The sequence below is a fragment of the Parabacteroides hominis genome, from assembly GCF_014287585.1.
Taxonomy (GTDB): domain Bacteria; phylum Bacteroidota; class Bacteroidia; order Bacteroidales; family Tannerellaceae; genus Parabacteroides; species Parabacteroides hominis.
This window is the reverse complement of sequence record NZ_JACOOJ010000002.1, coordinates 115344-173014: the sequence shown is the minus strand read 5'-3', so window position 1 is coordinate 173014 and position 57671 is coordinate 115344. Positions and strand designations below refer to the sequence as shown.

Below are 57671 nucleotides of genomic sequence, written 5' to 3'. Positions count from 1 at the left end.
AAGTCTATCGATGTTTTGAAAGACGGTTCAGCCGGTGCTATTTACGGTACTCGTGCGGCTGCCGGCGTAATCTTGATCACGACCAAAAGCGGTTCGGACACGAATGGAAAAGTGAAACTGACGTATAGCAACGAGTTCACGAAGAAGCAGAACTACAATGCTCCGGAGATGTTGTCCGGACGCGAATATGCTGAACATAATATCGGTACGGATTACGGTTCCGACACAAACTGGTGGGACGAGATGATCAATAAGGATAACTTCTCGCAAAAACATCACTTGGCATTGGAAATGGGTACGGAAAAGGCGCAAGTCTATACCTCTTTCTTTTATGAAAAGAACCAGGGTATCGCTTTGCAGGACGAACGCCAGGATTATGGAGGACGCGTGAATGCCTCTTTCAAGTTATTCGACGACTGGTTGGAAGTGCGTCCGGCCGTAGATTACCGCCAAGCTGCCCGTAACAACCACTTTCCCAATTTCCAGCAGGCCATGCGTAACAATCCGACCCGCTCGCCGTACGACCCGGAGAGCGAGTCCGGTTATAATGTCTGGCTTAACGAATCGTTGGACTATAACGTTGTGGCGGATGTCATGCTGGAAGATTTCTACGGGTTGGATAAATGGTTCAAGCCGGAAGTAAACTTGAAATTGAATATCAAGCCCATTCCGGGTTTGAACTATCAGCAGGTTGTTGGGTTTGAAAACCGACAATGGGAAGAACATAAATATTGGCCCCGTACACATCGTGGGGAATTGGATAATTCCCGTAAGGGACATGCTTATTTGGCTTTCGATAAACAAGAGAGACTGACTTCGGAAGGATATTTTTCTTATGTTACCGAATTGAAAGGCGGACATAGCCTGAATATGACTGCCGGTTATTCTTATTTTGAATATAACCGGGAAAAATTCAATATGGACAACTACGACTTTTCTGTCGATGGTATCAAGTATTGGGATATAGGCAAGGGTAGTTATCTGTCTGATGGCAAAGCCGGCATGAGCTCAGAAAAATTCGTTACGGAACGTTTGTTCTCCCTTTTTGCCCGTGCCAATTATTCTTATCAAGATAGATACATGCTTTCCGCTTCTATCCGTCATGAGGGTTCTTCCAAGTTTGCGGCCGACAACCGCTGGGCGAACTTCTGGTCTGCAACGGCCGGTTGGCGTATCTCGAACGAAGAGTTTATGAAAGATTTCGAATGGCTGGACGACTTGAAGGTTCGTTTCGGTTATGGTGTGACCGGTAATAACGATTTTAGTTCGACGTATATGGCTAATATGTTAGCTTCCGATACGAACTGGATGTTGCCGGACGGAACATGGGCGTATTCGTACGGGAAATCGCAAAATGTCAATCCGAATTTAGGATGGGAAGAAAAGAAGGAATGGAACTTGGGGGCCGATTATTCTTTCTTTAACGGTCGTCTGTATGGCAAGTTTGACTACTACCGTCGTAAGGTGGACAACCTGCTGTTTGAAGTAAAAGTGCCGCAACCGCCTTATACGCAAGGGACTCAAATGCAAAACATCGGTAGCATGGAAAGTAAAGGTTGGGAATTTGAAGTCGGAGGCGACATTATCCGTACGAAAGATTTCACTTGGTCTTCCAATATGAACCTGAGCCATAATAAAGGAAAGATCCTGACTTTGGAAGGCGATAACTCGTATCATAACGGCAATGGTTTCGTGGCTCCGGGTACTCCGGGCGATGCCGCCCGTATGGAAGCAGGATCGACAATCGGTTCTTTCTATATTTGGAAGTTTGCCGGTTTTGACGATGAAGGCAGTTTCTTGCTCTATAACAAGGACGGTGAAGTGATTCCGGCTGCACAGAAAACGGAAAACGACAAGCAATATATTGGCAACTATACTCCGAAACTGATTATCGGATGGAGTCATACATTGACGTACAAGAACTTCGATTTAGGCATCAACCTGCGTAGCTGGATCGATTTCGACGTATATAATACGATTAATATGTATTATGGCATCCAGGGACAGGGAAACCTGAACGTCCTGAAAGACGCTTACGGCAAGTTCAACCATATCAAAGGTGAAAAGCAGGTCTGCGATTACTATCTGGAAGATGGAACATTCCTGAAGATCGATGCGATCACGTTAGGTTATACGCTCCCGATGAAGAAATATACGAACAATTTGATCGACCGTATCCGTATTTACGGTACAGTCGGAAACGTATGTACAATCACCGGCTATAGCGGTATGAATCCGGAAGTCAATATCACCGGTTGGGATCAAGGCACGGAAAAATTCTGGGATACGGAACGTTTCTATCCGGTCACCCGTACTTGGACGTTAGGTATGCAGTTTAACTTCTAATACAAGATTGTAAGATGAAAAAGAAAAATATATTCCAATTATTTTTATCCGGAGTGATCTGCCTGCTATGCACTACTTCCTGTAGTGTCGAACCAGATTTTTATTCGCAGGTGGTCCCGGAAACGTTCTATAGCTCACAAGATGCCGTATGGCAACGTTTCAACCGTCCGTTCACACACTGGCGCTGGTATATCGCCCATGATAATCCCCGGTGGGCGTTGCAAGAGTTGGGAACCGATGAGTATTGTCTGCCGACACGTGGTAGCGACTGGTATGACGGGGCGAACTATCAAAAGTTCCACCATCATGAATATACGGAAGATATGACACGCGTAGAAACCGGTTGGACCAACTTCGCGATGGGTGTCGCTTTGTCTTGGGATGCGTTGGAAGATTTGGAAAATGTGGATTTTGACGCGCTTGGTTTTCCTGAGGGCACACGCGAATCCATGTTGAACCAGCAACGTACGTTGGCAGCTTCGTTCTATATAGACGGTTTGGATTTCTTCGGAGGAGTACCTCTCTACACAACTACCCAGAGCGAGGTGAAAGGACGTTCGACCGATGTCGAGACATTCAACTTCATCGACTCCTTATTGAAGATTGCCGTTCCCAACCTTCCGGTCAAGGAGACATTGGGCGCGATGGAAACCGGTTCGATCAACCGTGCTGCCGGAGCAGCTTTGCAGGCTCGCTTGTATTTCAATGCCAAGTCTTATATCGGCAAGGAAATGTTTACGGAAGCAGCCCAGATTTGTCAGGATATTATCGATGGCAAATATGGCCAGTATGCTTTGGAATCGGATTGGACGAATATTTTCGGATTCGACAACGAACGTTGTCCTGAAATTATCTGGTCCGTACCGAGCCAGAATGCAAAGACGGAAACGGATGCCATGTATTGGGGATGGCAGGTCCCTTACAACTATAAGAATTATTTGGGAGGGTTGGAAGGTTCCGGTTCGGATAACGGTATCGGTTTGATTCCGAGTCTGGACCCGACCGGCAAACGCTATCCGTATAAGTTGGGTGGAGCATATGCGAAGTTCAACGATAAAGATATCCGTAAACAGCCGTATGTATATGAAGGCAACGGCAAATACCGCGGTATGTTTATCGTCGGCAAATTAGTGAATCCGTTGAATCCGGAATGGGTTTGTACGGGCACGCGTGAGTATGCCGGTGAGGTCATCACGGTTGTCGACCAAGTGGCTTATTTTGCAAAAGTGGGGAAAGATCCCCAGTATCCGGATCTGGCATCCTTGCCTTCCACGATTGCAACGGCAGAAGAAAACTCTTGTGTGCGTGTGACGAAACGCAGTCCGCGTCCTACCCAGGAAGAGTTTAAACGTAAGGGCGATCCCGACTGTCCTGTTATCCGTTTGGCCGAGATCTATTATATGCTGGCCGAATGCAAGATGCGTGCCGGTGACAAGCAGGGAGCTGCCGATCTGATCAATACGGTTCGTAAACGTTACTTCGAAGACGGAGTCGATCCTGATCCGGTAACGGTTGCTAATCTGGACAAATACCGTATGTTGGACGAATGGCAGTTGGAATTCCTGGCCGAAGGACGCCGCCGTACGGACCTGGTTCGTTGGGATGCCTACGTGACGGAAGACTGGTGGGATCATAAGGCGACGAATAATCCGAATTTCAACCGTTTCCCGATCCATTACAGTCTGATCGGTGCAAATAACCTGTTAGAGCAGAATCCGGGTTATGGCAGTAAGTAGAAAGTATAAATTCGCTCTTTAGACCAAGGGAGGAGAGTGTGTCATAATCCTTTTTGACATACTCTCTTCTTTTGTTTTATTTCTTTATTAACGAAAGCAATAGGATAATGAAAGGGAGGACGCTTGTATTCTGGCTGCTCGTGTTTGTCGGGCTTTGGGTTTTCTTTTGGTCGTTCGGTACTTCCACGTTCCAGCGGCAGGAAGAAGTGCAGTTGTTTATTCCTGAATGGAAGGTTATCCGCGATATGCTGTCTGTCCCCGGCGGTTTTTGTGCGGTAGCCGGACAGGCTTTGGTTCAATATTATGCCTCTTCCCTGTTTGTGTTGTTGGTCAACAGTGCTTTTTTGTGTGCAACCGGCTTCTTGTGTTATCTGCTTTTGCAGGAAATTACGGCGCGCGGATATAACGGGCTGCTTGCCTTGTTTCCTGTTTTAGGATTGTTGAAAGCCCATACCAGCCCTTTTTATGTGTTGGACGGAACGGTCGGGCTTTTCCTGCTCCTGCTGTTTTCTTATTTTTTTATCCGCATCCGGCGGACGGCGGTGCAATTGCTTTATGGTTTGGCAAGCGTGGTTCTTCTCTATGGTTTGGCCGGCCAGTTGGCGGCGCTTTACGGCTTGGTCGTGGTTTTTATGAGTCTTTTGTGCGAGAGGAGGAGGAAGAAATGGCATGCTTCGCTTGCCGTGTGTTTGACAGGGTTGTTTTTGGCCTATATCGGCATTCGTTTGGCTATCGGCATTCCGTTGACAGACGGGATTTACTCCGAAAGGTATCAGGAATCTCAGTTGCAGCCGGATTCTTATATGTATTATGTCTGGATTCGTTTTGTCATCTTGCTTTTGGTTCTGTTTGTAACGGCCTTCGCTATGAAAGTTCTTCCCTGGGGAAAGCGCCCGGTAAAAATACTTGTTGCAGGCGGCTTGCTCATTGTCCTTTTTTGCTTTTCCGCCTTTTGCCTGCCCGGAGCGTATGAAGTGCGGAATAACCGGATGAACGAGTTGTCCCTTTTAGCGCAAAGGAACGAGTGGGACACGATTATCCATGAACATCCGGAGAAGGGGACGACGGATTATGTCAGCCTTAACTATTTGAATATGGCATTGGCCCGGAAAGGCGTTTTGGGCGACCGGTTGTTCCATTATGACCAGAAGGGGCCGCAAGGCCTTTTGGTTTCCTGGGACCGGACTTATTATATGAGCTGCCTCTTGAGCGATATCCATTATATGATCGGGGATATCAGCCTTTCGGAAGGATACGCGATGGAAGGGCTGACACTTGCCAAGCGGGGAGGAAGCCCCCGTATGCTTCAACGGTTGGTCTGGATTAGCCTGATACGGAGAGATTTTGCTTTGGCTGATAAGTATCTGGGCATCCTCCGCCGGTTACCCGGTTATCGCCGATGGGCGGAAAAATATGCCGGTTATGTTCGTCACCCCGAAAGGATAGGGCAGGATGAAGAGCTTGCCTTGAAGACAATGCCGGCCTTTCAGCCGGACAATTTGCTTTGCCTGATCGACATCGACAGCCTTTGGGCGGGGCATCTTTCGGAACCTGGCGTGAACCGGGTTGCATGGGAATATTTGGGTTGTTCCTATCTGTTGGCAAAGGAAATGGAGAAGTTCGGGACATTCCTGTTGCATGCCGGCACATTTTCACAAGAGCGCCCCCTTCCTGTTCATTTCCAGGAGGCGGCATTGGTTTTGGCGGTCGGGGATCTCTCTGTTCTTGACAAAATATCCGTCCGGCCTGAGATAGTGGAGCGGTATAAACAATTCCGGGAGGATATTCCGAAGATCAAGAATAGCAGTGACGGGCTTCCCTGGCTCTACCGGCAGTATGGAGATACTTTCTGGTTCTATTATTATTGTAAAAAGTTGAATGGATAGCCTATGAATTACATCTATTTATGGCTTTGTATGGTTTTCTTTTTGTCTTGCAACAATCTGTTGCCCGATGCGGAGAAAGCGGAAGGAGAAATCGAAATTTTTCCCGATTATAAAGAGGTCGCGATCCCCTGCAATATCGCCCCGCTGAACTTCAAGCTGAAAGAACCTTGCAAAGCAATCGCGCTCTTATCCGGCAAGGATCGGCAAGAAGTACGCGTGGATTCGGATAACGGTTCTTTCCAAATCCCGGAGAAGAAATGGCGTCGCTTGTTGGACGCATCGGCAGGCGGGAATCTTTCGGTCGGGATTTATATCTGCAAAGATGGCAAATGGTTTCGATATCCTCCTTTTTCCATCCGGGTTGTCAAAGATGAAATCGATCCCTATTTGGTCTATCGCCGTATCGCGCCCGGCTACCGCATGTGGAACAGGATGGGGATTTACCAGCGTTGTCTGGAGGATTTTACGGAAGAAACATTTCTTGACAATAAGTCGACGAACAATAATTGCATGAATTGCCATTCCTTCTGCATGCAGAATCCGGACAGGATGCTTTTTCACCAACGCGGGATTCACGCCGGGACATATATACTGGCAGACGGCCATATCGAAAAGTTAGATACGAAGACTGAACGGACTATTTCCGCCTTAGTCTATCCCGCCTGGCATCCGTCAGGGCGGTATGTCGCATTCTCGACAAACGATACGAAGCAAGATTTCCACCTTTCGGATGCAAACCGGGTGGAGGTGTTCGACAACCGATCGGATGTCGTGGTCTATGACGTGGAGAGACACGAAATCGTAACGGTCCCCCTCTTGTCTTCGGAAGGGAATATGGAGACCTTTCCGGCATTCTCTCCGGACGGCAGGCGGTTGTACTTTTGTTCCGCCCCGGCAAAGCTGATGCCTGAGTCGTACCGGGAAATCCGCTACAACCTGCAAAGCATAGCTTTCGATCCTGAAAACCATCGTTTCGGACAAGCAATAGATACGCTTTACAACGCGGAGGAAGAAGGACGAAGCGCAAAGTTCCCGCGCGTATCGCCAGATGGCCGTTTCCTGATGTACACGGTTTCGGACTATGGCAATTTCTCCATCTGGCACAAAGATGCGGATTTGCGGTTGTTGGATCTGCTGACGCACAAAACGGATTCCCTCCTCCAAGTGAACAGCGACGATTCCGAAAGCTATCATTCCTGGAGCAGCAACAGCCGGTGGTTCGTTTTCAGCAGCCGCCGGGACGACGGGCTTTATACGCGCCCTTATATTTGTTATCTGGATGCGAATGGTGTTCCCGGAAAGCCTTTCCTGTTGCCGCAAAAAGAAACGGATTATTATGAACGCTCTCTCTTCTCTTTCAATATCCCCGAACTCATTTACGGAAAAATCAAGGTGGAAACTTCTAATTTGATCGATATTAGTAAATACGGGGAGGCGATGCGGTTAAAATAATGAAAGTTCATGGACAAAGCTATGCTTTACGTTATCCAAAGCATAGCTTTATCTCTCCTAACCCTATGGGTTACGGTTCACCGGGTAGATCTATGGTTTTATTCCTTATCCGTTAAGAAATCGATCATTTGAAGAATGGCCCGTGAGCAAGCCGGGCAGAACGGAGCATAATCGCGCATCATACAATGATCCATCGGTCGATAAATGCCTTTGGACAGGTAACCGCCTCCTTCGAACACGCCGGCTTTGTCCTTATGCTCGGCATCGAGCGGGGTAGGAATAGGTGTGCCCGCGGGCAACAAGTCTTTCCACTTGCTGTCGAAATCGACCAAAGTCGTGATATTCGGCTCCCACGGTTCGTATTTCAGGTTATAAAAATCCTGGTAGGCGACTTCAGAAGAGAAATATTCGTCTGCCAGACCGGCGAAACTATGCCCGAACTCATGCGTGAAGACAACCGGTGTCCGCGGATTGTCGGCTGTCCCGCAAGCATAGAAATTATACATGCCGCCACCGCCGTACATATCAGTGTTTATCAACAGGAATATGGCGTCGCAAGGAACGTTCCAGACGGCATCGCGTATCGATTTCATATCCGGCGTTGTCAGATAACGGTCCACGCCGAATGTATAATAACCGGAATTGAGGGCTGTATTCTTGAAAACACCTTTGCCCGAAACATCCGTACCCGATTCTTCGGACACAAGGCAGACAGCCCATATATTGAAGTCATTCCGGCGTGTCGTATAGGGAGGAGTAGCGAACAGGGCTTCCGTAAAACGTTTGGCATCGGATATGAATTTATCCTGCTCGTCCTCCGTATATCCTTCAGCAATGAAAACAAGATCGACTTTTTCAGCCGGATCGCCGCTTTTCTGTATCTGGTACACCTTATTGTCCTTCAGTTTGCCCCGGTCGATGAAGATGCTTTTGGGATCGACCTCCTGTTTCAGCAATGGATGGAATTGCATATCCGCCTTATCGCGTGCCGTGATCTCGACATAAACAGGTTCTTTCGGGAAAGGAATGGAAGCGCTGTTTGTCCATGACTGTGTCTCGGTCTTGGCCTGTTCCGTCGAGCGCCATTCTTCGAACAATGTATTGAAACCGCGTGAATAGATCAGTTTATCCGTAGCCTTGTCATATACATTAATATAATAGCCGCCGTAATTGAACTTGTCTATCAGGTTTTTTACAGGACCGCCCCATACAGGCTCTTCGCGCAATTGTTGGATAGCAGCCGATTGCGACTTTAGGTTACCGCTCAAGGCGAAATCTACCCGGAGACTTTTCTTCTCAAAGAACTGGTCGAAGTCAATCTGTGCAAATGCAGGGAAGTTGCAGAGAATGGCAAGAAGCAAAAGAGAAATCTTAGTTTTCATATTAGCATGCATTATTATGTGTAATTCTTACTCGCAAATATAAGACTTTTTATAGATTTCTTGTTCGATATCGTTTAAATATAATGCTATCCTGCGGTTGGATGTCGAGCCTATTTCAGATAAATGCAAGAGGATAAAGGAGGGAAAGAATAAACAGCGACAGCCGGCTGTTCTCCAAAAAACGATCTGGTGACCAAAACAGAATATACCAAACGAACGGCCAACTGTCTACTGTTCTCAAACAGATAATAACTTAATGTCTGCTCAGATAGCCGGAAACGCCTTCATTGGTCGCTTTCATGGCGTCTTTTCCTTTAGACCAGTTTGCCGGACATACTTCGCCGAACTCTTCGAAATGTTGCAATGCGTCAACCATACGGATCGCCTCGTCGACGTTACGTCCCAACGGCAGGTCGTTGATTACATAATGGCGGATCTTTCCCTTCTTATCGATCAGGAACAGGCCGCGATAAGCAACGGGAGCGCCCGTGGCTACCACTTCGCCTTCTTCGTTGGTCAGGTAATCGGCTGCCAGTACTCCGTAGTTTTCTGCGATTGTTTTCGAAAAATCTGCAACAATTGGATACTTGACGCCATGTATTCCACCTTTGTTTTTATCCTGGCTCAACCAGGCGAAATGTGAATATTCGGAATCGACTGAGCATCCTACTACGGCTACGTTACGTTTTTCAAATTCATTCAGCTTTTCCTGGAAGGCATGCAGTTCTGTCGGACAGACAAACGTAAAGTCCATCGGGTAGAAGAAAAGCACGACATACTTTTTCCCTAAATATTGATCCAGAGAGAAATCTTCGACAATCTGGTTGCCATTGATTACAGCCGGGGCATGGAACTCCGGCGCTTTTTTACCAATTAATGCTTTCATATTGCTACTAAGTTTTTTGTTTTATTTCTTTCATAACAATATCCCGCTTCTAAAGGTTTGATTAAAAAACAAAGGCCGGTGAAGACGAATGTTATTTTATCACAATATATATCCTTTGTTTCCAAACTTTGATTTACTTTGCATAAATCTTCTAAGTCAAAAGATATCATGAATGAGACTTCTGTAAAACAAATACTTTTATCGGACTTTTTTACTTATTATCCGGCCGGAGGTGCTTTGTATGATAAATCGGGCTCTTTGCTGGAAATGAATAATACATTGTGTGAAAAGTTTAGTATTCAGAATAAGCATGATTTTATTCTGAATAACTTGTTTGATAACGATTATTTGTCCGATTTGCAGAAAAATCATTTGAAGAACGGAAGTGTATTGGCCGACAATCAACCGATAGGATATACGATCATTCCGGGATTTGATCAGGAAGGAAATATTGTCGGTTATACCTTATTGCTGACTGATAGCGATTTGTCGGATATGGATATAGTGCGGTACGACAAAAAAATGCGGGAGTTGAAAGACATCTCCGATAAGGTCGCCCAATCTGTGCCTGATACCATTCTTCTTATCAACAACCGGTTGGTGGTCGAACGTATCATCACTTATGCTTCTGAGACTTGCATTACGCCTGCCGCCTTGAATTGCCGTATTGACGATCTTCCGGGGTTCACATATCCTGCTCCTGTTAAAAAAAAGGTCGCTTCGATGGTGCAGGAGAGCTTAGATACATCAGAAGTCGCTAATCTTGAGTTTTCCATCCCCGGACATAATGCGCCGGTCGTTTATTTTAAGTTAAGATTAGTCCCCATCCATCATAAATATGTGGTGGCTTATATCCGCAACGTATCGGATATCGTAGAGAAGGAGAAGGAAAACCGGAATCTGTCCCATCAGTTGTCCGAAAGCCGCAGCATGATGGAGCTTGCTCTGCATAATAGCCATATCGCAACTTATTTGTTTAATTTCGAACTGTTCCGCACGTGCGACAAAGTGCATTGCAACCGTTGTTTTCAATTTTATGGCGTGAATAACCATTTGCTGGAACGAAACCGATATATCTGTCGTTCCTTGTCCATCTTGCGCCATCCTGGAGACCGGCAGGATTTCTTTCTTCTTTTCAACGAGATCCGGGATAAAGATCTGGAGGAATATTCGGTCAATTTCCGTTTGAAAGGCGATGACGGGCGATACCGGAGCTACGAGGTGATCGGTAAGGCGTTTGAAAAGGATAAGGAGGGCAAAACGAATCTGATCGTCGGCTGTGTGATCGATAACCAGAAACATGTGGAATATGAAGAGTCGTTGATTAAAGCGAAAGAGAAAGCCGAAAATGCCGATCTCCTCAAATCTACCTTTCTTGCCAATGTGACGCATGAGATCCGGACTCCGTTGAATGCAATTGTCGGTTTTTCAGATCTTCTGAGCCAGGAGGAAGATCCGGAACTTAGGGAATCATATACGAACTTGATCAAAGCCAACAATGAATTATTGCTTAATCTGGTTAATGACGTCCTGGATATATCCAAGATCGAATCGGATATGCTGACTTTCACTTATGCGGATACTCATTTGCCTTCGGTCATGCACGATGTTTATCAGACCATGCAATTCCGGGTGCCGGAGCATGTAATATTGATTTCGGACCCTTGCCCCGAAATTATCCTGAATGTGGATAAGAACCGGATGATGCAGATTCTGATTAATTTGTTGACGAATGCGGCTAAATATACCGAAAAAGGAAGCATCCGCTTCGGATATGGAATCCAGGAAGATTTTGTTCGTTTTTATGTGACTGATACAGGCAGCGGAATACCGGAATCCGAGTTGGAAAATATCTTTGGCCGCTTTGTACAGCTAAAAGGGAACAAACAAGGCATCGGTTTGGGATTGGCCATCTGCAAAGGCCTGGTCACTAAAATGGGAGGGACGATTTCCGTGACGTCCAAAGCCGGAAAGGGGTCTACTTTCAGTTTTACATTGCCGCTTCATCCGTAAAATAATAGATTGAATAAATCTTGACTATCTTTTCTGTTTATGAATCTTTATGATATCCTTAAAAATGAGTAAGGATCGAATAATACTGTCCTATTTAAACTAAATTCAGTTTTCTCTGTTTACTTAATAGACGCCACAAACCCGATCCTGGGTATTACTTCTAAACATAACCAAATATAATTTTTAGTATGACGAAAATAGAAATAAAAAACTTATCCATCCTTTTCGGACCTGAGAAAAGCAAAGCGAAAAAGATGATAAAGCAAGGTAAAAGCAAACAGGAAATTTTAAAAGAAACGGGCTGTACTGTTGCCGTCCGTAATGCCAATCTGGAAATAAAGGAAGGAGAAATGTTCGTGATAATGGGACTCTCCGGCAGTGGTAAGTCGACGTTGGTGCGTTGCATTAACCGGTTGAACGAACCCTCTATGGGAGAGATCTGGCTGAGCGGGAGGAATATCACATCCCTGTCGGATAAAGAACTGTTACAGATACGCCGCAAGGAGATGGCGATGGTATTCCAGCATTTCGGTCTTCTGCCTCACCGGACAGTCTTGAGCAATATCGCTTTCGGCCTCGAACTGCAGGGCGTCTCTAAAGAAGAGCGAGAGAAGAAAGCACATGAAAGTATAGCGATTGTCGGATTGAAAGGATATGAAAACCAGCGTGTGGACGAACTCTCCGGTGGTATGCAGCAGCGTGTCGGGCTGGCACGTGCTCTGGCGAATAACCCGGAAGTCCTGCTGATGGACGAGGCTTTTTCGGCCCTTGACCCGCTTATCCGGGAGCAGATGCAGGACGAATTGCTGGACTTGCAGGAGAAGATGAAACGTACCATTGTCTTTATTACGCATGATCTGGACGAGGCGATCAAGTTGGGTGACCGCATTGCCATTATGAAGGATGGCGAAGTCGTGCAGGTCGGGACGCCCGAAGAGATCCTGACTGATCCGGCGAATGACTACGTCACCCGCTTTACCGAGAGCGTGGATCGCGGACGTGTCGTTACGGCTTCTTCCATCATGCTGAGTCAACCGATCGTTGTCCGCATCCGCAAAGATGGTCCGGAGGCGATTATCCGCAAGATGAGGGAAAGACATTTGTATGCCTTGCCCGTGATCGGTACGGACGATCAGTTCCTCGGCGAAATACGGTTGAAAGATGTGCTCCGACTGCGTAAGGAAGGGACGCGGGACATCGGTTCGATTGTCGTGAAAGAGGTCCCTTCGGTATTGGAGAATACGACGGTGGAAGATATGTTGCCCCTCTTGCCGAAGGTCCAGCAGGCTTTGCCGGTGGTCGATGAGAATAACCGCTTGAAAGGTGTCGTGTCGACCTCGGCTATCATTATCGAGATGACCGGCAAGGATCAGAAAGAAATAGAAGAAATCATTCAAAACGCAATAGACTTATGATAAATATCGGAAAATATATAGAAATAGCCATTAACTGGCTGACGGAAAACTTTGCCGGCCTTTTCGATGTGATTAATAACATCGTGGGCGGCTTTATCGACGGTTTCCAGGGAATCCTGATGTGGATCCCGTTCTACCTGATGATTGCGGGAATAGCTGCTTTGGCTTGGTGGAAAGCCGGAAAGGGTACTGCTGTCCTGACTTTGCTCGGATTACTTTTGATCTGGGGAATGGGATTTTGGGTACAGACTATGCAGACCGTGGCGCTTGTCTTGTCGTCGACGATCATCGCCCTGCTGTTCGGTGTCCCGCTCGGAATCTGGACCGGACGGAACGATAAGGCGGCTAAAGTGATCCGTCCGGTTCTGGACCTGATGCAAACGATGCCTGCTTTCGTGTACTTGATTCCGGCTGTCCTGTTTTTCGGGTTAGGGCCTGTTCCGGGCGCTTTTGCCACCGTGATATTCGCCATGCCTCCGGTTGTCCGCCTTACCGACTTAGGTATCCGTCAGGTTCCGGATGATATTGTCGAGGCGACCCGCTCGTTCGGGGCCACTTCGGGACAGCTTCTTTTTAAGGTGCAGCTTCCGTTGGCCTTGCCGACCATTATGGCAGGGGTGAACCAGACGATCATGATGGCTCTGTCCATGGTTGTGATAGCGGCCATGATTTCGGCCGGCGGATTGGGTGAGATCGTATTGAAGGGGATCACACAAATGAAAATCGGACTTGGCTTCGAAGGCGGTATAGCCGTCGTGATTCTGGCGATCGTCCTGGATCGTATTACGCAGGGTTTTGTCCGTAGAAAGTAAAAACAGATAAAAAGAAAAGTGTTTATGAGAAGATTGATTATCATTATAAATTTATCCCTTATTGTTGCCTTCATGATGATGTTCGCAGATTGCAGCAATTCCTCGAAAGACAGGAAACAGGTCTCGATCGGTTATGTAAACTGGTCGGAAGGAATTGCAATGAGCTATCTGGCGAAAGTCATGCTTGAGAGCAAAGGGTATGACGTGATACTGCGAAATGCGGATATCGCGCCGGTCTTTGTCTCGATGGCGGCTGGCAAAGTCGATGTCTTTATGGATTCCTGGCTTCCGGCTACGCATGCCGATTATATAAAGAAATATGGCGATCACCTGGAAACGTTAGGTGTGGCCTACAAAAATGCCAAGATGGGGCTGGTAGTCCCTTCGTATGTCACGATCGGTTCCATAGATGAATTGAATGAGCATAAAGATGAATTTCGCAACGAGATAATCGGTATCGACGTAGGAGCCGGCCTGATGAACGAGACTGAACGTGTCATTCGGGAATATCCGGTCGAGCTGACCTTGAAACCTTCGAGCGGTTCGACAATGGTCGCATTCCTGCAGAAGTCGATCGAGAACAAGGAATGGATCGTGGTAACCGGCTGGACGCCTCACTGGATGTTCTCCCGCTACGACCTCAAGTTTCTGGATGATCCGCAGAAGCAGTATGGCGATGCCGAACACATTCAGATTATGGCTACCAAAGGGTTCTCTGAAAAAGATCCGTATGCCGCCGCTTTTTTCCGGAACTTTTCTCTCGATAATGACCAATTGAGCGAATTGATGGATTTGGTGGAAGGGCATCCTATGCATGAGGAGGAAGGAGCTAAAATTTGGTTGTCCGAACATCCGGAAGTTAATGAATTTTTTCCTACATTCGCAGAGTAGTAGGAAAGATTGAATTATGAAGGATATTCGGAAAATTATAGGTTTGTTGTTGTGTATGACAATCAGTTGTTATATGGTGGGGGAGGAAAAGAAGAACCTGAATATAGTATTTATCGGAAACAGTATAACGCAGGGGGTTTTGTTGGAAAATCCGAGGCACGATGCACCTCCTGTGAAAGCCGCTTTGTATCTGCGCAGGCAGCCTGCTGTCGGGACTGTCCGTTATTCCAATCAGGGAGTGAGCGGAAGTACGACTCTTGATTTTCTTCCTCAAACCGAATCCCTTTTCCCGAAGGTAGTCCAGGTTGCCGACCAGTTCAAAGATGAAACTTGGGCTACATTGATCTTTTCCGTTATGCTTGGGACGAACGACAGCGCCATTACAGGACCGAACGGGGCTCCGGCCTCTCCTGCCAAGTATTATGAGAATATGAAAACGATTATCGACAAATTGCTGGCTCTATATCCGGATTGCAAGATCGTGTTGCATCGTCCGGTGTGGTATAGCCCGAATACGTACAATGGAGCTAAATATCTGGAAGAGGGTTTGAATCGTCTACAGAGCTATTATCCGGAGTTGCAAGCCTTGGTGCTTGATTATTCCAAACGTTTTCCCGGACAGGTCTTTATGGGAGATACGGATGGTTTCGATTATTTCAAGGTGCATTATAAAGGCGAACTATTCCCCGAAAAAGGAAATGCCGGAACTTTCTATCTGCATCCTAATCAGAAAGGAGCAGCAGCCTTGGGTGAGTTGTGGGGAAAAGCGATACTTGATATTATTGAGAATTAACAATGGACAATTAGTTGACACACTCGCATCTTTTAATTGTCCATTGTCCATTGTTTTTATCTTTTGCCCAATCTGTGGTCAAGAATGCCGATGTGGCATTCGCCGTAGTTCTTCAACTGGTCTACGATATCTTTGGCTGTAGATTCTTCTTCAACCTGTTCACGAACGAACCAGAAGAGGAAGTCTCTTGAGGCGTGATCTTTTTCTTCTTCAGCGATATCGACCATTTTGTCGATCAGTTCGGAAACGTAGCATTCGTGTTTGTAAACGTGTTCGAATAACTCTATGACGCTGCCCCATGCAGTAGGTACAACATTAATTTGGCCGATTGTGATATCACCACCACGATCGATTGCGAAGTCAATCAATTTATGGGCATGTTCCAGTTCTTCGTCTGCTTGTTTTTTCATCCAGTGTGCGAAACCGTTCAATCCCAATTTCTGGAAATGTACGGACATGGACAGATACAAGTTAGATGACCACATTTCTGCATTGACCTGTGCGTTAAATGCTTCAGATAATTTTTTGCTTAAAATCATAATTCTGTTTCCTTTCTTTCTATTAGATTTATAATACAATACAATTTTATACAGGCAAAGATATAGATAAAAAAATAATGGTTTGCTTTATCCGGATAATATTTTTCCAATAAAACAAACCATTATAGCCTTTCGTTTATAAAGGACAAACAGATTATTTGATTTCAATAATCTTTTCAGCTTTCTTGGCTGCTTCCTCGCTCATTTTCGGGATGATGATGTTCAACACACCATTCTCGACTTTTGCTTCGATCTTTTCTTTCTCTGCATTTTCAGGAAGAACCATTGTTTGCTGGAATTTGCTATAGGAGAATTCGCGTCTCAGATAGCGTCCTTCTTTCTTTTCTTCGTTCTTTTCTTCTTTTTTCTCCATCGATACGACCAGATTGTCGTTCTCGTCGATACGGATGTTGAAATCGTCTTTTGTCATGCCCGGAGCAGCAACCTCTACTCGATAGTCCTTTTCCGATTCAATCACATTGATGGCTGGAGCTGTAGAGTTTGCTTTAATCATCCAGTCGTTGTCAAATAAATCATTGAATACATACGGTAGCCAATTTTGACTTCTTCTCATCGGTGTCATAATACAGTCCTCCAATTATTTAATTAAACATTTATATTCTTTTCCGCTCTCGTCTTTTCTAACCCGAAAGCACTATACCAACTTCAAAAGGCATGCCAGATTAATGTGTCCGGCGTTAATATGGATAAAGGATGATAAACGAAGTTGAAAACCTTTTCCGGAGGCCATGATTTTAGGTAAACAGGCTTACTCGTATGGATCTATGTGTTTGAAAATGGGATTGTTAATGGAGAGTGCCTGTAGGAAAATTTGGCAGAAAAGGAACCATTTTGGCATGTAAATAGTGACAGAAAAGCAATAACGCTTATCTTTATGGCCTAATCATAAATATTGAAGGTATGAAAAAGAAAATAGAGGCTCTTCTCAAACGTTTACAGATAGCAGTGCGGCACAATCCGGCAGAGGTAGTTCTGTCTGTTTTATTTTGCTGTTTCGGTTGCGCGCTGTATGAGACATCTTGTGCAAGACTGGCTGTTGTCGTTTATTACTTCCCGGTCTTATTCCTGATTACCTGTACATTGAATTCGATGACGGAAGGATCGCGCTGGCGTTTTGCCTATTATCTGTCTGTGTTGTTCTTTATTCCGTTTTTCTGGAAGGAGAAAGATTTCTGGTCTGTTTTCTATTGGGTGACGCTCGTAGTAGTGCAACTGCTGTATCTGGTGTGCGACTGGAGACGGGATAACGATAGGTTTGTCAGGAAAGGGCTTTGTTACCTTCGGGCGATGCTTTCTGCCGGATTGCTGGCCGGGATTGCTTGGCTGCTTTCTATCTCCATCTATTATTCGATCCAGTATATTTTTGAGATATGGCAATATGGGGAACGGAGGTTTATGGCCTATTCGTCCAGTATCGCATTTGCAGGGATATTGCCGTTGTTGTTCCTTTTGTTTAACCGGGAGAAAGAGGAGGAGGAAGGCGTGAACAAACTGTTCGATGTATTGCTGAATTACGTCCTTTCGCCGGCCTTGCTGATATATGCGGTTATCTTGTATCTCTATTTTGTCAAAGTGGCCGTTTTGTGGTCCTTGCCCAAAGGTGCGGTTGCTTATATTGTCGTCAGTTTTATTTCGGCTACATTCATTCTGAAAAGTTGCCAGCCGTTCCTGGAGAGAAGATATTATGATTGGTTTTACCGCTATTCCGGTTGGGCTGTACTTCCGGCGTTGGTCATGTATTGGGTGGGAACTTTCTACCGGATTAACCAGTACGGATATACGGAAGCGCGGGTGTATCTGGTGGTGGTAGGCGCAATCCTGACGGGGACTGTCCTGCTGTTCTTTTTCCGACGGACCGCACATTATTTGTATGCGGCTGTGCTTGCCGTCGTTTTGTTGTCCTTGGTCACGTATATACCAGGCATAACAGCGAGGGACATAGAACGGATCTCGCAGGAAAAGCGTGACAATTATCCGATTCCGACAAATCCGGGTAATTATTATGAATATGTAACCATTACCGATTATTCACCTTTGGATATTACGGGATATGAAACGCTCCAGGCTGTCGGACGCTATGACGAAGGCCCGATAAACAGCATGATACAGATGGACACCTTCTATTTATGCGATAAAAACTCACTAATTCTTTTCGAAGCAGAAAGAGATTCTTTGCTTTTCCGCCAGATGGAGAAGGCCGGGTTGGCTCCGTCCGATTCGATCCCGGATGATTTATATCCGGATATTCTCCGGCTGGATCTGGATTCGGCCCTGTATGTGTTCGGCGAGATTTCTGTCTACCGCAGTTCGCCGGATTCGGCTTATACGGTCTCTTATATGGGAGGAGGGTATTATCTGAAAAAAAGAGTATCTTTGCCGACTCGTAATAAATAGCAAGCATGAAAAAGAATAATCAGAAAACTTTGTTTTCCGCTCCCGGAGGGAAGTCTTATCTTGTCCCGTTCATATTGATCACCAGCCTGTTTTTATTGTGGGGCTTTGCCCACGGGTTGCTGGACGTATTGAATAAACATTTTCAGGGTGTCTTTACGATGACGAAAGCTGAGAGCGGCCTTGTGCAGTTCTCCACCTATATCGCTTATTTCCTGATGGCGCTTCCTGCCGGTATGTTCATGAAGCGTTTCGGATATAAGAAAGGGATTATTTTAGGGCTTTGCTTGTTTGCAGCAGGTGCTTTTGCCTTTATTCCGGCGGCTTATCTGCATTCGGCTTCTCCGTTCCTGGTCGCTTTGTTTGTGATTGCCTGCGGATTGTGTATTTTAGAAACGGCAGCCAATCCTTATTCCACGATTTTAGGACCGAAGGAATCGGGGGCGCAACGCCTGAATTTGTCTCAATCGTTTAACGGGTTAGGTTGGATATTAGGCCCGCTGGTCGGTGGCATGCTGATATTCGGTGGCGAGGAGAGCGATCCGTTTACGCTGACGAAACCATATATCCTGGTTGGCTCGGTTGTTTTGCTGGTAGCCATTCTTTTCATCTTTACCAAACTACCCGAAGTACAGGTGGAAGAAGATACGGATGCGGAAGAAAAAGAACATGCACCCGCATCCGGTGCTGTCTCCATGTGGAGGCATCCGCAGTTTGTCCGGTCTATCGTTGCGCAGTTCTGTTATTGTGCCGCCCAGACAGGGATTTTCAGTTTCTTCATTAACTATGTGACGGAAGTCGAAACCACCATGACAAATATCGAGGCTTCACGCATCCTGGCTTTCGGAGGGATGGCATTGTTCATGATCGGTCGTCTGTCCGGCAGCTTTACGATGAAATGGATGTCTCCGGCACGTCTCCTGACGTGGTTTGCATTGGCGGATGCTATCTGTATGGCATTGGTAGTCGTTTCTATCGGTACGGTTTCTTTGTATGCTCTTTATCTGTCTTTCTTCTTCATGTCTATTATGTTCCCGACGATCTTTGCCCTCGGCCTGGAAGGAATGGGAGCCTACACGAAGAAAGCTTCTTCCTATATTGTGATGGGAGTGGCAGGCGGCGCTTTTGCCCCGATGCTGATGGGATATATCGGTGCGGACAACATGGCGGTCGGGTTCGTGATCCCGCTGGCGGCTTTTTTGTATATTCTGTACTTTGCCTTGAGGTGTAAAAGAGGATAGTAAAAATAGTTTGACAATAATAAAATATTTCTCTTTGTAAGAGCTTATAGAACATATTATAATGAAACAGATTGGATATTTTATGGCAACTTTGATGTTGTTAGCCTTTTATGCTTGTTCGGATAACGATGATTTGCAGATGCCGAATGATCTACGTACTTTGAGTTTGAAAGTTTGTCCTGAATTATGGTGGCAATCGGATGCATCAATAGGTGTTTTGTTGCTTGATTCTAAAACTGGTACTGAAAATCAGTTTAACAGCGAATATAATGTGGAAAGGAAGGGAGACATTTCATACTTAAAGCCGACAGATGTTTCTAACGTAGTTCTGTTGCCTTCGGACGGATCTTCGTTAGACCTGATCTCTTATCGGCCTTATTCGGATCAATTGGATAAAGAAAATTTGTCGTTATCTGTCGATCTTCGAGAACAGGATAAATGGTATATTAGTGGTTTTAAAGCAAGTAAGAGTGTGTCGGTTTCAGCCCCTGTCGATACTGCTGTTTTGGTAAATTTGGAAGAACGTCTTGCAGCGTTGGATATTGTCGTGCATAAATCCAAAGAAGGAAGCGATGTACCCGTTAAATTGACGAAAGATAATATCTATATTTCTAAAGTTGCTCTGTCCGGAACTTATTCGTTTCAGAATGGTGGATTTGAAAACTTGATTGTCTCTGATAAATATCCGTTTTCTCTTTTTGATGAATCGGGAAAGGCGAAGGGGGTTTTTATTCCAACGGATAATGCTGTGACAATAACTTATATAGATGAAAATGGGAAGGAATTAGTATTTCCTATCATGGTCGCTGATGTGAATGGTGAATTCAAGGAACTTTATCTGTTGCCTGGAAGTAGAGCCGTTGTTACTTTGGTTATAAATGAAGGTAACCAGAAAGCTACAGCAACTCTTAACTGAAAAAGCCTGTAACCCCTCTGCAATATCCTTTTTGTATTATCATTTTATATGCAACGAAAAAGAGAGGTTATGAAAAAATGTGTTTGTATTTAGTCTGTTTTGTTTATTCTTTAGATGGCGTGTACAAAAGGTCATGTGGTAGATCGTGTTTTATAAAGGGAAACCTGTTTATTCGGTACTGTGTCAAGCAGTCCCGTACTTGCGCTTGATGCCGTATCGCATTAGAATCGACCGTACAAATATCTGATTGATAAGGCCTGCCCCTTGTTCCCGTGTTCAACACGGAGACAAGGGGCATTTGATACATCTTCTTTTTTATGATTTTTACTGATTCAACATCCGATACAGCTTATCTAATTTCGGAGCCATGATGATCTCCGTACGGCGGTTCTTGGCACGGCCGTCGGCGGATTCGTTATCGGCTACCGGCATGAATTCTCCACGGCCGCACGGTTGGATCTGCAACGGATTGACACCGTAGTCTTTTGTCAGGATGCGGACGACGGAGGTGGCGCGTATCACGCTAAGGTCCCAGTTGTCTTTGAACTGGGCGGTGTTGATCGGCTTGCTGTCGGTATGGCCTTCGATGTAGACGTCGATGTCAGTTTGTTTGTTCAGGACTTCGGCGAGTTTAGCCAAAGCCTCTTTCCCGCGCTTGTCCACACGGGCGCTTCCTGATTCGAACAGGAGCTTGTCCGACATGGCGACGTACACTTTCCCATCTTTTTCCCTGACGGTCAGTTCGTCGCTGCTGAAACCTAAGAGAGCGTCTTTCACGCTGTTCAGGAGGTTTTGCACCCGTTCGGTCTGGGCGTTTATCATGTCCTGAAGCTCGTTGATGGTACGTTCGCGTTCATCCAGTTCGCTCATCTTCTGGCTTAAAAGGGAATTGAGCTTCTCCTGTTCCGTCATGTTAGTGCTCAACATGCTCTGATAGTTGCGGATGTCCTTTCCCATGCGGGTGGTGTCTCGTTCGAGGACGGAAAGGCGCGAGGTCAGGCCGTCGTTGTTGTTGCGGCAATTCACAAGCTGGTTCTGCAGGTCGTCTCCCCGTGCGATGGCTTCCAGGCGTCCGTTCTCGGCCAGCAGATACTTTTTCTTCGTTACACAAGATGTGCAGATAAGCAGTGCGGAGACTGCTACAAATAGAACCTTTTTCATCTGATGAATATTTTTAGCGAATGTAATATATATTACATATTACTTGTTGCAGGTTTAGGATATTTGCAAATAATTAAACTATAATTAAGGCTGTATGAATATAAGAGAAATAATAAACACAGTGCTTCCGACGCGGCGGGTGAAATTGTTTGCTGTCGTGGCAGCGGGAGTCGTGTGTGGTCTCGGAGCCTATACTGTCTTTGCATCCAGGGCTTGGAGCTACCTGTCGGATGATCCGTCGGGATGTGTGAATTGCCACATCATGGGTCCTTACTATGCTACCTGGAACCACAGTTCGCACAGTCGTAACGCCACCTGCAACGATTGCCACGTACCACACCAGAACTTTGCCAAAAAATGGCTATTCAAAGGCATGGACGGCCTGCGTCATGCTGCTGTATTTACGATGCGCGGGGAGCCGCAAGTCATCCAGGCGCTTAACGGCAGCGCCGAGGTCATCATGGACAACTGCATCCGTTGTCATACGCAACTGAACACCGAGTTCGTTACGACGGGCCGGATCGATCATGAGATGGCGCTTGCCGGTGAGGGGAAAGCCTGCTGGGATTGCCATCGCGACGTGCCTCATGGGGGCACGAACAGTCTGTCGTCAACGCCTAACGCCCTCGTACCCTATCCGAAGACAAACACACCGCAATGGTTGAAAGATATGCTTACAGAATAACCGATAAATTAAAATGCAACAAATATGGAAAAGAGATTAAAATCATGGCAAGGCTGGCTGTTGTTCATCGGAACGATGGCGGTCGTTTTTGTATTAGGCATGCTGGCCTCCTCTGTTACGGAAAGGCGGGTGGAGATAGCCAGTGTCTTAAACAACAAGAAGACGGAGATAAAAGACGTTGAAGGAAGGAATGAGATGTTCGAACCAAACTATCCGCGTGAGTATCAGACCTGGACGGAGACGGCAGACACCAGTTTCGAAAGCCTCTACAACGGGAGCCAGGCCGTGGATGTGCTGGAACAACGTCCCGATATGGTTATCCTCTGGGCCGGCTACGCTTTCTCCAAAGACTATTCGACTCCCCGCGGGCACATGCACGCAATCGAGGATATGCGCCATACCCTCCGCGTAGGTTCTCCTATGACGGAAGAGGACGGAGGCCCGCAGCCGGCAACCTGCTGGACTTGTAAAAGCCCTGATGTGCCCCGTATGATGCAGAGTATCGGCGCTGAAAACTTCTATAAAAGCAAATGGTCGGCAATGGGTAAAGAGATCGTGAACCCGATCGGCTGTGCCGACTGCCACGAGCCGGTGAACATGAACCTCCGTATCAGCCGTCCCGCCCTGATCGAAGCTTTCCAACGTCAGGGCAAGGACATTACGAAAGCTACGCCGCAGGAAATGCGTTCGTTGGTTTGCGCACAGTGCCATGTGGAATACTACTTCAAAGGAGACGGCAAATACCTGACTTTCCCCTGGGATAAAGGTTTCACGGTGGAAGACATGGAAGCCTACTACGACGAGGCAGGCTTTTTCGACTATAAAAATAAACTCAGTCGTACCCCGATCCTGAAAGCCCAGCATCCCGACTATGAGATTTCCATGATGGGAATCCATGCCCAGCGCGGAGTATCGTGTGCCGATTGCCACATGCCTTACAAGAGTGAAGGCGGCGTGAAGTATAGCGATCACCACATCATGAGCCCGCTCGCCATGATAGACCGTACTTGCCAAGTATGCCACCGCGAAAGCGAAGAAACCCTCCGTAACAATGTCTACGAACGTCAGAACAAGGCCCGCGAAATGCGCGACCGCTTGGAGACAGAATTGGCAAAGGCTCATATCGAAGCCAAGTTTGCCTGGGATAAGGGAGCGACCGAAGAACAAATGGCTCCTGTCCTGCAACTGATCCGCCAGGCACAGTGGCGTTGGGACTTCGGCGTAGCTTCTCACGGAGGTGCTTTCCATGCCCCGCAGGAAATCCAACGTATCCTGGGCAACGGAACCGACAGAGCTTTGCAGGCCCGTCTGGCTATCTCCAAAGTATTGGCTAAGTTAGGTTATACAGACGACGTTCCGATGCCCGATATCAGTACGAAAGACAAGGCGCAGAAATACATCGGTCTCGATATCCCGGCCGAGCGTGCCCAGAAAGAAAAATTCCTGAACACAGTCGTTCCGAAGTGGCTCGAAGAAGCCAAGGCTAACAACCGTCTGGCAAAAAACAGTTGATATGTGGAATAAGCCCTGGAGATATGCAGAAGGTTGGGCGATAGGAGCCGGTCTATTGGTAACCGGCCTTATTCTCCAACTCGCTACCGGCAACGTGGATGCCGCCTTTTTCTGGTATCCGGTCAATTTGTTGTTCGGCGGAGCCTATCTCGTCCTGCTCCTGCTCTTACATCTTCTGAGCCGGCGGAGTGCAGCCTTGCGCTGGTTTGCCGGCTTGGAAGCAAGCATAACGTCATTGTGTATTTGGTTGGTGTTAGTCGTTCTGATGGGGCTCACTCCGCAAGTGGCCCCGACAGAACATCCAGCCGGCGGGCTGATCGCCCGTCTGGGGTTCAACAGGATGACCACCTCGTGGCCTTTCGTGTTGCTTTTCCTTTATGTGCTGACGGTTCTGGGCCAGGTGACGCTCCGCAAGCTCGCCCGCTTCCGGTGGAAAGACATCCCGTTCGTCCTCAACCACGCTGGGCTGTTCATTACGCTCTGGGCAGCCATTTTAGGTAACGGCGACCTGCAGCGTCTCCGTATGCCCGTCTCCGAAGGAGCGGCCGAATGGCGTGCGACGGACGAAACCGGCGGCATGACCGAACTTTCGCTTGCCATCGAACTGAAGAACTTCACGATCGACGAATACCCGCCCAAACTGATGATCATAGACAACACTACCGGCAAAGCACAGCCCGAAGGGCAGCCTGTCAACCTCCTGGTAGAAGAATCGCCCCTTTCCGGCTCGTTGTTGGATTGGACGGTCGAAGTCACTGACTACCTCCCGATGGCCGCCTGTGTAGCGGACAAGGACACGGTGAATTTCGTAGGCTTCCAGTCCGAAGGCGCGACCTCCGCCCTGTATGTGAAAGCGCTGAACCGGAAAGACGGAAGCCGCCGCGAAGGCTGGGTAAGCTCCGGCAACTACATGTTCCCCTACGTCACCCTCCCTTTGAGCGACTCGGAAATACTTGTCATGCCCGAACGTGAGCCGAGACGCTTCGCCTCCGACGTGACTGTCTATACAAAAGACAAACAAAAGAAAGAGGCTCTGATCGAAGTGAACAAGCCCTTCTCTGTCGCCGGGTGGAAGATTTACCAGCTCAGTTACGACGAGACAATGGGCAAATGGAGTGAAACCAGCATCTTCGAACTGGTGCGCGATCCTTGGCTGCCGGTTGTCTATGCCGGAATCTGCATGATGCTGTCCGGGGCTGTCTGCCTGTTTATTTTTGCACCGAAGAAAAAGGAGAATTGATATGGATTGGAGTCATTTTATCTGTTTTGCCCTTCCCGCCCTGCTCTGTTGGGGAGTGAGCGCTTGGATGGCCTATCGCCCGGAAGGTTTCGGACGCGCCGTAACCTTCAACCTGTTGGGGTTAGTCGTCTTTTTCGCCTTTATCGCCGGGATGTGGATATCGCTGGAACGCCCGCCCCTCCGCACGATGGGGGAGACGCGCCTCTGGTACTCCTTCTTCCTTCCGGTAGCCGGATTGATCACCTATGTCCGCTGGCGGTACAAATGGATACTTTCGTTCAGTACACTGCTTGCCGGCGTGTTTATCTGTATTAATCTCCTGAAACCGGAAATACACAACAAGACGCTGATGCCTGCCCTACAAAGTCCCTGGTTTGCCCCGCACGTCATCGTCTATATGTTCGCCTATGCCGTGTTGGGAGCTGCCGCCATCTTCGCACTCTACCTGCTCTTCCGGCGGAAAGGCGAGGCGATAGACAACGACAAGATGGATCTCTGTGACAATCTGATCTATGTCGGAACTGCTTTCCTGACCATCGGCATGCTGTTCGGGGCTATCTGGGCGAAGGAAGCCTGGGGGCACTATTGGAGTTGGGACCCGAAAGAAACCTGGGCTGCCGCTACCTGGATGGGAAACCTCCTGTATATCCACTTCAGGCTCAACCGGCAGGCACGCCATAAGGCTGCACTCGGATTGCTGCTCCTCTCTTTCATCCTCCTCCAGGTTTGCTGGTTCGGGGTGAACTACCTGCCGTCCGCGCAAGGAAAAAGCGTACATACTTATAATATGGAATAGTCATTCACTTAAAAATAAATCGTATGAAGAAACTTGTTTGCATACTTTCCGGGCTTGTCCTTTGGAGCGCCGGCCAGATTCGTGCCGAAGAAACAGAAAAAAACGATGCTAAGGAGAACACCTTCTCCATGAATATCCAGATACGTCCACGGGCCGAGTATCGCAACGGCGTCCTCTTTCCCCGGTATAAAGGAGAAGAGGCGACAGGCTTTATCAACAACCGCGCACGCCTCACGATGAACTACGAACGTGACAACCTCTCCGTCGGACTCTCTGCCCAGCACGTCGGCGTATGGGGGCAAGACCCGCAGATCGACAAGAACGGCCGCTTCATCCTCAACGAAGCCTGGGCACAGTTGGATTTCGGCCACGGCCTGTTTGCCAAGCTCGGTCGCCAGTCTTTGATCTACGACGACGAACGCATCCTCGGCGGGCTCGACTGGAACGTAGCCGGACGCTACCATGATGCTCTCAAACTGGGCTATCAGGACGCCGGCAACCAGCTCCACCTCATCCTTTCCTTCAACCAGAACGACGAGAAGACGATCGGCGGAACCTACTACGCTCCCGGCGGGCAACCCTACAAGACGATGCAAACCCTCTGGTATCAACATAAGTTCAGCCAGGATTTCCGTGCCTCTTTCCTCTTTATGAACTTAGGCATCGAACCGGAAAACCCCGAAGAGAAAAAGGCCGATACGAAGTATATGCAGACGCTCGGAACGAACCTCTATTACCTGCCGGGCAACTGGACCTTTGGAGGAACCTTCTACTATCAGTTCGGTAAGACTGTCACAAACCGCGACGTTTCAGCCTTCATGTGGGCTGTCAATGCCGCCTGCCAGATCGATCCGAAATGGAAGATCGGTATCGGTAGCGATTACTTGAGCGGGGATGGCGACAATTCCGAAGGGACCTACAAGGCCTTCGACCCTCTGTACGGTACGCACCATAAGTTCTATGGCGCAATGGACTATTTCTATGCCTCCAAATTCATAGGTAAGAACATGAACCCCGGCTTGTGGGACAATCAACTTTCCATCGCCTACAAACCATCGAAGAAAGTAAACCTCTCGCTCGCCTACCACTACTTTTCTATCACGAGCGATATCGAAGTACGTCCCGGTGAAGAGGCAAGCCGTGGTCTGGGATCCGAACTCGATTTCCAGGTGGATTGGGAGATTATGAAGGATGTGAAACTTTCTGCCGGCTACTCGACGATGCTTGCCGGAGAAACGATGGAAGTCGTAAAAGGCGGCAGCAAGTCGAGTTGGCAGGATTGGGGATGGTTGTCGTTAAACATCAATCCGCGCGTATTTATGACGAAATGGTGAGTTGTTTAGTGCCGGAAAAGTCCTATCTTTGTCAAATAAGAACTGGTCTGGCACTAAACAAAAAATATATGGATATTCGCGACATATTTAAAATTCCGCTTTTCCGTAACTTTACCTTGAAGATGCAAGAAGAATTGCTCGACAAGATAGAATATACGGTAGATCGTTATCCGAAGGGGGAAACCATCATCCGGCAAGGAACCTCTTGCAATGCCTTGCACATTCTTTTGAAAGGAAAGTTGAATGTAGATGTGACCGACGTATCCGGCAATGTGGTCCGCGTGGAGGTCATTCAGGCCCCGCGCACCTTTGCCACTCCGCATATTTTCGCTGAAAAGAACCAGTTTCCCGCCACCTTTACTGTCGAAGAAGAGGTAACTCTCGTGCGTGTAGCCAAAACCGATTTCTTCTCTTTGATGCACAGTATGCCTCAACTGCTGCACAATTTCCTCTGCGTCAGCACCAGTTGCAACCGTTGTACGATGACCCGCCTCCGCGTCCTCTCGTTCCGGGGCATCCGCAGCCGTTATATCTATTACCTGCTCGACCATCTGAAAGCCGGTTCGGACATTGTTGAAATGGAGCACAACCAAGTGCAGCTCGCCGAATATTTCGGTGTGACGCGGCCCGCCCTGTCTAAAGAGATTAACAAACTTGTCGACAGTGGATTTATCCAGATTTCCCGTAACAAAGTCCACATCCTGAACAAACAGGCATTGACTTGCATGTTATAACGCGTATCTCTGAAGAATATACTATATTTGTCCCGTCAGAATAGAATAGGAAGATGGGAAAAGTATTGATTATTGACGATGAAAAGCAGATTTTAAACCTCTTGTCCCGCATCATCGGGCTGGAAGGCTACGACGTGCTCCAGGCCACAAGTTTCAAGGCAGGAATTAAACAAGTGGAGCAGCACGATCCCGAAGTAATCCTTTGCGACGTCTATTTGCCGGATGGAAGCGGCGTAGCACTTGTGTCAGAGATCAAGAGACTGCGCCCCCTCTCGGAAGTGATTCTCCTGACAGCACACGGCAACATCCCCGATGGTGTGCAAGCTATCAAAAACGGGGCATTCGATTATATCACCAAAGGCGACGACAATAATAAAATCCTCCCTCTGATCGCCAAGGCCACGGAGAAAGCGACCGCCGCCTACCGGCAGTCGAAAACTATTGCCTCCGCAGTAGGAAAGCAATATACTTTCGACACCATCATCGGTCGTTCGCCTGCCATACAGGATGCAGTAGCGTTAGCGCGCAAGGTTGCTGCCACTGACGTCCCCGTGCTTCTGACCGGTGAGACTGGGACAGGCAAGGAAGTTTTCGCCCAGTCCATCCACCGGCATAGCTCCCGCAACGGTAAAGCCTTTGTCGCCATCAACTGCTCGTCATTCAGCCATGATTTGTTGGAAAGCGAGATGTTCGGCCATAAGGCGGGAGCATTCACCGGCGCCTTGAAAGAGACGAAAGGATTGTTCGAAGAAGCGAACGGCGGAACGATCTTCCTCGACGAGATCGGCGAGATGGCGTTCGATCTGCAGGCTAAGCTGCTCCGTATCCTCGAAACCGGCGAGTTTTTGAAGATCGGCGACACGAAGCCTCTTAAAATAGATGTACGTGTGATCGCCGCTACCAACCGCGACCTGGCAAAAGAAATTGCCGAAGGCCATTTCCGTGAGGACTTGTTCTATCGTCTTTCAGTTTTTCAGATCCACCTGCCGCCGCTTCGTGAACGAACAGGTGACATCCCTCTGCATGTCGAGGCGTTCGTCTCCGCGCTATCTTCCAAAATGGGGAAGACTATCCGCGTGATCTCTCCGGATTATATCCGTATCTTGAAGCAGAACCCTTGGAAAGGGAATGTCCGTGAACTCCGCAACGTCGTCGAGCGCAGCCTCATTATCGCCGACAGCGATACCCTCACGCCCGACATCTTGCCCCTTAACATGCAGAACCTTCAAGCTACTCCTGACAACGGCTATTCCGGATTCGATCTCAGCGGCGTCGAAAAAATGCACATCCAAAAGGTATTGAAATATACAAACGGCAACAAGACCGAGACGTCCCGCCTGTTGGGTATCGGTTTGACTACGCTTTACCGGAAAATAGAAGAGTATGGATTATAGTGTTTCAGCTCATTGTCTGTATATTGTATTCCAATCCCGTTCTCGTAGAATGAAGGAACTGATGCCAAAGTGTTTTGACTTTCATATGAAATTTAGAATCAGATATATCATATAAATTATAAAATCTTTTTCGTCAATAAATCTATTATCTATTAAGTTCCCTTCAATAGATGGAAGAGTTTTATTCCAGATGATACCGAAATGGTAAACTTTTCCATTCTGGAAAGGTAACCTTTTCAAAATGGAAGGGTCGCCACCTGCTTCGAACTCCATGACCAAACTTTAATTTGCTGATATTCTTTTCTTCACGAAAAATCTTTCACGTTTGGCACGCCGTTGGCATATAGAAAGGTAAAACGATGAATAGTATTAACATTAAAAGTATTTTAAGATGTTGGAAAATGAATTTGTGTCTTTTGGCTTTTTGTGTGTGGTAGGCGGAGCCTGCTACTGGTTTTTCTTTAAATGTGTGGATTGGTTCGAAAAGATTTAGAAAAGGAGGAAAGTATGTTTGCAGCACTGTTTGTACTCTGCCTGGTTATCTTCGGGTATTTGATTTATGTACTGGTGAAGCCCGAAAAGTTTTAAACGATTAGCTTAAGTGAAAAGATGAATACAGAATTAATAGGAAGTATTGCGCAGATCGTGCTCATGGTCGTTCTGGCTTATCCGCTGGGTAAGTATATCGCAAAAGTATATAAAGGGGAGAAGACATGCCTCGATTTTCTCGCCCCGGTGGAAAGATGGATCTTCAAAATATGCGGGATCAATCCGAACGAGGAAATGAGTTGGAAAAGTTTCTTGAAGGCGTTGCTGACCATCAACCTTTTCTGGTTCTTTTGGGGGATGATCCTGCTGTGGACGCAGCAATACCTGCCTCTTAACCCCGATGGCAATGGCGGGCAGTCGTCACACCTGTCATTCAACACCTGCATCAGTTTTATGGTCAACTGCAACCTTCAGCACTACAGCGGGGAAAGCGGACTGACCTATTTTACCCAGTTGTTCGTGATCATGCTTTTCCAGTTCATCACGGCAGCTACCGGGATGGCCGCCCTTGCCGGAATCTTCAAGGCGATGGCGGCCAAGACAACCAATACGATCGGTAACTTCTGGAACCTGCTGCTGAAAAGTTGTACCCGTATCCTGCTGCCGATGTCGCTCATCGTCGGGTTCATCCTTATTATAGAAGGAACGCCGATGGGATTCGACGGAAAGATGAAGCTGACGACCTTAGAGGGCAACGAACAGCTGATCTCGCAAGGTCCTGCTGCCGCTGTCATACCGATTAAACAGTTGGGAACCAACGGAGGAGGCTATTTCGGGGTGAACTCATCGCATCCGCTTGAAAACCCGACTTACCTGACCAATATGGTGGAATGCTGGTCGATACTGATCCTCCCGATGGCTATGGTCTTTGCGTTGGGATTCTATTTGAAAAGGAAAAAGCTGTCTTATACGATTTTCGGGGTTATGCTTTTTGCCTACCTCGCCAGCGTAGGGATCAACACCTATTACGAAACGAAAGGTAACCCTATGATCTCCCAGATGGGGATTGACCAGGGAGCCGGCGCGATGGAGGGAAAGGAGACTCGCCTCGGTCCTGCCGCCACCGCCCTGTGGAGTTGTACGACGACAGTCACCTCAAACGGTTCCGTCAACGGGATGCACGACAGTACGATGCCGCTCAGCGGGATGATGGAGATGTTGAATATGCAGATAAACACTTGGTTTGGAGGTGTGGGCGTAGGGTTCATGAATTACTATGCTTTTCTGATTATCGCCGTGTTTATCAGTGGCTTGATGGTCGGCCGTACTCCGGAATTCTTAGGGAAGAAGGTGGAGGCGCGCGAGATGAAGGTCGCAACGATCGTGGCGCTGACACATCCGTTCGTGATTCTGATCGGGACAGCAGTCGCCTGCTATTATTGGGTGTATAATCCGGCTTTTGTGGAAGCGGAGGGAGGTTGGTTGAATAATCCCGGTTTCCATGGTCTCAGCGAGATGCTTTACGAATATACTTCCTCTTCCGCCAATAACGGATCGGGTTTCGAGGGGCTTGGCGACAACACCTGGTTCTGGAATTTTACGACAGGGTTGGCACTGATCATCTCCCGCTACCTTCCGATTGTCGGGCAGGTGGCGATAGCCGGACTGTTGGCGCAGAAGAAGTTTATCCCTGAAAGTGCAGGGACTTTGAAAACGGACACCGTGACATTTGCCGTGATGACATTCAGTGTGATCTTTATCGTGGCTGCCCTGTCTTTCTTCCCTGCACTGACATTAGGGCCGATTGCGGAGTATTTTAGCATCTATATGTAAACCGGAGTTTCAAATTTGAGAATTGAATAATAATATGATGAAAGAGAATAGATCTGCTTCTTTGTTTCCGAAGGAGCTTGTAATAGAAAGTCTGAAACAGTCGTTCGTGAAGTTGGATCCGCGGACGATGTTCCGCAACCCGATCATGTTTATCGTTGAAGTGGTGACCTTCGTCATGTTGGTGGTGACGGTCTGGTCGGCAGCCGGAGGTGATGCGACACAGGGATCGTTTGGTTATAATATGCTGGTTTTCATGGTGCTCTTCCTGACGCTTCTGTTCGCCAACTTTGCTGAAGCGATCGCCGAGGCACGTGGTAAGGCACAAGCCGACAGCTTGCGCAAAACGCGCGAAGAGACACCTGCGAAACGGGTGGAAGCAGGCGGGAAAATCACGACGGTGAGCAGTTCGCAGTTGAAAAAAGGTGATATCTTTATCTGCGAGGCCGGAGATACGATCCCTTCCGACGGCGAGATCATCGAGGGGCTGGCCTCGATCGATGAGAGTGCCATAACGGGCGAGTCGGCTCCGGTCATCCGGGAAGCCGGAGGCGACAAGAGTTCCGTGACGGGCGGTACGAAAGTACTGTCCGACCAGATACGGGTGGTGGTGACGACACAGCCGGGCGAGAGTTTCCTCGACAAAATGATTGCGCTTGTCGAAGGGGCTTCGCGGAAAAAGACGCCGAATGAAATTGCCTTGACGATCTTGTTGGCCGGTTTTACGCTGGTGTTTGTGGTGGTATGCGGAACGTTGAAACCGCTTGCCGACTATTCGGGCACACAGATCACCATCGCGGCCTTCATCTCCTTGTTTGTTTGTCTGATCCCGACTACGATCGGCGGGCTGCTGTCTGCGATCGGCATTGCGGGAATGGATCGTGCCTTGCGTGCAAATGTAATAACCAAATCCGGAAAGGCTGTAGAGACAGCCGGAGACATAGATACCCTATTGCTCGACAAGACCGGTACGATCACGATCGGCAACCGTAAAGCGACACAGTTTTATCCGGTAGCCGGGGTCGACGAACATTCTTTCGTGCAGGCTTGCCTGATGGCATCCCTGTCGGACGAGACGCCGGAAGGCAAATCGATCGTCGAATTGGGACGCGAACGTGGCGTCCGCATCCGCGATTTGAGCACTTCGGGTTCGCGGATGATCAAGTTCACGGCCGAGACGAAGTGTTCGGGGGTAGACCTGAAAGACGGAACCCGTATTCGTAAGGGAGCTTTCGATGCTATCCGCCGGATGAGCGAAGGAGCTGGAAACAAGTATCCGGAGGAGGTGGCAGGATTAGTCGAGAAGATCTCTGGTAACGGCGGCACTCCGTTAGTGGTTTCGCAAGACGACTTCATCATCGGGGTGATCGAGCTGCAAGATATTATAAAACCCGGCATCCAGGAGCGTTTCGAACGGTTACGCAAGATGGGAGTCAAGACGGTGATGGTGACGGGCGACAATCCGTTGACGGCAAAGTATATCGCCGAGAAAGCCGGAGTGGACGATTTTATCGCCGAAGCGAAGCCGGAAGACAAGATGAACTATATCAAGAAAGAACAGGAATCCGGCAAGTTGGTCGCCATGATGGGCGACGGGACGAACGATGCACCGGCACTGGCCCAGGCAAATGTCGGTGTGGCAATGAACAGTGGCACGCAGGCTGCAAAAGAGGCCGGTAATATGGTGGACCTGGACAATGATCCGACAAAACTGATCGAGATCGTAGAGATCGGCAAGCAGTTGCTGATGACGCGCGGAACACTGACGACCTTCAGTATCGCAAACGATGTGGCGAAATATTTCGCGATCGTCCCGGCCTTGTTCATGGTGGCGATACCACAGTTGGCGGCTTTGAACATTATGCATTTGCATAGTCCGGAGAGTGCGATTTTGAGTGCCGTGATTTTTAATGCGGTCATTATCCCGATCCTGATTCCGCTGGCTTTGCGCGGGGTGGCCTACAAGCCTATAGGGGCATCGGCTCTGCTACGGCGTAACTTGTTGATCTACGGGGTGGGCGGCGTGATCGCTCCCTTTATCGGGATCAAGTTGATCGACATGGTAGTTTCTCTATTTTTCTAAGTATAAATATCTCTTGACACTGCGCGCCGTCCGGCCAAGGCTTCTACGTTGTCCGGAAAGATTGCCGGGCGGTAGCGGGTGTTTCCCTATTAAAAACGAAAAGAAAATCGAATCTTATGATATCAAATCTGTTTAAATCATTCAAACTGACGATTGCTTTCTGCATTCTGTTCAGTGTCAGCTATATCTTTATCTTATGGCTTTTCGCCCAGGTCGCTTCTCCCAACAAAGGCAATGCCGATGTGGTCGAGTTGAACGGTCGGATCGTAGGTGCTGCCAATGTGGGGCAACAGTTCACAAAAGACATTTATTTCTGGGGCCGCCCGTCCCATGCCGGAGACGGTTACGATGCTTCGAGCTCGTCGGGCAGCAACAAAGGGCCGTCTAACGAAGAACATCTGGCGGACGTACAGGCACGTATCGACACATTCCTTGTATATCATCCGTACCTGAAACGTGAGCAAGTACCTGCCGAAATGGTTACTGCCAGTGCTTCCGGCCTCGATCCCGACATCTCCCCGAAAGCCGCCTACATCCAGGTGCAACGTGTAGCGCAGGCACGCGGCATTTCTCCCGACAAGGTCATGGCGCTCGTCAATGCCCATGTCGAAGGTCCGCTATTGGGGATTTTCGGGCCGGAAAAGGTAAATGTCCTGAAATTGAACGTGGCATTGGAAAAGTTAGAAACAAAGGAATAATAAATAAAACAAGAGTAAATTATGAACACTATAATCAAAAAGGCAATAGCCGCAGTAGTAACAGCTTCTTTATGTTCATTCGGAATGGCAAAAGCTTCCGAAAATGAAAACGGGGTGAAATTCGCAGTCCAGGGTGACTTGGTAAGTTCTTACATATGGCGTGGCATGTACCAGACAGGTGCGAGTTTCCAGCCTGCATTGGCTTTTAGTGTGGCCGGCTTCTCGCTGACAGCTTGGGGGTCGACCGATTTCGACGGCTACCAGTCTTCCGAAGGTCTTGCCAATAAGGAGATAGACCTTACCGCCGCCTATACGTTCGGCGCTTCCGGGTTGACACTGTCTATTGCCGATCTCTGGTGGGCGGGACAAGGTGCCAACAAGTATTTTAACTTCAAGAGCCATGAAACCGCCCACCATTTCGAGGCGGGTCTTGCCTACACGCTCCCGCTTGAAAAGTTCCCTTTGTCATTGGCCTGGTACACGATGTTCGCCGGACAGGACAAGGACGCCGACGGCAACCAGAACTATTCTTCCTACGTCGAACTGAACTATCCGTTCTCGGTGAAACGTGTCGACTTGACCGCCACCTGCGGGTTGATCCCTTACAAAACCCCCCAATACTATACCAACGGATTTGCTGTTACGAATGTGGCATTGAAAGGAACTACCGCTATAAAGATCACGGATTCGTTTTCTTTGCCTATTTTTGCACAGGCCATCTGGAATCCCCGGTTGGAAGATGCACATCTGGTCTTCGGCTTTACTTTGAAACCGTAAACAGTTTTTCAAACAGATGAACAGGGAAGAGAGTGTACAACACTTTTTGAATTTGCTGAAAAAGTCACGGCGCGGCAACTTCAAAGTCTACATCGGCATGATTGCCGGTGTAGGCAAGTCGTACCGGATGTTGTCGGAGGCGCACGAGCTGCTCCGTAGCGGGATAGACGTCAGGATCGGCTACATCGAGACGCATGGAAGGATCGGGACGGAGGCACTGGTAGGCGGTTTGCCCCTGATTCCGCGCCGTAAGTCTTTCTACAAGGGAAAGGAGGTCGAGGAAATGGACCTGGATGCCATCCTGAACATTCATCCGGAGGTGGTGATCGTCGACGAACTGGCGCATACCAACATCGAGGGCAGCAAGAATGAAAAACGCTGGCAAGATGTGATGGATATCCTCGAAGCGGGAATCAGCGTGATTACCGCCGTCAACATCCAGCATCTCGAAGGGCTGAACGAGGAGGTGCAGGATATTGCGGGCATCGAGGTGAAGGAACGCATCCCCGACAGCGTGTTGGAGCAGGCGGACGAGGTTGTCAATATAGACTTGACCGCCGACGAACTGGTGGCGCGCCTGAAAGCAGGCAAGATCTACAAGCCGGAGAAGGTGCAGACCGCGCTGAACAATTTCTTCAAGTCCGAAAATATCCTGCAACTCCGCGAACTGGCGTTGAAGGAAGTGGCGCTCCGGGTCGAAAAGAAAGTCGAAAACTCGGTCCCTGTCAATACGGGTGTCCGTCACGAGCGGTTCCTTGCCTGCATCAGCAGTCATGAGAAGACCCCCAGGAAGGTGATTCGCAAAGCGGCTCGTCTGGCGACACGCTATAATTCGAAGTTTTACGTGCTGTACGTCCAGACACCGCGTGAAAGCATAGACCGGATACCGTTGGCGAACCAGCGTTATCTTTCGAACCATTTCAAGCTGGCTACGGAACTGGGGGGCGAAGTGATCCGCATCCAGTCCGGGAGCATCCCGAAAAGTATCGTCCGGGTGTGCAAGGAAAAACAGATCAGCACGGTGTGCGTGGGTAAACCTTTATTCAGCCTTCGTTCCGTCCTGCTGTCGGTTTTCCAATACAGGACGTTGTTAAACAGTTTGTCGCAATTGAATATTGACCTGATAATAATAGCATAAGCGTATGGATAAGTTCTTAAGCCTGAAAATAAAAACGAAACTGACCTTCGGGATCGGTTTGTTGTTTACGATGATCGTTCTGCTGGGCGGGTTGGCCGTGCGGAATATTACAGATATGTCTTCCGACACGCAGAATATCTTGGCGGATAATTATAATTCGCTTCTCTATTCCCGCCGGATGCTGGGTGCCCTCGAACGGATCAAGAACGATCCGCAGGCACGCACGGAGTTCGAAAAGAACCTGGATTTGCAGCAGAAGAATATCACGGAGATCGACGAGAATGTGGCGACGGCGCATCTGGTCGCACAGTACGAGGCGATGCACCGGGACCTGAACGACACTACTATACAGCGTGTCAGGATGGCACTCAACGATGTTATGAGCCTGAATATGGCAACGATCTACCGGAAGAGCAAGGTGGCCGAGCATACGGCGGACCAGGCATTGCTGTGGATTTGTATTATCGCGGTGGCTTGCATCCTGATCGCTTTTGCTTTCCTGATCCGGCTGCCCCGTTCCATAACATCGCCGATCCGTAAACTGACTGACGGCATCCTGGAGATTGCCAACCATAATTACGAAAAGAGGCTCGACCTGGGCGACAACCTGGAGTTTGCCGAAGTAGCCTTCTCGTTCAACCGGATGGCGGAGCGTCTGACGGAGTACCGGAAGAGTACGCTGGCTGACATCATCCAGGCCAAAAAATACATCGAAGCGATCGTCAACAGTATCACCGAACCGATAATCGGGCTCGACCGGGACCGTTCCATCCTTTTTGCTAACGACGAGGCGCTCACCATTCTGAATCTGAAACGGGAGAACGTAATGGGAAAGTCTGCCGCCGAACTGGCGTTGAAGAATGACCTGCTCCGCCGGCTGGTGCGCGAACTGATCCAGCCCGACGAGAAAAAGGAGCCTTTGAAAATCTATGCCGATGACAAGGAAAGCTATTTCCAGGCCAAATACATCCCGATCCATGTAACGGATGGCGACGGGCGTGAAACGGAGTATGCGGGCGATGTGATCCTCCTGAAAAATATCACCGAGTTCAAGGAATTGGACTCTGCCAAGACGACTTTTATCTCCACCATCTCCCATGAACTGAAAACCCCGATTTCGGCCATTCTTATGAGCCTGAAACTTCTCGAAGACAAACGGGTGGGGGATATGAACGACGAGCAGAAAGCACTTGCCGGAAGCATCCGCGAAAGCAGCGACCGCCTGCTCGAAATCACCGGCGAACTGCTGAAAATGACACAGGTGGAGACGGGCAAGCTGCAACTGAGCCCGAAGATCACGAAGCCGATCGAGCTGATCGATTATGCGATCAAGGCGAACCGTGTGCAGGCGGAGCGCTTCAATTGCCATATCGAAGTGGAGTATCCCGAAAAGATATCCAAGCTCTTTGTCGACAGCGAGAAGATCGCCTGGGTGCTTACGAACCTCCTTTCCAACGCTATCCACTACACGCCGGAGAACGGCCGTATCATTATCGGTGCGCGCCAGGCGGACAAGAAGGTCGAAATATTCGTGCAGGACTTTGGAAAAGGGATCGACCCGCGTTACCACCAGAGTATCTTCGACCGTTATTTCCGCGTTCCCGGAACGAAAGTGCAAGGAAGCGGCCTCGGCCTTGCCATCAGCAAAGACTTTGTCGAAGCCCACGGCGGTACGATACGCGTGGACAGCGAAGTGGGTAGGGGAAGCACGTTTGTCATCACCTTTAATGTTTAAATCATTTCACGATCCAGCTTTCGATATTTCGTGTCTTAAAGCTGAAGTTCACGCCGATTTTATACAGTTGGCGCGAATCACCGGCGAACGGCAGCGCATATCCCTTTTCTTCGATCTGGCGCAATGCTTCCTCGGCGGAACCTTCCAGCTTGAATTCCATTATATATATGTAGCGATCTGTTTGCAAGACCAGGTCGACGCGTCCCTGTGATGTGTGATATTCTGCTTTCACATAGAAACCGGCCAGCTTGAAGACGATGAAAAGCACATTCTGATAATGCACTTCCAGATCCCGGAACAACTCGTAAGGCGTATCGGCAAAGAAGTATTGCAGGCGGCGGAAGAATGCGTCGATCTCTCCGCCCCGGATTTCCTGGACGAAACGCTGTATCTCAAAAGCCGAATCTACGGCGTTTACGGAAGTGTAGAAAGGCAGCAGGTAATTGATGAAACCCTCTTCCACTTCTTTGTTAGGGAAGCCTAACTGGTAGATACCGAATTCCTTATCATATCCTTTTATTGTCAGGTAACCGCTTTGGTAAATGACCGGTATGGGGCTTAAAGAGTTGGCGTCGATGCTGTTCAACACGGCGGAGCTGGTTTGTTCGTGTGCCATTTCATATAGGTTGTAATGGCTTTTCTTCAATAACGCCACCAAATAGGAAGGCGTTCCGGTTTCGAACCAGTAGCTGCCGAACTTCATCTTGGCAAAAGTATTTAACAGGCTGAAAGGATTGTATATCCCTTCCGAGTCTTCTACAAAATGATAGCCGTCGTAACGATCTTTCAATTCTTTGCAGGCCTGTTCATAATTAATCTTTAGATTGTCAGCAAGTTCATGTAGTTCCTCTTCGAAGTTAACATGGATTTCTTTCTCTGTAATGCCACAAATATCGATGTATCGGTCGTCCATCGATATATCCATCAGATTATTCAAATCGCTGAACACACTGACTTTCCCGAACTTGGTCACACCCGTAAGCAGGGCGAACTTGATGCACCCGTCTTTGGATTTCATCACTCCATAGAAAGGCTTCAAGGTATTGCGGAATTTCTCCTGCAACTCCTGATTGGTGATTGCCTGGAGCAATGGTTTGTCATATTCGTCAATCAATATGGCAACACGTTGGCCGGTCTGTTCGTAAGCCCGCTCTATCACACCGGCAAAACGCAGCGCCAGACTTCTTTCAGCCGGATCAGCCCCGTACAGCTTTTCCCAGGCAACCAGGCTGCGGTTCAGCATATCTTCCAGATCGCTTTCCTGCTCGTATTTGGAAATATTCAAATCTATATGAAGCACAGGACGCACGGTCCATTCCTTTTCCTTCTCTGCAATCGCGAGTCCATCAAACAACTCTTTCTTTCCCTGAAAGTATGCTTCGAGTGTAGAAATCAGCAGGCTTTTCCCGAACCGTCGGGGACGGCTCAGGAAATAGTAACTTCCCGTTTTTACTAATCGGTGAATTAAATCAGTTTTGTCTACATAAAGAAAGTCATTACGTCTGATCTTTTCGAAATTCTGTATGCCGATGGGATAAAGCTTTGCCATATACTTCCGATTAAATTGATTACTACACAAAGTTAGTAAAATATGGTGTAATAACATCTATCCCCAAAGGCTTTTTAAAAAAGAACAGCGGCTTCCGGGCATTCTGATTGGATGCGATAGAAAATCCCATAGGCAACTCTTTCCTGTTCCCTTAGTAAGAAACTGCGGTTTCCTAAGTGGGAAACGGTAGTTCCCTGCTTAGGAAATTATAGTTCCCTGCCGAGGAAATTTTAGTTTCCAGGGGGAGAAACTGTAGTTTCCTGCGGTAGGAAACTGTAATATGCTGTAGTTTAATTAGATAAATACCTATGTTTTGCCTCTCTTTTTACCAGTCGTAGCCGTCGATATAACCGTCGAAGTAATCATTCGTTTCAAGCCCAAGTTCTTTTGCCTGCTTGATGATGTACTGCTGTTCTGTAGGATGGATCAGCCATTCCCCTTTGCGTGCAAGATAATAATTCTTGCGTCCGAAGTGGGAGATAAGCCTGCAGCGGAATGTTTGGGCGGCATTTACTTTCAGAGAGCCGATCAGGTTCAGGAAGCCCTTGGCATAGCGGATTTCTATGTTCGGGCGGTAATATTTGCAATCTCCCTTTATGTTTTTGATTGCAGCCGGGCTTAAAGTCAGCAGGAATGCCGGTTTTGCCGGGGCATGCTCCAATGCCAGATGCTGGAGGCAGGTAGAAGACTTGGGGCAATTGTCTGCGGCGCATGCTCCGTAATTGTAAGGGACTTGGGAATAATCGAATTTAATCATGATAGAATTACTATTTAAGATGATCTATAATATATAATGTATGCCTAAAAACGAAACAACTGTATCATCAGCAACCCCAACGCAACCGACACTCCGGTCGCAACCAGCCCCGGCATCATAAACGAATGGTTGAGGAGATATTTGCCGATGTGCGTCGTTCCGGTGCGGTCGAAGTTGATGGCGGCCACGATGGTCGGATAGTTCGGGATGAAGAAATATCCGTTTACGGTCGGGAATAAGGCGATCAGCATATAAGGCGATATGCCGAGGGCAATCCCCAACGGCAACATCGCGCGGATAGTCGCCGCCTGGCTGAACAACAGGATGGACATCACGAACAGGGCCAGGCCGAACAGCCACGGCATTTCCGTCACCACATGTTCGATCGAGCCTTTCAGTTCCGCCATGTTCCCGCCGATAAAGGTGTCGCCCATCCAGGCGATACCGAAGATCGCAACGACTGCCTGCATGCCGGCGGAGAAGACGGAGCCTTGCACGGCCTTTATCCCGTCCGTCCGGGTGGCGAGCAGGATAAGGGCGGCAGCCGAAAGCATCAGGATCTCGATGATATGCGCCATCTGCATTTGCCGGGTCGCCCCGTCTGCCAGGCTGAACACCGGGCGCAGCGAATCCATCGAGCCGAACAGGACGATGCCGATTGTCGCCGCTATGAATATGATCACCGACAGGAGGGCGGCGCGATGGTTCTCGACTCCTTTCGCCACATATTTATCGTCCGTGAACTCCCCGTTTGCGACGCGGCGCAGGTATTCCGGGTCTTCCGTCAGCTCTTTGCCGACGCGCAGGGAACAGAACGCTCCTGCCAAAACACCGGCTAAAGTGCAGGGGACGGAGATCATCAGAATGTTCATCAATGAGATGTCATATCCCGACAGCATGCTGAGCAATGCTACGGTCGCCGCCGAGATCGGACTGGCCGTAATCGCCTGCTGGGAAGCGATAACGGCAATCCCTAATGGCCGTTCGGGACGTATCTTCGTTTCGGTTGCAACCTCCGCTATCACGGGAAGGACCGAATAAGCCACATGCCCCGTCCCGGCAATGAAGGTGAATATATAAGTGACCAGCGGGCTAAGGATCGTGATCTTGGAAGGATTCTTGCGCAGCAGTTTTTCCGCCCATTTCACCATCAGGTCCAGTCCGCCGGCTGCCTGCATGCAACTGGCGGCTGCGATGACAGCGACGATCATCAGCATCACGTCGATAGGAGGGGAGGTCGGTTCGAGGCCGAATACGAAAGTAAGGACAGCCAGTCCCAGGCCACCCAATACGCCCAAACCGATACCGCCGAGGCGGGCTCCGATAATAATTGCAATTAAAACGAATAGTAATTGTAACAACATGTCTTGTAAAATGCAGATTTAGTTTGTAAAGGTTGCAAATTTAATTATTTTTGTTGCGCTAAGTACTACAAAAACAATTAATACGAATGAAAAGAATCTATTTCGCAGCTTTGGTAGGCTTGTTTGGGTGTGTGTCGGCATTGTCGGCACAGGGGCGGAGTGAGCTTTTGTTGGAGAAAAACTGGAAGTTCACGCGCGAAGACAACAATGAGTTTATAAAACCTGCTTTCGACGACAGCAAGTGGCAGTCCGTGACTGTCCCGCACGATTGGGCGATCTACGGCCCTTTCAGTTCCCAGAACGATAAACAGGAGGTCGCCATCTCGCAGGACGGCCAGAAGGAGGCGATGGAGCATGCCGGGCGTACCGGCGGGCTGCCGTTTGTCGGTGTGGGCTGGTATCGCACCGAGTTAGACGTCCCGCAGTTCCAGGCAGGCAAGCGGGCGACGATCCTGTTCGACGGGGCGATGAGCCATGCCAATGTCTATATCAACGGGCAGAAGGTCGGCTATTGGCCGTATGGTTACAACTCTTTCCACTTCGATATCACGAAATATCTGAAGCCCGGACAGAAGAACACGTTGGCAGTGCGTTTGGAAAACCTGCCGGAATCTTCGCGCTGGTATCCCGGAGCCGGTCTTTACCGGAATGTTCACCTGATCGTGACCGAAGACGCCTATATCCCGGTTTGGGGTACATATATCACGACTCCTTCGGTAAACGAAAAGTTTGCCAAAGTGAACGTGCGCACCAAAGTGGTTCTTCCCGAAGGGGCTGATCCCGCCAAGTACAGCGTGGAAACCAGCGTATGGAACCCGAACAAGCAGAAGTTGACGGCTGTCCGCACTTCTCTTGCGCAGATGAAATACAACAACGACCAGGCGGAGCAGGAGTTTATTATCCAGGAGCCGTCCTTATGGTCGCCGGAAATGCCGGCTTTGTATTCCGCAGAAACCCGTCTGTATGAAGGCGACAAGCTGAAGGATATCTACACGACTCCTTTCGGTATCCGTTCGATCGAGATTATACCGGACAAAGGCTTCTTCCTGAATGGCAAGCGGACCGTCTTTAAGGGCGTCTGCAACCATCACGATCTCGGCCCGTTGGGGGCTGCCGTCAACGATGCTGCCATCCGCCGCCAGATCCGCATCCTGAAAGACATGGGGTGTAATGCGATCCGTACCTCCCACAACATGCCTGCGCCTGAGCTGGTAAGGGCTTGTGACGAAATGGGGATGATGATTATGGCGGAGAGCTTTGACGAGTGGAACATGGCGAAATGCAAGAACGGCTACAACCTGCTGTTTGACGAATGGGCGGAGAAAGACATGGTGAACCTGATTCACAACTTCCGCAACAATCCGAGCGTCGTTATGTGGTGCATCGGTAACGAAGTGCCCAACCAGTGGCCTGAAGGCGAATGCAAGACGGCCAAGTGGTTGCAGGATATCTGCCATCGCGAGGACCCTACCCGTCCCGTGACACAAGGCATGGATAATCCGGATGCTGTGGTCAACAATAACTTTGCGGCTGTAATGGATGTGCCCGGTTTCAACTACCGTCCTTTCAAATACAAGATAAACTATAAGAAGTTGCCGCAGCGGATCATTTTAGGTAGCGAAACCGCTTCGACGGTCAGTTCACGCGGCGTTTATAAATTCCCGGTCGAACGTAAGGCGATGGCTAAATATGACGATCATCAGAGTTCAGGCTACGACGTGGAACATTGCGGTTGGTCCAACTTGCCGGAAGACGACTTTATACAGCATGAAGATTTGCCGTATTGCATCGGTGAGTTCGTGTGGACCGGCTTCGATTATTTAGGTGAGCCGACGCCTTACTATACGGATTGGCCAAGCCATAGTTCCCTGTTCGGTATCATCGACCTTGCGGGTATTCCAAAAGACCGTTTCTACCTCTACCGCAGCCATTGGAACAAAGCTGCGCGTACGTTGCATATCCTGCCGCACTGGACCTGGCCTGGACGTGAAGGTGAAGTAACGCCTGTCTTTGTTTATACCAATTATCCGACAGCCGAACTCTTTATCAACGGTAAGAGCCAGGGTAAACGCACGAAAGACCTGAGCATCGAACTGGACAGCAGCTATACGGAAGCCGCCCAAAAGAGTTTCGAGCGACAGAAGCGCTACCGCCTGATGTGGATGGACACGAAATATGAACCGGGCACGCTGAAAGTGGTCGCTTATGACAAGGATGGCAACGCCGTCGCCGAAGAGGAAGTGCATACAGCCGGCAAGCCTCACCATATCGAACTGACTGCCGACCGCGACCGTCTGAAAGCCGATGGCAAGGACCTCTCTTTTATCAATGTCCGTGTTGTCGACAAGAACGGTAACCTTTGTCCGGATGCCACCCATAAGGTGAAGTTCAACGTCCGCGGCTCCGGTTCTTACCGTGCGGCAGCCAACGGCGACCCTGCATCGCTCGAATCTTTCCAGGCCCCGCAGATGTCCCTTTTCAAAGGACAATTGACAGCAATCGTACAGACGGAAGAAACACCGGGCGTCATCGTCTTCGAAGCCTCTGCTCCGGGTGTGAAAAGTTCAAAAATCGAATTGATCAGCGAATAGGTAGAATTATCTGCCCATCCCGATAAAAACGAATAGGCATCGGATTGGAAACGGACAGGCATCCGTTATGAATCCGATGCCTATCTGTTTTTTATTTGTTAGTAACGATATTCCCAAACACATCGAACTCGACCGTTACAGCCTGCCCGTTGTGCATGACATTGAATTTGTGGAAGGCGCCGTTGGCATCGATAAACATGTAGATAGATTCCACCTGGTCGCTTCCGTATTCGGAGGCTTTGAACGCATCCATGATGACTGTCGGAACTTCCTGTTCCGAAACTTTCCAGGTCGTACTTTTCCAAGTATATATCTGGGTCAGTTCGACAATCTTTAAAGTCTTCCCGTCGAGGATCGCCAACTGTACACCGAAAGTCGTATTTTCTATATCCAGCAACTCTGCTCCCTGGAAGGTCAGTTCCATCAGGCCGGCCACTTTTTCGGGGACGATGATCGGTTGATCCACATCATCTTTAGCATTATCGACCGCTTTGATCAGGTCACCATATAAAGTGTAATACAGGTCGGTTTCCTGTTCCGCCTTTTCTACTTCTACCTTATATACGGTTCCCATTCCGGCTCTGCCGATGGTATCGGCTTCCTCAATCTTCCAACCGGCATATTTCCCTTGTCGGATATCGGTCGAGATAGCTGTGGGCAACTCGTTGAGCGGCAAATCCGTCTTGATCATGGCCCATACTCCGAGATGGTCGAACCAGGCGGTGTTATCGAGAGAGTTATTTTCAAAGTCAATTACATAATAATCGTCATTGACGGTCCATTCAGTGTCGCGTGCATCCGGATATTTGGCCTTGAAAGCATCCAGGATTGTTTTAGGAGGTTCGATACCGCCCGGTATGTTTTCGTCGTCTTTGCTACAGCCGGCAAAGAGCAGGGCGAAACTTGCGAAGATCGTAAAGACTGAAATTTTAGCGTTCATAATTTATCGTTTTAATTTGTTACGAATAAACAACAACAGGGATGGAAAAGTTTTCTCAAAACCGAACACACTGTCCGATATTGAACACTTATTCCGGGTCATATCTTCACGTAATCAATGATTTATGTTTTTGGCACGGAGTTTGCCTTGTAAAAGCCGTCAAGGCGGGAATGCCGGAAAAAGAAGAATTAAAACAATACTAAATATGGACAGAGAGATTTCAAAAGAAGTACAGAGAAAGGAACAACGCAAACAGTTTATCAAGATAGGAGCGGTCGGCGGTGGTCTTATCGTCCTGATCGTAGTGGTGATCTCCATGCTTCAGACCAGTCTGAAACGGAAAGACCTCAACATTTCTAAGGTCGACAAGGGAGTGATCGAAGTTTCGGTCAGTGCGTCCGGTAAAGTGATCCCCGCGTTTGAGGAGATCATCAATTCGCCGATCAACTCCCGTATCGTGGAAGTGTATAAGCGGGGCGGGGATTCAGTCGATGTCGGCACGCCTATCCTGAAACTGGATTTGCAGAGCGCCGAGACGGAATATAACAAGCAGTTGGACGAAGAACAGATGAAGAACCTGCAACTGGAACAGCAGCGCGTGACGAACCACAACAAACTTTCGGAAATGGAAATGAACCTGAAAGTCTCCCGCATGGAACTGGATCGCAAAGCTGTCGAACTTCGTAACGAACGCTATTTGGACAGCTTGGGAGCCGGTACGACCGATAAAGTCCGCCAGGTGGAACTCGATTATAACGTGAGTGTCCTCAAACTGAAGGAAGACGAACAAAAATATAAGAACGAACAGGCTCTTGCCGAAGCGGATCTGAAAGTAAAAGAGTTGGAATTGAATATCTTCCGCAAAAGCCTTGCCGAAACACGGCGTACGTTGGAAGATGCCCAGATCCGTTCGCCCCGCAAAGCGATCCTGACCTATGTGAACAACGAGATCGGTTCGCAGATCGGACAGGGAGCGAAGGTGGCAATCGTTTCCGACCTGTCACACTTCAAGATCGAAGGCGAGATTGCCGATACCTACGGCGACCGTATTGCCGCAGGCAGCAAGGCGGTTATCAAGATCGGCAGCGACAAGCTGGACGGCACGGTGAGCGATGTGACTCCCTTGTCAAAGAACGGCGTGATCTCTTTCACCGTCCAGTTGGAAGAGGATAACCACAGGCGTCTCCGCTCCGGATTGAAGACCGATGTCTATGTCATGAATGCCGTGAAAGACGACGTGCTCCGTATCGCAAATTCTTCCTATTATGTAGGAAAAGGGGAATACGAACTCTTTGTCGTGAACGGCGACCAGTTGTTGAAACGCAAAGTGCAGTTGGGAGACAGCAACTTCGAGTATGTGGAGGTGGTCAGCGGCCTGCAGGAAGGCGACGAGGTCGTTGTCTCGGATATGAACGCTTATAAGGATAAAAACAAACTGAAATTAGAATAATATGATTAAGCAATACGTCAAACAAGCTGTCCAGATGCTGAAAGAGAACCGGCTCGTCAGCGTCATATCCATTGCAGGGACGGCAATATCCATTGCCATGATTATGGTGGTGGTTCTGGTATTCCAGATACAGTTCGCCAACTTCTATCCGGAGAATGACCGCGACAGGATGATGTATGTGGACAGTGGTACGGAGGTTCAGTCGAGTGAAGGTTGGAACCGGGGTAATATGTCACCCGAAGCCGTGAGAGAATGTTTCTACTCCCTGAAACAGCCCGAAGCGGTTTGTGGATATGCCTCCCAGGTGAAGCCTTTGTCCATACCGGGAAAGCGGATGTATAAGGCTTATGATATCAAATATACCGATCCCGGCTTCTGGAAGATCTTCTCTTTCCGTTTCGTGGCAGGCAAGCCTTTTACTGAGGCCGATTTCGATTCGGCTATTTCGCAGGCAGTCGTGTCGGCGGGCATCGCGAAGTATCTGTATGGGACGACCGATGTCGTCGGGAAGCCTGTTATCATCGATTTGGCTACATATACGATTTGCGGCGTGGTGGAAGATGTCAGCCGCGCAGCCAATACGGCATACGGTGATGTCTGGGTTCCCTATACGTCTGATCACATTCTGATGTCGAATGTCTATTCGGAGGGTATGTGCGGATGGTTCGCCGTATGCCTGTTGGCAAAAGATAGCCATGACTTCGATGCGATCCGCCAGGAGCTGCTCGGACAGATCGCCCGCTATAACTCCACGAAAAAGGATGCACAGATCAACTTCTTCGAGAACCCGATCACCCGTTTCGATGTCGCAATCGGTTCTGAAGGACAATCTAAGGTCGAACTGAAAGACTACCTGATGGAGACAGGCGGCCTGTTGTTGTTCCTGTTGCTCGTCCCGGCCCTGAACCTGCTGGGCGTAACACAGTCTTCCGTACAGAAGCGGCGTTCGGAGATGGGAGTGCGCAAGGCGTTCGGCGCGACTTTCGGAGTGCTTGTCCGCCAGGTGTTGTACGAAAACTGTGTCATAACCCTTTTGGGGGGCGTTTTAGGACTGGCTTTGTCGTTGTCGTTCCTGCCGCTTTGCAAAGACTTCCTGTTGAAGGATAGCGGAACATCCTTGAGCGGAGATATGATTTTTCAGCCGGCCGTTTTCTTACTGGCATTGCTGTTCAGCCTGCTGATCAATTTGCTTTCGGCCGGTATTCCTGCCGTGCAGGTCGCCCGGCAGCAGATCGTGACATCCTTGAAAGATGGAGAGGAGAATAGATAAACCATTAATACGATAAGACAATGATTAAGCATATACTGAAAATAATATGGAACCAGCGCAGAAGCAATGTCTGGATATTTATGGAGTTGCTGTTGGTCGTAGCCATTCTTTGGGTCATGATGGATTCCTTGTATGTGGATATCCGCACCTATAGAACCCCATTGGGTTTTGATATAACGAACGTCTACAAAGTAAACTTCGGGAAGATGAGCCCGGATATACCCGGTTACGTTCCGGACGAGCTGCACCAGTCGTCCGACGGAGAAGATTTGATACGTCTGGTTGATAACCTGCGCCAGAATCCCCAGGTGGAAGAGGCCAGCCTTTTTTACGCTGCCTGTCCTTATTCCTGGAATACTTCCTGGAATTCCCTGATTCAGGCGGAGGCCGATACGGCGCAAAAGGCCAATGTATTCCAGTATTTCAGGGTGCAGCCTGCCTATTATGATGTGTTCCGGTTTACGGATCAGGAGGGGCATCCCCTGCGTCCGATCGTAGAGCAACATACGGGTGAGATTGTTGTTACCGCCGATATGGAGAGAGACTTTTGGAACGGACAGCCGGGGCTGGGCCGGCAGGTGAGATGGAGCGGTACTTCTACAGGATCGATGACTGTAGCTGCTGTTTCCGCATCGATCCGGCGGACGGAATATGATAAGAGCGTGCCTTGCTTCTATAACGTGTGGCGCAGTGATAAGGATGTCATCGATGTTGCCGGTTGGGCACAGGCGCAGAACATAGAGTGCTGCATCCGGATGAAAGACGGTTTCCGGGCGGAAGAAATGGAGACGCTATTGCAGCAGATGAGCGACCGCCTGACTGTGAATAACCTCTATGTGTCCAGTGTAAAGCCTTTGCAGGAGATGCGCGCCTCTTTCCTGAAACCCCGTACGGATAACCTGACGAAGAAATGCTTTCTTGTCGGTTTCATGCTGGTCAACGTCTTCTTCGGCATCGTCGGGACTTTCTGGCTCCGCACGCAATACCGCCGGGGCGAACTGGGACTGCGTGCCGCCCTCGGCGCTTCCCGGAGCAAGCTCAAACAGTTCATGAATGTAGAAGGTCTTAGCCTGCTGTTCTTCACCGTGCCGCTGGTTCTGATCTTTATCGCCAATGTGCTCTACTTCGATTTGCCGGACACCTATCGCCAGCCTTACACCTGGTGGCGTTTCTTAGCCACTTTCGGCAGCGCGCTCCTGTTGCTGGCCGGCATGATCTGGGTCGGTATCTGGTTCCCGGCACGCAGGATTGCGAAGATGGACCCGGCAGAGTCATTACATTACGAATAATAAACCATCACGAATATGTTCAAACAATATTTCAAGCAAGCCATCCAGATGTTGAAGGAGAATCGCCTTACCAGTGTGGTCTCGATTCTTGGGACAGCGCTTTCGATTGCGATGATACTGGTGGTGATCCTCCAGTTACAGATCAGGCTGGTCGGTTTCCGCCCGGAGTCGAACCGGGACAGGATGCTTTACATCATGGGAATACGGGCAGATTCACAGGATAACAAAAACCGGAATTCGACCGCCATGTCCGACGGCGTAGTGAAAGAATGCCTCTATCCGCTTCAGACGCCCGAAGCGGTGACGGCAATAACGAGTAGCAAGGCGATCATCTCCCTGCCGGACCGCCAGTTGTTCGAGGAGTATGTAATAAAGTATACCGATCCCGGTTTCTGGAAGGTATTCGATTTCCGTTTCACTGCCGGCAAACCGTTTACGGATGCGGATTTCAGTTCCGGCCTGCCTCGCGTGGTCATTACGAATACGTTGGCACGCAAACTTTTCGGATCGGAAGACCCGATAGGGAAAGAGGTGATGATCGGGTACGTGCCGCATACGGTTACGGGAGTGGTGGAAGACCCGACGCGGGCAGCCAACAATGCCTTCGCGGATGTCTGGGCTCCTTATACCAGCAATACGAATTATGTGAACGGCAGGTCGTGCGGAGGTGTCTGCGGTAGTTTCCAAGGGGTTATCCTGGCTCGCTCGGCGAGCGATTTCGAGGCGATCCGTTCGGAGATCAAACAGGCGGTCAGCCGTTATAATGCTGCCGGCCGGGAGTTTGTTTTAGGAATAAACTTCGTATTCTCCCGTTTGGACCTGGCATTGGGATCGAACGATATGAACGGAGGTATCTTGAGGGGATGGAAAGAATATCTGACGGAAACGGCTCCTTTGCTGTTGTTCCTGCTATTGGTGCCGACGCTGAACCTGACGGGTGTCGTCCAGTCGTCCGTTCAGAAACGCCGCTCCGAGATGGGGCTTCGTAAAGCGTTCGGGGCGACGAAAGGACGCCTGCTGACACAGGTCTTATGCGAGAATCTGATTATCACCCTGATCGGGGGCTTGATCGGGATCGTCCTGTCGGTCGTCCTGCTTCAACTCTGCAAGTCGTTCCTGTTGACAAAGGAGACAGCGGTCACCTTCGAGATGCTCTTCAAACCCGTCCTGTTCGTTGCCGCCCTCTTCTTCACGCTGCTGTTGAACCTGCTGAGCGCCGGCCTCCCGGCAATCCGCATCGCCCGTGAACAGATTGTGGATGCGTTAAAGGGGAAGGAGAAATGATGATTTATATGTGAGCTAACAAACAAAGCTGTGCCTTATGTCGTAGCCTCTCTTTTGCCGTCTGCTTCAGCAGACGGATTAAAAGGCCTGGAGGCAAAGCCTCTTCTTCTGTGGGCTTTAGCCCCTTTAAATAGAATCCATAAAAGGGGCTAAAACCCACAGAGGAACCGGCAAAGCCGGAACAATCATCTATCCGTCTGCTGAAGCAGACGGCAAAAGAGAGCCTGAGGCACGACACTATAATCACAAGCATGAAACACACCGGTAAATCATCATTTATTTACCGGTAACATATTAATAATAAAATAAACCCAATATAATGATCAAACATATTCTAAAGATAATGTGGAACCAGCGTCGCAGCAACGGCTGGATATTTGCGGAACTGTTAGTGGTGGCCGGCGTGCTCTGGATGATGGTGGATGCGTTCTGGGTGGATTACCGGACGTATCATGCACCGCTGGGCTTCGATGTAGAGAACGTATGGCGTTTTAAGCTGAGCACATTGGATGTGAAGGCGCCGGGCTACGTCCCCGATTCCCTCTACCACTCGTCCGACCCGGAAGACCTGACGCAGTTGATGACTCAGATCCGCCAGAACCCGGAGGTGGAGGATGTTTGCGTCACCTTCTATTCCTGCCCCTATTCGAACGGTAATTCCTGGCGGGAAGTCAAGCCGATGGATGGCGATACTGTTTATGCCAAGAATATGGAGACATTCCAGATGCGCAACGTCACGCCGGAATATTTCCGCCTCTTCCGTATCCGGACAGTCGACGGGGAACCGGTCTACGACAAGGTCGCCGGGCGGCATAACGTGATTGTGATCACGCCTGAAATGGCGGAAGGCTTCTATCACGGCGCCCCGAATGTTGTAGGCCGCCGCGTGTATCATGGCGGTCGCGATCTGTCGTCCGAGATCGCAGCAGTCTCCGCCTCCATCCGCACGAACGAATACGAGCGTCCGGAAGCCTCTTATTTCCAGTGCTTGGAAGGAGAAACTTACAATTCTACCGTCAGTAGCTTCGGTGCGAGCAGCGCCGAGTTTTGTGTCCGCATGAAACGTCCTTATACGCAGAACGAGATGAACCTGTTCCTGGACGGAATGGGGGAGAGGCTGAAGGTCAACAACCTCTATGTCTACGGCATTGCCCCGATTTCCTCTTTCCGCGAACAGCAACTGAGTTGGAAGGAGCGGGAGGCAAATAATAAGATGTCCCTGATGGCTTTCATGCTGGTAAATGTCTTCTTCGGCATCATCGGCACTTTCTGGCTTCGCATGCAGAACCGCAAAGGCGAGATCGGCCTCCGTATGGCTTTGGGCGCGCACCGTATCACGCTGGAACGCTATCTGTATGCCGAGGGGCTTTGCCTGCTTGCCTTGACATTGCCCTTGCTGGTCATCTTCGCCTTCAACATGGCTTATATAGACCAGCTCGATTCCTACCGCCAACCGCTTACATTCATGCGTTTCCTCATGACCTTCGGCTTCACCTATCTTCTGATGGGCGCCATGATCTGCATCGGTGTCTGGTTCCCGGTACGCAAGGCGGTACGGACGGCGCCGGCGGAGGCGTTACACTATGAGTAAGAATGTTATTGTTAACTCTATAAAATATAAGCAATTGTAATATGATAAAGCATTACTTTAAACAGGCCCTCCGGCTCTTGAAGGAGAACAAGTTGCTGAGCGTGATCTCCATCCTCGGAACAGCTTTGGCTATCTGCATGATCATGGTGATCGTGATCCTGTATGTCGTGAATACGGCAGGGTTCAGGCCGGAAGTGAACCGGGAGCGTACCTGCTATTTCACCAATATTATGTCGTTGGGGAAAGAAGACGGGCGACGTATGTCGTACAGTGGCATCGGTCTCCCTCTTTTGGAAACTTGCTATTACCCCTTGCAGTCTGCCGAGGTAGTGACCGGTGTTCTCCGGAAACGGTGGGACAAGCTGCCCGCTTCCACTATGGACGGACTACGGCGTTATAACAGTCAGGTGATCTTGACAGACACCGCCTTTTGGCAACTTTTCAAGTTCGACTTTCTGGATGGTGCGCCCTTTGCGCCTGCAGCCTTTATGAGTGGCATCCGCGAAGCAGTGGTGAGCGAAAGCGTGGCACGTACACTGTTCGGGACCGTGCAAGCGACCGGAAAAGAGATGAAACTCGACTTCACTGTCTTTCGTATCTGTGGCGTGGTAAAAGACGTTTCCCGTTTTGCCAATAAAGCCTGGGCGGAAGTTTGGCTACCGTACACGACCGACCCCGGTTACCGGCAAGGGTGGTGCGAAGGGATCAATGGTAACTTTCAGTGTTATGCCCTGTTGAAAGAAGGGAAAAACCGTGAAGATCTGCGCCGTGAAGCGGAGGCGCGCCTCGCCAGCTTCAACTCGACCCTTTCCGATTACAAGGCTGACATGCTCCATTTGCCCACCACGCAGGTCGAAGAATGGCTTTACGGCGGAAACGAGAAACCGCAGGATGTGTCGCGGGCCTACCTTCGCTACGGGGTTGTCCTCTTTATCCTCCTGCTTGTCCCCGCGCTTAACCTTTCGAGCATCACCTTTTCGCGAATGCGCAAACGGGTGGCCGAATTGGGTGTGCGCCGTGCCTTTGGAGCCACAAAGCGGGACATCGTTTCCCAGGTGCTTTTAGAGAACCTTGTGCTTACTTTGGCAGGAGGCTTGCTTGGGCTTGTCCTTTCTTTCTTTTCCTTGTGGCTGTTGCGCGACTGGCTGCTGACGACCTCGTTGGGAGAGGCCCGCCTCTCTGCCGGCATGTTCAACGGTTATGTGTTCTTGGCGGCTTTTCTCTTCTGCCTGGTGATGAACCTGATGTCGGCGGGTATTCCGGCATGGCGGGTGTCGAGGGTGAATATTACGGACTCTATAAACAGTTGATGGCTTATGTTACGAATGATCTTCATACAACTTTGGAATGAGCGCAAAAGCAATGTGCTCATCTTTTTGGAACTTGTCGTCGTTTCGGTATTTCTCTGGTATGCATCAGATGCTCTCTATGTCCAGTACAAGAGTTTTGAGCGGCCGCTGGGATTCGACATATCGAACGTTTACCATGTGCAGCTTGCCACCGTGCCGGTTTCGAGTGCGGACTATGATACTTCCGTCGTGCATAGCAGGAAGGGGGGCAGCGACTTTTTGGCTGTTTACGACCGTTTGGCGCATCATCCGCAGGTGGAGGCTGTCTGTTATACAGGTGGCAACCATTTTCATTACAGGGGTAGTAACCAGTTTGCCACTTTCAAAAAAGATTCGTTGATGCGGCATGGATATGTGCGGCACGTAGATCCCGCCTATTTCCGTGTCTTCCGGGTGAAAACCGCTGACGGCCAATCATGGGAAACCTTGACGAAGGCTTTGGACGAGAACCGGATCGTCGTGACGGGAACGGTCGGGACGGACTTTTTCGGCTCTGCCGCCAAGGCTTTGAACCAGGAAATACAGATCACAGACCAGGGTGACCGCGATAGCGTTTTCTATCATATCGGAGCTGTCTGCGAGCCGCAACGTTACAGCGATTTCATGGACTATGACTATGCTTACTACAAAGCGGCCGGAAGCCGGGAGGCGATTGCCAATTCAGGCGACGGCCTCGCGAACGGGTGGAGCCTCTTCATCCGTGTAAAACCTGCAGCCGACAACAATCGTTTTGTCGCCGGCTTCACCCGTGAGATGTCGCAGCAACTTCGCCTCGGCAATATCTACTTGAAAGATGTCGTCCCGATGTCATATTATCGTAACGAGATGTTGCGCTATTGGATGGATGACATACGTTTCTACTTCTCCTGCATCCTCTTCTTCCTGCTCAACGTCTTCCTGGGTATCATCGGGACGTTCTGGTTCCGCACGCAACAGCGCAGCGCCGAGATCGGGCTAAGGATGGCGATGGGGGCTTCGCGGCGTAACATCTTCCGCCACCTGTTTGCCGAGGGGTTTGTCCTCTTGGGCGTGGCGTTCGTGCCTGCCGCGCTCGTCTTCGCGAACCTGATGTATTTAGAGGTGACGGAGTGGAGCGCGATGCAGATCCCGGTGCTTGGGCGTTTGCTGTGCGGCATGGGGATGACGCTTGGGTTGATCGGCATCATGGTCGCTATCGGCATCGGCTTCCCTGCCTACCGCGCCATGCGGCTGCAACCCGCCGATACGCTGCATGACGAGTGATGCAAAAACGGACAATGTGTTCGATATCGGACACCTGTTGCTTGGCGTAATGATTGATTAATAGCGACTTACTTCTTTGGCACGCAATTTGCCCATTGAAAGAATATACAGGGAAAGCGATCCTTGCTAAATATTGAAATGCTGATTTATCAGCGAGCTAACAAACGAGATTTGTCTCGTGGCTGTAGGCTCTCTTTTGCCGTCTGCTTCAGCAGACGGTTTAAAAGATTTAGAGGCAAAGCCTCTTCCTCTGTGGACTTCAGTCCCTTTCATCTATTGTATCAAAAGGGGTTAAAACCCACAGAGGAACCGGCAAAGCCGGAACAATCATCCATCCGTCTGCTGAAGCAGACGGCAAAAGAGAACCTGCGGCACAAGACGCTGCCTTGTCTGTTTGCTCACCCATAAATCATCATTTACAATCAAACAGAATATAATAACAACGGGTCGTGAAGACGCACAGCCGTGTGTCTCTACAGCCCACAACAAACAATAACGATTATGATAACACTTACAAATCTTGAAAAGATCTACCGGACGAAAGAAATCGAAACGGTTGCCCTGGAGAACGTGAACCTGACAGTCAATCAAGGAGAATTCCTGAGTATCATGGGCCCCTCCGGATGCGGCAAATCCACCTTGCTGAACATCATCGGCCTGCTCGATGCCCCGACCTCCGGCACTGTCGAGATTGCAGGGACCAACACAGTCAATATGAACGACAAGCAACTGGCGATGTTCCGTAACCAGAAGTTAGGTTTCGTCTTCCAGTCTTTCCACCTGATCAATTCGCTGAATGTGCTCGACAATGTCGAACTGCCCCTTCTCTACCGCAAGGTCAGTGCCAAAGAACGCCGTGAAGCCGCCGTTGCCGTGCTCGAAAAGGTCGGCCTTTCGCACCGCATGCGCCACTTCCCGACCCAGCTCTCCGGTGGCCAGTGCCAGCGTGTCGCCATCGCCCGTGCCATTGTCGGCAATCCCGACATCATCCTTGCCGATGAGCCGACCGGTAACCTCGATTCCAAGATGGGCGCCGAAGTCATGGAACTGCTCCACAAACTGAACAAGGAAGACGGACGCACCATCGTCATGGTCACCCACAACGACGACCAGGCCAAGCAGACAAGCCGCACGGTACGCTTCTTCGATGGTCGCCAGGTGATGTGATAAGGTCTCCGGGTTGGCGTCCCGTCGGCATACGGGCGTACCACGCCTTCGACCCTTACCGAGTGATACCTTGCCTCCTAACTATCAGGTGGCGTACCTCCTACCTATGAGGTATAAAACCTCCTACCTGCGAGGTGTCGTGCCTCCTACTTGGGAGGCAAGCTATCACTAACGGGGGTGAGACCTCAGACTACGGTAAAGGTGAGGTATCCATACCGCTCCTGCTTGTATAGCTTGTAGGTAGGCGTGAACTGGCTTCCCACGATAGCCTCCCATTCTCCGGGGGTAAAATCGAATTCCGGCATGAAGCAAAGGCGGATCGAAGTGTTGATAAAGACTTTCTTAGGTGGAAAGAAATACTCCTCGCCGGTTTCGACACACCGGAGTTGGATACCGACGCCGGGCAGGTCGCCCATCAATTTGAGGCGGCTGCCGTAGATCGAAACAAACGGATGGCGTCCTGCGGGAAGCTGGTTATAAGGCTCGGTGCTATTGATCGTGCGAGGTTCGATCTCAAGGCTGACATAAGCCGGATGAGGGGCATTGGCATAAGTCCCCTGCGTGATGTTTTCGACCGGGATGCGTGCCGTGCGTTGTTTCAGTTGGGGCGAAGGACGAAGACAGGGGGTGAGGGTATGTTTCTTGCGGTTGAACTTCTCGCCCAAGTATTCGAAGCTCCCGTTTGCTGTGATCTCCGTGCGGCCGAAGCCGAAATCGACGTTAAAGCCGTCTTCGATGGCCTCGTAGATTTCTTTTTTGATGATGTTGAAAGTCGTGACGAAGGTTTCTTTGCGGAATTCGCTCCTTTTGTCGACAATACGTTGGGCGATCGTTTCGATGTCGATGGTACGGCGATAGAGGACACTGGCTGTGTAGCTTTTAATACCCGGCAGATTGCTTTTGCTGACGCGGATATATGATTTCGGGGGCTTCGGTCCCAGTTCTGATTCAGGTAATTCTTTGTCCATGATCGTTCAGATTTAATGATTAGGTGATAAAGGTAAGAATAAAAAAGGTAATAATGGAAAATGCTGATTTATGAGTGAGCAAACAGACAAGGCTGCGCATTGTGTCGCAAGCTCTCTTTTGCCGTCTGCTTCAGCAGACGGTTTAAAAGGTCTGGAGGCGAAGCCTCTTCCTCTGTGGGCTTTAGTCCCTTTTTTAATATAATATTTAAAGGGGTTAAAACCCACAGAGGAACCGGCAAAGCCGGAACAATCATCTATCCGTCTGCTGAAGCAGACGGCAAAAGAGAGCCTACGGCATGACACTATAATCACAAGCAAGAAACACACCGATAAATCAGCATTTACCAAACTAACACATTATATAATATAATATGTATAAACAATATCTCAGACAAGCCTGGCAATTGATGAAGCAGAACCGTTTCTTCAGTGCCGTCTATATCATCGGTACGGGATTGGCGATCTCGATGGTGATGGTGATGGCTATCGCCTATCATATACGTACGGCCAATATGGCTCCCGAAGTGCATCGCG

General features: G+C 49.2%; 46 protein-coding genes (2 of these 46 cut by a window edge). 36 read left to right on the top strand and 10 right to left on the bottom strand.

Annotated features, from left to right (window positions below; translation table 11 throughout):
• From H8S65_RS02150 to H8S65_RS02135, 4 genes are all read left to right on the top strand, one after another.
• Positions 1 to 2346, top strand: partial view of a SusC/RagA family TonB-linked outer membrane protein gene (locus H8S65_RS02150; protein WP_186928317.1) — the 3' portion only. It extends 699 nt beyond the left edge of the window; 2346 of the gene's 3045 nt are visible here — the last part of the coding sequence; its start codon lies beyond the left edge, outside the window; its stop codon occupies positions 2344 to 2346.
• Between the two features lie 14 nt (positions 2347 to 2360).
• Positions 2361 to 4082, top strand: coding sequence for a RagB/SusD family nutrient uptake outer membrane protein (locus H8S65_RS02145; RefSeq protein ID WP_186928316.1), 1722 nt, complete (start codon positions 2361 to 2363; stop codon positions 4080 to 4082).
• 107 nt (positions 4083 to 4189) lie between these two features.
• A complete protein-coding gene (locus H8S65_RS02140; RefSeq protein ID WP_186928315.1) occupies positions 4190 to 5968 on the top strand; it encodes a DUF6057 family protein in 1779 nt (592 codons plus the stop codon).
• 3 nt (positions 5969 to 5971) lie between these two features.
• The gene (locus tag H8S65_RS02135; RefSeq protein ID WP_186928314.1) at positions 5972 to 7420 is read left to right on the top strand and encodes a TolB family protein; all 1449 of its coding nucleotides are present in this window, start codon (positions 5972 to 5974) and stop codon (positions 7418 to 7420) included.
• Positions 7421 to 7518: 98 nt separating this feature from the next.
• Here H8S65_RS02135 and H8S65_RS02130 read toward each other — a convergent pair whose 3' ends face one another.
• Positions 7519 to 8802 carry a M64 family metallopeptidase gene (locus H8S65_RS02130; protein WP_186928313.1) on the bottom strand — a complete coding sequence of 428 codons (1284 nt, stop codon included), beginning with the start codon at positions 8800 to 8802 and terminating at the stop codon, positions 7519 to 7521.
• A gap of 253 nt (positions 8803 to 9055) precedes the next feature.
• Positions 9056 to 9688, bottom strand: coding sequence for a peroxiredoxin (locus tag H8S65_RS02125; RefSeq protein ID WP_186928312.1), 633 nt, complete (start codon positions 9686 to 9688; stop codon positions 9056 to 9058).
• A gap of 168 nt (positions 9689 to 9856) precedes the next feature.
• On the opposite strand from H8S65_RS02125, the gene H8S65_RS02120 reads away from it, so the two are divergent.
• The 5 genes from H8S65_RS02120 to H8S65_RS02100 all read left to right on the top strand — a co-directional run bounded on the left by H8S65_RS02120 (position 9857) and on the right by H8S65_RS02100 (position 15612).
• On the top strand, positions 9857 to 11701 hold the full coding sequence (locus tag H8S65_RS02120) for a sensor histidine kinase (RefSeq protein ID WP_186928311.1): 1845 nt from the start codon (positions 9857 to 9859) through the stop codon (positions 11699 to 11701).
• A 188-nt stretch (positions 11702 to 11889) separates the two neighbouring features.
• The gene (locus tag H8S65_RS02115; RefSeq protein WP_186928310.1) at positions 11890 to 13116 is read left to right on the top strand and encodes a quaternary amine ABC transporter ATP-binding protein; all 1227 of its coding nucleotides are present in this window, start codon (positions 11890 to 11892) and stop codon (positions 13114 to 13116) included.
• Positions 13113 to 13928, top strand: a complete 816-nt coding sequence (locus H8S65_RS02110) for an ABC transporter permease (RefSeq protein ID WP_186928309.1) — start codon at positions 13113 to 13115, stop codon at positions 13926 to 13928. The genes H8S65_RS02115 and H8S65_RS02110 overlap by 4 nt, the downstream gene beginning before the upstream one ends.
• Before the next feature lie 24 nt (positions 13929 to 13952).
• Entirely contained in the window at positions 13953 to 14819 is an 867-nt protein-coding gene (locus H8S65_RS02105) for a glycine betaine ABC transporter substrate-binding protein (protein WP_186928308.1), read from the top strand.
• 16 nt (positions 14820 to 14835) lie between these two features.
• Positions 14836 to 15612 (top strand): SGNH/GDSL hydrolase family protein, encoded by a 777-nt coding sequence (locus tag H8S65_RS02100; protein WP_186928307.1) that lies wholly within the window; start codon positions 14836 to 14838, stop codon positions 15610 to 15612.
• A 56-nt stretch (positions 15613 to 15668) separates the two neighbouring features.
• On the opposite strand, the gene H8S65_RS02095 is transcribed toward H8S65_RS02100, so the two are convergent.
• A complete protein-coding gene (locus H8S65_RS02095; RefSeq protein ID WP_186928306.1) occupies positions 15669 to 16151 on the bottom strand; it encodes a ferritin in 483 nt (160 codons plus the stop codon).
• Positions 16152 to 16305: 154 nt separating this feature from the next.
• Positions 16306 to 16734, bottom strand: a complete 429-nt coding sequence (locus tag H8S65_RS02090; protein WP_008148924.1) for an Hsp20/alpha crystallin family protein — start codon at positions 16732 to 16734, stop codon at positions 16306 to 16308.
• Positions 16735 to 17072: 338 nt separating this feature from the next.
• On the opposite strand from H8S65_RS02090, the gene H8S65_RS02085 reads away from it, so the two are divergent.
• From H8S65_RS02085 to H8S65_RS02075, 3 genes are all read left to right on the top strand, one after another.
• Positions 17073 to 18566 carry a DUF4153 domain-containing protein gene (locus H8S65_RS02085; RefSeq protein WP_186928305.1) on the top strand — a complete coding sequence of 498 codons (1494 nt, stop codon included), beginning with the start codon at positions 17073 to 17075 and terminating at the stop codon, positions 18564 to 18566.
• Between the two features lie 5 nt (positions 18567 to 18571).
• Entirely contained in the window at positions 18572 to 19804 is a 1233-nt protein-coding gene (locus tag H8S65_RS02080) for a sugar MFS transporter (protein WP_186928304.1), read from the top strand.
• 61 nt (positions 19805 to 19865) lie between these two features.
• Positions 19866 to 20720 carry a fimbrillin family protein gene (locus tag H8S65_RS02075; RefSeq protein ID WP_186928303.1) on the top strand — a complete coding sequence of 285 codons (855 nt, stop codon included), beginning with the start codon at positions 19866 to 19868 and terminating at the stop codon, positions 20718 to 20720.
• 324 nt (positions 20721 to 21044) lie between these two features.
• Here H8S65_RS02075 and H8S65_RS02070 read toward each other — a convergent pair whose 3' ends face one another.
• Positions 21045 to 21881, bottom strand: a complete 837-nt coding sequence (locus H8S65_RS02070; RefSeq protein WP_186928302.1) for an OmpA family protein — start codon at positions 21879 to 21881, stop codon at positions 21045 to 21047.
• Between the two features lie 94 nt (positions 21882 to 21975).
• On the opposite strand from H8S65_RS02070, the gene nrfH reads away from it, so the two are divergent.
• The 14 genes from nrfH to H8S65_RS02000 all read left to right on the top strand — a co-directional run bounded on the left by nrfH (position 21976) and on the right by H8S65_RS02000 (position 38326).
• On the top strand, positions 21976 to 22566 hold the full coding sequence (gene nrfH, locus H8S65_RS02065; RefSeq protein ID WP_186928301.1) for a cytochrome c nitrite reductase small subunit: 591 nt from the start codon (positions 21976 to 21978) through the stop codon (positions 22564 to 22566).
• A gap of 24 nt (positions 22567 to 22590) precedes the next feature.
• Entirely contained in the window at positions 22591 to 24078 is a 1488-nt protein-coding gene (nrfA, locus tag H8S65_RS02060) for an ammonia-forming cytochrome c nitrite reductase (protein WP_186928300.1), read from the top strand.
• 1 nt (position 24079) lies between these two features.
• Positions 24080 to 25318: a cytochrome c biogenesis ResB family protein gene (locus tag H8S65_RS02055; protein WP_186928299.1), complete on the top strand. Its 1239-nt coding sequence runs from the start codon at positions 24080 to 24082 to the stop codon at positions 25316 to 25318.
• A gap of 1 nt (position 25319) precedes the next feature.
• Positions 25320 to 26114 carry a cytochrome c biogenesis protein gene (locus H8S65_RS02050; protein WP_186928298.1) on the top strand — a complete coding sequence of 265 codons (795 nt, stop codon included), beginning with the start codon at positions 25320 to 25322 and terminating at the stop codon, positions 26112 to 26114.
• Positions 26115 to 26137: 23 nt separating this feature from the next.
• Positions 26138 to 27448, top strand: a complete 1311-nt coding sequence (locus H8S65_RS02045; RefSeq protein ID WP_186928297.1) for an alginate export family protein — start codon at positions 26138 to 26140, stop codon at positions 27446 to 27448.
• 68 nt (positions 27449 to 27516) lie between these two features.
• A complete protein-coding gene (locus H8S65_RS02040; RefSeq protein ID WP_186928296.1) occupies positions 27517 to 28182 on the top strand; it encodes a Crp/Fnr family transcriptional regulator in 666 nt (221 codons plus the stop codon).
• 53 nt (positions 28183 to 28235) lie between these two features.
• The gene (locus H8S65_RS02035; protein ID WP_186928295.1) at positions 28236 to 29576 is read left to right on the top strand and encodes a sigma-54-dependent transcriptional regulator; all 1341 of its coding nucleotides are present in this window, start codon (positions 28236 to 28238) and stop codon (positions 29574 to 29576) included.
• Positions 29577 to 30041: 465 nt separating this feature from the next.
• Positions 30042 to 30164 (top strand): potassium-transporting ATPase subunit F, encoded by a 123-nt coding sequence (locus H8S65_RS21285; RefSeq protein ID WP_363182493.1) that lies wholly within the window; start codon positions 30042 to 30044, stop codon positions 30162 to 30164.
• A gap of 21 nt (positions 30165 to 30185) precedes the next feature.
• Entirely contained in the window at positions 30186 to 31898 is a 1713-nt protein-coding gene (gene kdpA / locus H8S65_RS02025) for a potassium-transporting ATPase subunit KdpA (protein WP_186928294.1), read from the top strand.
• A 37-nt stretch (positions 31899 to 31935) separates the two neighbouring features.
• Positions 31936 to 33978: a potassium-transporting ATPase subunit KdpB gene (kdpB, locus tag H8S65_RS02020; RefSeq protein ID WP_186928361.1), complete on the top strand. Its 2043-nt coding sequence runs from the start codon at positions 31936 to 31938 to the stop codon at positions 33976 to 33978.
• Between the two features lie 116 nt (positions 33979 to 34094).
• Positions 34095 to 34676 carry a K(+)-transporting ATPase subunit C gene (locus tag H8S65_RS02015; RefSeq protein WP_186928293.1) on the top strand — a complete coding sequence of 194 codons (582 nt, stop codon included), beginning with the start codon at positions 34095 to 34097 and terminating at the stop codon, positions 34674 to 34676.
• 21 nt (positions 34677 to 34697) lie between these two features.
• A complete protein-coding gene (locus tag H8S65_RS02010) occupies positions 34698 to 35453 on the top strand; it encodes a TorF family putative porin (RefSeq protein ID WP_186928292.1) in 756 nt (251 codons plus the stop codon).
• 16 nt (positions 35454 to 35469) lie between these two features.
• On the top strand, positions 35470 to 36591 hold the full coding sequence (locus tag H8S65_RS02005; protein WP_186928291.1) for a sensor protein KdpD: 1122 nt from the start codon (positions 35470 to 35472) through the stop codon (positions 36589 to 36591).
• A gap of 4 nt (positions 36592 to 36595) precedes the next feature.
• Positions 36596 to 38326 (top strand): sensor histidine kinase, encoded by a 1731-nt coding sequence (locus H8S65_RS02000; RefSeq protein ID WP_186928290.1) that lies wholly within the window; start codon positions 36596 to 36598, stop codon positions 38324 to 38326.
• Between the two features lies 1 nt (position 38327).
• Here the strand turns inward: H8S65_RS02000 and H8S65_RS01995 are convergent, their stop codons facing one another.
• From H8S65_RS01995 to H8S65_RS01985, 3 genes are all read right to left on the bottom strand, one after another.
• Positions 38328 to 39875, bottom strand: coding sequence for an ATP-binding protein (locus H8S65_RS01995; protein ID WP_186928289.1), 1548 nt, complete (start codon positions 39873 to 39875; stop codon positions 38328 to 38330).
• A gap of 325 nt (positions 39876 to 40200) precedes the next feature.
• Entirely contained in the window at positions 40201 to 40632 is a 432-nt protein-coding gene (locus H8S65_RS01990) for a DUF6078 family protein (protein WP_222616225.1), read from the bottom strand.
• A 44-nt stretch (positions 40633 to 40676) separates the two neighbouring features.
• Complete coding sequence (locus tag H8S65_RS01985; protein ID WP_186928288.1) at positions 40677 to 41996, bottom strand: anaerobic C4-dicarboxylate transporter family protein; 1320 nt, start codon at positions 41994 to 41996, stop codon at positions 40677 to 40679.
• A gap of 86 nt (positions 41997 to 42082) precedes the next feature.
• Here H8S65_RS01985 and galB point away from each other — a divergent pair, with 86 nt between their 5' ends.
• The gene (galB, locus tag H8S65_RS01980) at positions 42083 to 44587 is read left to right on the top strand and encodes a beta-galactosidase GalB (RefSeq protein WP_186928287.1); all 2505 of its coding nucleotides are present in this window, start codon (positions 42083 to 42085) and stop codon (positions 44585 to 44587) included.
• Positions 44588 to 44678: 91 nt separating this feature from the next.
• Here galB and H8S65_RS01975 read toward each other — a convergent pair whose 3' ends face one another.
• Positions 44679 to 45527: a PepSY-like domain-containing protein gene (locus tag H8S65_RS01975; protein ID WP_186928286.1), complete on the bottom strand. Its 849-nt coding sequence runs from the start codon at positions 45525 to 45527 to the stop codon at positions 44679 to 44681.
• A gap of 205 nt (positions 45528 to 45732) precedes the next feature.
• Between H8S65_RS01975 and H8S65_RS01970 the strand changes: the two genes are divergently transcribed.
• The 8 genes from H8S65_RS01970 to H8S65_RS01935 all read left to right on the top strand — a co-directional run bounded on the left by H8S65_RS01970 (position 45733) and on the right by H8S65_RS01935 (position 56169).
• Positions 45733 to 46977 carry an efflux RND transporter periplasmic adaptor subunit gene (locus tag H8S65_RS01970; protein WP_186928285.1) on the top strand — a complete coding sequence of 415 codons (1245 nt, stop codon included), beginning with the start codon at positions 45733 to 45735 and terminating at the stop codon, positions 46975 to 46977.
• Position 46978: 1 nt separating this feature from the next.
• Entirely contained in the window at positions 46979 to 48247 is a 1269-nt protein-coding gene (locus H8S65_RS01965) for an ABC transporter permease (RefSeq protein WP_186928284.1), read from the top strand.
• A gap of 20 nt (positions 48248 to 48267) precedes the next feature.
• Positions 48268 to 49536 carry an ABC transporter permease gene (locus H8S65_RS01960; RefSeq protein WP_186928283.1) on the top strand — a complete coding sequence of 423 codons (1269 nt, stop codon included), beginning with the start codon at positions 48268 to 48270 and terminating at the stop codon, positions 49534 to 49536.
• Between the two features lie 15 nt (positions 49537 to 49551).
• On the top strand, positions 49552 to 50820 hold the full coding sequence (locus H8S65_RS01955) for an ABC transporter permease (protein WP_186928282.1): 1269 nt from the start codon (positions 49552 to 49554) through the stop codon (positions 50818 to 50820).
• 319 nt (positions 50821 to 51139) lie between these two features.
• Entirely contained in the window at positions 51140 to 52411 is a 1272-nt protein-coding gene (locus H8S65_RS01950) for an FtsX-like permease family protein (protein WP_186928281.1), read from the top strand.
• Between the two features lie 41 nt (positions 52412 to 52452).
• Positions 52453 to 53721 carry an ABC transporter permease gene (locus H8S65_RS01945; protein WP_186928280.1) on the top strand — a complete coding sequence of 423 codons (1269 nt, stop codon included), beginning with the start codon at positions 52453 to 52455 and terminating at the stop codon, positions 53719 to 53721.
• A gap of 6 nt (positions 53722 to 53727) precedes the next feature.
• Positions 53728 to 55002 carry an ABC transporter permease gene (locus H8S65_RS01940; RefSeq protein WP_186928279.1) on the top strand — a complete coding sequence of 425 codons (1275 nt, stop codon included), beginning with the start codon at positions 53728 to 53730 and terminating at the stop codon, positions 55000 to 55002.
• 501 nt (positions 55003 to 55503) lie between these two features.
• Entirely contained in the window at positions 55504 to 56169 is a 666-nt protein-coding gene (locus tag H8S65_RS01935; protein ID WP_186928278.1) for an ABC transporter ATP-binding protein, read from the top strand.
• A gap of 185 nt (positions 56170 to 56354) precedes the next feature.
• Here H8S65_RS01935 and H8S65_RS01930 read toward each other — a convergent pair whose 3' ends face one another.
• Entirely contained in the window at positions 56355 to 57137 is a 783-nt protein-coding gene (locus tag H8S65_RS01930) for a DNA-binding domain-containing protein (RefSeq protein ID WP_186928277.1), read from the bottom strand.
• Between the two features lie 371 nt (positions 57138 to 57508).
• Here H8S65_RS01930 and H8S65_RS01925 point away from each other — a divergent pair, with 371 nt between their 5' ends.
• Positions 57509 to 57671, top strand: the 5' portion of a protein-coding gene (locus H8S65_RS01925) for an ABC transporter permease (protein ID WP_186928276.1). The gene runs 1178 nt beyond the window's last position; 163 of the gene's 1341 nt are visible here — the first part of the coding sequence; the start codon lies at positions 57509 to 57511; its stop codon lies beyond the right edge, outside the window.

What these genes read in the sequence shown, in the direction of transcription:
- H8S65_RS02070 (WP_186928302.1), bottom strand. Translation starts at nt 21,881, where the DNA reads ATGAAAAAGGTTCTATTTGTAGCAGTCTCCGCACTGCTTATCTGCACA.
- H8S65_RS02105 (WP_186928308.1), top strand. Translation starts at nt 13,953, where the DNA reads ATGAGAAGATTGATTATCATTATAAATTTATCCCTTATTGTTGCCTTC.
- H8S65_RS02140 (WP_186928315.1), top strand. Translation starts at nt 4,190, where the DNA reads ATGAAAGGGAGGACGCTTGTATTCTGGCTGCTCGTGTTTGTCGGGCTT.
- H8S65_RS02015 (WP_186928293.1), top strand. Translation starts at nt 34,095, where the DNA reads ATGATATCAAATCTGTTTAAATCATTCAAACTGACGATTGCTTTCTGC.
- H8S65_RS02100 (WP_186928307.1), top strand. Translation starts at nt 14,836, where the DNA reads ATGAAGGATATTCGGAAAATTATAGGTTTGTTGTTGTGTATGACAATC.
- H8S65_RS02095 (WP_186928306.1), bottom strand. Translation starts at nt 16,151, where the DNA reads ATGATTTTAAGCAAAAAATTATCTGAAGCATTTAACGCACAGGTCAAT.
- H8S65_RS02110 (WP_186928309.1), top strand. Translation starts at nt 13,113, where the DNA reads ATGATAAATATCGGAAAATATATAGAAATAGCCATTAACTGGCTGACG.
- H8S65_RS02125 (WP_186928312.1), bottom strand. Translation starts at nt 9,688, where the DNA reads ATGAAAGCATTAATTGGTAAAAAAGCGCCGGAGTTCCATGCCCCGGCT.
- H8S65_RS01955 (WP_186928282.1), top strand. Translation starts at nt 49,552, where the DNA reads ATGTTCAAACAATATTTCAAGCAAGCCATCCAGATGTTGAAGGAGAAT.
- H8S65_RS01945 (WP_186928280.1), top strand. Translation starts at nt 52,453, where the DNA reads ATGATAAAGCATTACTTTAAACAGGCCCTCCGGCTCTTGAAGGAGAAC.
- H8S65_RS01930 (WP_186928277.1), bottom strand. Translation starts at nt 57,137, where the DNA reads ATGGACAAAGAATTACCTGAATCAGAACTGGGACCGAAGCCCCCGAAA.
- nrfA (WP_186928300.1), top strand. Translation starts at nt 22,591, where the DNA reads ATGGAAAAGAGATTAAAATCATGGCAAGGCTGGCTGTTGTTCATCGGA.
- kdpB (WP_186928361.1), top strand. Translation starts at nt 31,936, where the DNA reads ATGAAAGAGAATAGATCTGCTTCTTTGTTTCCGAAGGAGCTTGTAATA.
- H8S65_RS02120 (WP_186928311.1), top strand. Translation starts at nt 9,857, where the DNA reads ATGAATGAGACTTCTGTAAAACAAATACTTTTATCGGACTTTTTTACT.
- H8S65_RS21285 (WP_363182493.1), top strand. Translation starts at nt 30,042, where the DNA reads ATGTGTGGATTGGTTCGAAAAGATTTAGAAAAGGAGGAAAGTATGTTT.
- H8S65_RS02045 (WP_186928297.1), top strand. Translation starts at nt 26,138, where the DNA reads ATGAAGAAACTTGTTTGCATACTTTCCGGGCTTGTCCTTTGGAGCGCC.
- kdpA (WP_186928294.1), top strand. Translation starts at nt 30,186, where the DNA reads ATGAATACAGAATTAATAGGAAGTATTGCGCAGATCGTGCTCATGGTC.
- H8S65_RS01985 (WP_186928288.1), bottom strand. Translation starts at nt 41,996, where the DNA reads ATGTTGTTACAATTACTATTCGTTTTAATTGCAATTATTATCGGAGCC.
- H8S65_RS02080 (WP_186928304.1), top strand. Translation starts at nt 18,572, where the DNA reads ATGAAAAAGAATAATCAGAAAACTTTGTTTTCCGCTCCCGGAGGGAAG.
- H8S65_RS02040 (WP_186928296.1), top strand. Translation starts at nt 27,517, where the DNA reads ATGGATATTCGCGACATATTTAAAATTCCGCTTTTCCGTAACTTTACC.
- H8S65_RS01935 (WP_186928278.1), top strand. Translation starts at nt 55,504, where the DNA reads ATGATAACACTTACAAATCTTGAAAAGATCTACCGGACGAAAGAAATC.
- H8S65_RS01940 (WP_186928279.1), top strand. Translation starts at nt 53,728, where the DNA reads ATGTTACGAATGATCTTCATACAACTTTGGAATGAGCGCAAAAGCAAT.
- H8S65_RS02130 (WP_186928313.1), bottom strand. Translation starts at nt 8,802, where the DNA reads ATGAAAACTAAGATTTCTCTTTTGCTTCTTGCCATTCTCTGCAACTTC.
- H8S65_RS02050 (WP_186928298.1), top strand. Translation starts at nt 25,320, where the DNA reads ATGGATTGGAGTCATTTTATCTGTTTTGCCCTTCCCGCCCTGCTCTGT.
- H8S65_RS02090 (WP_008148924.1), bottom strand. Translation starts at nt 16,734, where the DNA reads ATGACACCGATGAGAAGAAGTCAAAATTGGCTACCGTATGTATTCAAT.
- H8S65_RS02115 (WP_186928310.1), top strand. Translation starts at nt 11,890, where the DNA reads ATGACGAAAATAGAAATAAAAAACTTATCCATCCTTTTCGGACCTGAG.
- H8S65_RS02035 (WP_186928295.1), top strand. Translation starts at nt 28,236, where the DNA reads ATGGGAAAAGTATTGATTATTGACGATGAAAAGCAGATTTTAAACCTC.
- H8S65_RS02005 (WP_186928291.1), top strand. Translation starts at nt 35,470, where the DNA reads ATGAACAGGGAAGAGAGTGTACAACACTTTTTGAATTTGCTGAAAAAG.
- nrfH (WP_186928301.1), top strand. Translation starts at nt 21,976, where the DNA reads ATGAATATAAGAGAAATAATAAACACAGTGCTTCCGACGCGGCGGGTG.
- H8S65_RS01995 (WP_186928289.1), bottom strand. Translation starts at nt 39,875, where the DNA reads ATGGCAAAGCTTTATCCCATCGGCATACAGAATTTCGAAAAGATCAGA.
- H8S65_RS01970 (WP_186928285.1), top strand. Translation starts at nt 45,733, where the DNA reads ATGGACAGAGAGATTTCAAAAGAAGTACAGAGAAAGGAACAACGCAAA.
- H8S65_RS02055 (WP_186928299.1), top strand. Translation starts at nt 24,080, where the DNA reads ATGTGGAATAAGCCCTGGAGATATGCAGAAGGTTGGGCGATAGGAGCC.
- H8S65_RS01950 (WP_186928281.1), top strand. Translation starts at nt 51,140, where the DNA reads ATGATCAAACATATTCTAAAGATAATGTGGAACCAGCGTCGCAGCAAC.
- H8S65_RS01975 (WP_186928286.1), bottom strand. Translation starts at nt 45,527, where the DNA reads ATGAACGCTAAAATTTCAGTCTTTACGATCTTCGCAAGTTTCGCCCTG.
- H8S65_RS02135 (WP_186928314.1), top strand. Translation starts at nt 5,972, where the DNA reads ATGAATTACATCTATTTATGGCTTTGTATGGTTTTCTTTTTGTCTTGC.
- H8S65_RS02145 (WP_186928316.1), top strand. Translation starts at nt 2,361, where the DNA reads ATGAAAAAGAAAAATATATTCCAATTATTTTTATCCGGAGTGATCTGC.
- H8S65_RS01965 (WP_186928284.1), top strand. Translation starts at nt 46,979, where the DNA reads ATGATTAAGCAATACGTCAAACAAGCTGTCCAGATGCTGAAAGAGAAC.
- H8S65_RS02010 (WP_186928292.1), top strand. Translation starts at nt 34,698, where the DNA reads ATGAACACTATAATCAAAAAGGCAATAGCCGCAGTAGTAACAGCTTCT.
- H8S65_RS01990 (WP_222616225.1), bottom strand. Translation starts at nt 40,632, where the DNA reads ATGATTAAATTCGATTATTCCCAAGTCCCTTACAATTACGGAGCATGC.
- H8S65_RS02000 (WP_186928290.1), top strand. Translation starts at nt 36,596, where the DNA reads ATGGATAAGTTCTTAAGCCTGAAAATAAAAACGAAACTGACCTTCGGG.
- galB (WP_186928287.1), top strand. Translation starts at nt 42,083, where the DNA reads ATGAAAAGAATCTATTTCGCAGCTTTGGTAGGCTTGTTTGGGTGTGTG.
- H8S65_RS02075 (WP_186928303.1), top strand. Translation starts at nt 19,866, where the DNA reads ATGAAACAGATTGGATATTTTATGGCAACTTTGATGTTGTTAGCCTTT.
- H8S65_RS01960 (WP_186928283.1), top strand. Translation starts at nt 48,268, where the DNA reads ATGATTAAGCATATACTGAAAATAATATGGAACCAGCGCAGAAGCAAT.
- H8S65_RS02085 (WP_186928305.1), top strand. Translation starts at nt 17,073, where the DNA reads ATGAAAAAGAAAATAGAGGCTCTTCTCAAACGTTTACAGATAGCAGTG.